General features: G+C 39.3%; 44 protein-coding genes, 2 tRNA genes and 2 rRNA genes (2 of these 48 only partly in view). 28 read left to right on the top strand and 20 right to left on the bottom strand.

Annotation, left to right across the window (positions count from 1 at the left end):
• The 4 genes from ACSQ6I_RS02425 to ACSQ6I_RS02410 all read left to right on the top strand — a co-directional run.
• A protein-coding gene (locus ACSQ6I_RS02425) for a sulfate ABC transporter substrate-binding protein (protein WP_438888685.1) crosses the window boundary here: on the top strand, window positions 1-315 show its end. Its footprint begins 804 nt before the window's first position; the window shows 315 of its 1,119 coding nt (coding positions 805-1,119); the start codon falls outside the window, past its left edge; it ends in the stop codon at window positions 313-315.
• Window positions 316-535: 220 nt separating this feature from the next.
• A complete protein-coding gene (cysT, locus tag ACSQ6I_RS02420) occupies window positions 536-1,405 on the top strand; it encodes a sulfate ABC transporter permease subunit CysT (protein ID WP_438888684.1) in 870 nt (289 codons plus the stop codon).
• Entirely contained in the window at window positions 1,392-2,231 is an 840-nt protein-coding gene (gene cysW / locus ACSQ6I_RS02415) for a sulfate ABC transporter permease subunit CysW (RefSeq protein WP_438888683.1), read from the top strand. The genes cysT and cysW overlap by 14 nt, the downstream gene beginning before the upstream one ends.
• A gap of 82 nt (window positions 2,232-2,313) precedes the next feature.
• Window positions 2,314-2,580, top strand: a complete 267-nt coding sequence (locus tag ACSQ6I_RS02410; protein ID WP_438888682.1) for an NIL domain-containing protein — start codon at window positions 2,314-2,316, stop codon at window positions 2,578-2,580.
• 45 nt (window positions 2,581-2,625) lie between these two features.
• Here the strand turns inward: ACSQ6I_RS02410 and ACSQ6I_RS02405 are convergent, their stop codons facing one another.
• The 3 genes from ACSQ6I_RS02405 to ACSQ6I_RS02395 all read right to left on the bottom strand — a co-directional run bounded on the left by ACSQ6I_RS02405 (window position 2,626) and on the right by ACSQ6I_RS02395 (window position 6,308).
• Window positions 2,626-2,964 carry a SulP family inorganic anion transporter gene (locus tag ACSQ6I_RS02405; protein WP_438888681.1) on the bottom strand — a complete coding sequence of 113 codons (339 nt, stop codon included), beginning with the start codon at window positions 2,962-2,964 and terminating at the stop codon, window positions 2,626-2,628.
• 459 nt (window positions 2,965-3,423) lie between these two features.
• On the bottom strand, window positions 3,424-5,067 hold the full coding sequence (locus ACSQ6I_RS02400) for a bifunctional pantoate--beta-alanine ligase/(d)CMP kinase (protein WP_438888680.1): 1,644 nt from the start codon (window positions 5,065-5,067) through the stop codon (window positions 3,424-3,426).
• A gap of 140 nt (window positions 5,068-5,207) precedes the next feature.
• Window positions 5,208-6,308: a septal ring lytic transglycosylase RlpA family protein gene (locus tag ACSQ6I_RS02395; protein WP_438888679.1), complete on the bottom strand. Its 1,101-nt coding sequence runs from the start codon at window positions 6,306-6,308 to the stop codon at window positions 5,208-5,210.
• 797 nt (window positions 6,309-7,105) lie between these two features.
• On the opposite strand from ACSQ6I_RS02395, the gene glsA reads away from it, so the two are divergent.
• The 8 genes from glsA (at window position 7,106) to ACSQ6I_RS02355 (ending at window position 20,566) form a co-directional block, all read left to right on the top strand.
• Complete coding sequence (gene glsA / locus ACSQ6I_RS02390; RefSeq protein ID WP_438888677.1) at window positions 7,106-8,065, top strand: glutaminase A; 960 nt, start codon at window positions 7,106-7,108, stop codon at window positions 8,063-8,065.
• Between the two features lie 359 nt (window positions 8,066-8,424).
• Window positions 8,425-10,374: an AAA family ATPase gene (locus ACSQ6I_RS02385; protein ID WP_438888676.1), complete on the top strand. Its 1,950-nt coding sequence runs from the start codon at window positions 8,425-8,427 to the stop codon at window positions 10,372-10,374.
• The gene (locus ACSQ6I_RS02380; RefSeq protein WP_438888675.1) at window positions 10,371-10,991 is read left to right on the top strand and encodes a hypothetical protein; all 621 of its coding nucleotides are present in this window, start codon (window positions 10,371-10,373) and stop codon (window positions 10,989-10,991) included. Before ACSQ6I_RS02385 ends, ACSQ6I_RS02380 begins: the two co-directional genes overlap by 4 nt.
• A gap of 153 nt (window positions 10,992-11,144) precedes the next feature.
• Window positions 11,145-12,368 carry a bifunctional sterol desaturase/short chain dehydrogenase gene (locus tag ACSQ6I_RS02375; RefSeq protein ID WP_438888674.1) on the top strand — a complete coding sequence of 408 codons (1,224 nt, stop codon included), beginning with the start codon at window positions 11,145-11,147 and terminating at the stop codon, window positions 12,366-12,368.
• A gap of 1,637 nt (window positions 12,369-14,005) precedes the next feature.
• Window positions 14,006-14,605, top strand: coding sequence for a helix-turn-helix domain-containing protein (locus ACSQ6I_RS02370; protein WP_438888673.1), 600 nt, complete (start codon window positions 14,006-14,008; stop codon window positions 14,603-14,605).
• 17 nt (window positions 14,606-14,622) lie between these two features.
• Window positions 14,623-17,670, top strand: coding sequence for an ABC transporter transmembrane domain-containing protein (locus tag ACSQ6I_RS02365; RefSeq protein ID WP_438888672.1), 3,048 nt, complete (start codon window positions 14,623-14,625; stop codon window positions 17,668-17,670).
• A gap of 280 nt (window positions 17,671-17,950) precedes the next feature.
• A complete protein-coding gene (locus ACSQ6I_RS02360; RefSeq protein ID WP_438888993.1) occupies window positions 17,951-19,477 on the top strand; it encodes an HlyD family efflux transporter periplasmic adaptor subunit in 1,527 nt (508 codons plus the stop codon).
• Between the two features lie 303 nt (window positions 19,478-19,780).
• Entirely contained in the window at window positions 19,781-20,566 is a 786-nt protein-coding gene (locus ACSQ6I_RS02355; RefSeq protein WP_438888671.1) for a peptidylprolyl isomerase, read from the top strand.
• A gap of 182 nt (window positions 20,567-20,748) precedes the next feature.
• Here ACSQ6I_RS02355 and ACSQ6I_RS02350 read toward each other — a convergent pair whose 3' ends face one another.
• The 9 genes from ACSQ6I_RS02350 to ACSQ6I_RS02310 form a co-directional block, all read right to left on the bottom strand.
• Window positions 20,749-21,051, bottom strand: coding sequence for a HetP family heterocyst commitment protein (locus ACSQ6I_RS02350; RefSeq protein WP_438888670.1), 303 nt, complete (start codon window positions 21,049-21,051; stop codon window positions 20,749-20,751).
• Between the two features lie 145 nt (window positions 21,052-21,196).
• Window positions 21,197-22,303 carry a T3SS effector HopA1 family protein gene (locus tag ACSQ6I_RS02345; protein ID WP_438888669.1) on the bottom strand — a complete coding sequence of 369 codons (1,107 nt, stop codon included), beginning with the start codon at window positions 22,301-22,303 and terminating at the stop codon, window positions 21,197-21,199.
• Between the two features lie 53 nt (window positions 22,304-22,356).
• A complete protein-coding gene (locus ACSQ6I_RS02340; RefSeq protein ID WP_438888668.1) occupies window positions 22,357-23,535 on the bottom strand; it encodes a phosphotransferase in 1,179 nt (392 codons plus the stop codon).
• 134 nt (window positions 23,536-23,669) lie between these two features.
• Window positions 23,670-23,891 carry a hypothetical protein gene (locus ACSQ6I_RS02335; RefSeq protein WP_438888667.1) on the bottom strand — a complete coding sequence of 74 codons (222 nt, stop codon included), beginning with the start codon at window positions 23,889-23,891 and terminating at the stop codon, window positions 23,670-23,672.
• 142 nt (window positions 23,892-24,033) lie between these two features.
• Window positions 24,034-24,267, bottom strand: coding sequence for a hypothetical protein (locus ACSQ6I_RS02330; RefSeq protein WP_438888666.1), 234 nt, complete (start codon window positions 24,265-24,267; stop codon window positions 24,034-24,036).
• 70 nt (window positions 24,268-24,337) lie between these two features.
• Window positions 24,338-24,574 (bottom strand): hypothetical protein, encoded by a 237-nt coding sequence (locus ACSQ6I_RS02325; protein WP_438888665.1) that lies wholly within the window; start codon window positions 24,572-24,574, stop codon window positions 24,338-24,340.
• A 555-nt stretch (window positions 24,575-25,129) separates the two neighbouring features.
• Complete coding sequence (locus ACSQ6I_RS02320) at window positions 25,130-25,402, bottom strand: hypothetical protein (RefSeq protein WP_438888663.1); 273 nt, start codon at window positions 25,400-25,402, stop codon at window positions 25,130-25,132.
• A 360-nt stretch (window positions 25,403-25,762) separates the two neighbouring features.
• Complete coding sequence (locus tag ACSQ6I_RS02315; RefSeq protein ID WP_438888662.1) at window positions 25,763-27,247, bottom strand: M16 family metallopeptidase; 1,485 nt, start codon at window positions 27,245-27,247, stop codon at window positions 25,763-25,765.
• 401 nt (window positions 27,248-27,648) lie between these two features.
• Window positions 27,649-29,280: a M16 family metallopeptidase gene (locus ACSQ6I_RS02310; RefSeq protein WP_438888661.1), complete on the bottom strand. Its 1,632-nt coding sequence runs from the start codon at window positions 29,278-29,280 to the stop codon at window positions 27,649-27,651.
• Between the two features lie 157 nt (window positions 29,281-29,437).
• On the opposite strand from ACSQ6I_RS02310, the gene ACSQ6I_RS02305 reads away from it, so the two are divergent.
• Window positions 29,438-30,052 (top strand): TetR/AcrR family transcriptional regulator, encoded by a 615-nt coding sequence (locus ACSQ6I_RS02305; protein ID WP_438888659.1) that lies wholly within the window; start codon window positions 29,438-29,440, stop codon window positions 30,050-30,052.
• Between the two features lie 45 nt (window positions 30,053-30,097).
• Here the strand turns inward: ACSQ6I_RS02305 and ACSQ6I_RS02300 are convergent, their stop codons facing one another.
• Window positions 30,098-30,541, bottom strand: a complete 444-nt coding sequence (locus ACSQ6I_RS02300) for a DUF4332 domain-containing protein (RefSeq protein ID WP_438888658.1) — start codon at window positions 30,539-30,541, stop codon at window positions 30,098-30,100.
• Between the two features lie 917 nt (window positions 30,542-31,458).
• Here ACSQ6I_RS02300 and ACSQ6I_RS02295 point away from each other — a divergent pair.
• The 6 genes from ACSQ6I_RS02295 (at window position 31,459) to ACSQ6I_RS02270 (ending at window position 39,844) form a co-directional block, all read left to right on the top strand.
• On the top strand, window positions 31,459-32,745 hold the full coding sequence (locus ACSQ6I_RS02295) for a glycosyltransferase family protein (RefSeq protein ID WP_438888657.1): 1,287 nt from the start codon (window positions 31,459-31,461) through the stop codon (window positions 32,743-32,745).
• 79 nt (window positions 32,746-32,824) lie between these two features.
• Window positions 32,825-34,075 carry a glycosyltransferase family 4 protein gene (locus tag ACSQ6I_RS02290; protein WP_438888656.1) on the top strand — a complete coding sequence of 417 codons (1,251 nt, stop codon included), beginning with the start codon at window positions 32,825-32,827 and terminating at the stop codon, window positions 34,073-34,075.
• A gap of 11 nt (window positions 34,076-34,086) precedes the next feature.
• Entirely contained in the window at window positions 34,087-35,244 is a 1,158-nt protein-coding gene (locus ACSQ6I_RS02285) for a glycosyltransferase family 4 protein (RefSeq protein ID WP_438888655.1), read from the top strand.
• Window positions 35,245-37,089: an ABC transporter ATP-binding protein gene (locus tag ACSQ6I_RS02280; RefSeq protein WP_438888654.1), complete on the top strand. Its 1,845-nt coding sequence runs from the start codon at window positions 35,245-35,247 to the stop codon at window positions 37,087-37,089.
• A gap of 22 nt (window positions 37,090-37,111) precedes the next feature.
• Window positions 37,112-38,110: an aminoglycoside phosphotransferase family protein gene (locus ACSQ6I_RS02275; RefSeq protein ID WP_438888653.1), complete on the top strand. Its 999-nt coding sequence runs from the start codon at window positions 37,112-37,114 to the stop codon at window positions 38,108-38,110.
• Between the two features lie 189 nt (window positions 38,111-38,299).
• Entirely contained in the window at window positions 38,300-39,844 is a 1,545-nt protein-coding gene (locus ACSQ6I_RS02270) for an iron uptake porin (RefSeq protein ID WP_438888652.1), read from the top strand.
• Window positions 39,845-39,869: 25 nt separating this feature from the next.
• Here ACSQ6I_RS02270 and ACSQ6I_RS02265 read toward each other — a convergent pair whose 3' ends face one another.
• Window positions 39,870-40,670 carry a PhzF family phenazine biosynthesis protein gene (locus ACSQ6I_RS02265; protein ID WP_438888651.1) on the bottom strand — a complete coding sequence of 267 codons (801 nt, stop codon included), beginning with the start codon at window positions 40,668-40,670 and terminating at the stop codon, window positions 39,870-39,872.
• A gap of 240 nt (window positions 40,671-40,910) precedes the next feature.
• Between ACSQ6I_RS02265 and ACSQ6I_RS02260 the strand changes: the two genes are divergently transcribed.
• On the top strand, window positions 40,911-42,293 hold the full coding sequence (locus ACSQ6I_RS02260) for an aminopeptidase P family protein (protein WP_438888650.1): 1,383 nt from the start codon (window positions 40,911-40,913) through the stop codon (window positions 42,291-42,293).
• A gap of 18 nt (window positions 42,294-42,311) precedes the next feature.
• Window positions 42,312-42,809: a hypothetical protein gene (locus ACSQ6I_RS02255; RefSeq protein ID WP_438888649.1), complete on the top strand. Its 498-nt coding sequence runs from the start codon at window positions 42,312-42,314 to the stop codon at window positions 42,807-42,809.
• A gap of 287 nt (window positions 42,810-43,096) precedes the next feature.
• Here the strand turns inward: ACSQ6I_RS02255 and ACSQ6I_RS02250 are convergent, their stop codons facing one another.
• Window positions 43,097-43,699, bottom strand: coding sequence for a Uma2 family endonuclease (locus ACSQ6I_RS02250; protein ID WP_438888648.1), 603 nt, complete (start codon window positions 43,697-43,699; stop codon window positions 43,097-43,099).
• Window positions 43,700-43,865: 166 nt separating this feature from the next.
• Between ACSQ6I_RS02250 and ACSQ6I_RS02245 the strand changes: the two genes are divergently transcribed.
• Window positions 43,866-44,618 carry a hypothetical protein gene (locus tag ACSQ6I_RS02245; RefSeq protein ID WP_438888647.1) on the top strand — a complete coding sequence of 251 codons (753 nt, stop codon included), beginning with the start codon at window positions 43,866-43,868 and terminating at the stop codon, window positions 44,616-44,618.
• Window positions 44,619-44,967: 349 nt separating this feature from the next.
• Here the strand turns inward: ACSQ6I_RS02245 and ACSQ6I_RS02240 are convergent, their stop codons facing one another.
• From ACSQ6I_RS02240 to ACSQ6I_RS02225, 4 genes are all read right to left on the bottom strand, one after another.
• Window positions 44,968-45,570: a hypothetical protein gene (locus ACSQ6I_RS02240; RefSeq protein ID WP_438888646.1), complete on the bottom strand. Its 603-nt coding sequence runs from the start codon at window positions 45,568-45,570 to the stop codon at window positions 44,968-44,970.
• A gap of 42 nt (window positions 45,571-45,612) precedes the next feature.
• Window positions 45,613-46,638: a glucokinase gene (locus tag ACSQ6I_RS02235; protein ID WP_438888645.1), complete on the bottom strand. Its 1,026-nt coding sequence runs from the start codon at window positions 46,636-46,638 to the stop codon at window positions 45,613-45,615.
• Between the two features lie 74 nt (window positions 46,639-46,712).
• A complete protein-coding gene (locus ACSQ6I_RS02230) occupies window positions 46,713-47,360 on the bottom strand; it encodes a histidine phosphatase family protein (protein WP_438888644.1) in 648 nt (215 codons plus the stop codon).
• A 354-nt stretch (window positions 47,361-47,714) separates the two neighbouring features.
• Window positions 47,715-48,383, bottom strand: coding sequence for a ribonuclease T2 family protein (locus ACSQ6I_RS02225; RefSeq protein ID WP_438888642.1), 669 nt, complete (start codon window positions 48,381-48,383; stop codon window positions 47,715-47,717).
• 314 nt (window positions 48,384-48,697) lie between these two features.
• Here ACSQ6I_RS02225 and ACSQ6I_RS02220 point away from each other — a divergent pair, with 314 nt between their 5' ends.
• Window positions 48,698-49,942, top strand: coding sequence for a ribulose bisphosphate carboxylase small subunit (locus ACSQ6I_RS02220; RefSeq protein ID WP_438888641.1), 1,245 nt, complete (start codon window positions 48,698-48,700; stop codon window positions 49,940-49,942).
• A gap of 530 nt (window positions 49,943-50,472) precedes the next feature.
• Window positions 50,473-53,196, top strand: a complete 2,724-nt coding sequence (locus ACSQ6I_RS02215) for a substrate-binding domain-containing protein (RefSeq protein ID WP_438888640.1) — start codon at window positions 50,473-50,475, stop codon at window positions 53,194-53,196.
• 90 nt (window positions 53,197-53,286) lie between these two features.
• Here the strand turns inward: ACSQ6I_RS02215 and nadC are convergent, their stop codons facing one another.
• Window positions 53,287-54,150 (bottom strand): carboxylating nicotinate-nucleotide diphosphorylase, encoded by an 864-nt coding sequence (gene nadC / locus ACSQ6I_RS02210; protein WP_438888992.1) that lies wholly within the window; start codon window positions 54,148-54,150, stop codon window positions 53,287-53,289.
• Between the two features lie 306 nt (window positions 54,151-54,456).
• Here nadC and ACSQ6I_RS02205 point away from each other — a divergent pair.
• From ACSQ6I_RS02205 to ACSQ6I_RS02190, 4 genes are all read left to right on the top strand, one after another.
• Window positions 54,457-55,944: ribosomal RNA gene (locus ACSQ6I_RS02205) — 16S ribosomal RNA — on the top strand.
• 121 nt (window positions 55,945-56,065) lie between these two features.
• Window positions 56,066-56,139: transfer RNA gene (locus ACSQ6I_RS02200), tRNA-Ile, on the top strand.
• 82 nt (window positions 56,140-56,221) lie between these two features.
• Window positions 56,222-56,294, top strand: a tRNA-Ala gene (locus tag ACSQ6I_RS02195).
• Between the two features lie 210 nt (window positions 56,295-56,504).
• Window positions 56,505-57,671, top strand: a 23S ribosomal RNA gene (locus tag ACSQ6I_RS02190); it runs 1,660 nt beyond the window's last position.
• The 16S and 23S rRNA genes sit together here with 2 tRNA genes alongside, the layout of an rRNA operon.

The raw sequence follows: 57,671 nt of genomic DNA, 5'->3' as shown, positions 1-57,671 counted from the left end.
GTTCCTGATGTCAATATCTCCATTGACAATCCTATTGCAGTAGTAGACAAAAACGTTGATAAGCATGGTACACGGGAAGTCGCAGAAGGGTTTATCAAATTCCTTTACACTCCTGAGGCACAAGAAGAGTTTGTCAAATTGGGATTCCGACCAGTGAATGAGACAGTAGCCCAAACTAAGGCAGTTTCAGACAAATTTCCGAAGGTAAAAACTCTGGGTGTAGTTGATGACTTCGGCGGTTGGACAGCAGTAGATAAGAAGTTTTTCGCTGATGGTGGCGTTTTTGACCAAATTCAGGTTACAAACAAACGGTAATTGGTCATTGGTCATTGGTCATTGGTCATTGGTCATTGGTCATTAATTCTTTCTTCTCCTGAACTCCTGATAGCGCAGCGTGGCGTTAGCCATACTCCTGAACTCCTGACTCCTGACTTCTGACTCCTTGCCCTGAGCGTTCACGTAGTGTGTCGAAGACAAGCCGAAGGGCTGACTCCTGACTCTCATCAGACAAAAAGCTAAGTTTAAATTTTGAATTATGACCGTATCTTCTTCGGTGAAAGTTGATCAGAAACCTCCTGTCTGGAAGGTGTTTCTAGATAATGTAATTCGACTTCCTTGGACTTGGCGAATTACTCTAGCATACTTAACTGTAATGTTGTTTTTGCCGATGGCAGCGATGTTTCTCAAAGCAAGTACGCAACCTCCGGCTAAGTTTTGGGAAATCGCTACCAGTGAGTTAGCCTTAGCAACATACAATGTTACCTTTCTGACTTCCATTTTTGCTGCTTTGCTCAATGGCGTGTTTGGAACTTTGATTGCTTGGGTGTTGGTACGTTACGATTTTCCTTTCAAACGCATAATTGACGCGACAGTAGATTTACCTTTTGCCTTGCCAACATCGGTTGCAGGTTTAACCCTGGCGACAGTTTACAGTGATAATGGTTGGATTGGTTCTTTACTTGCACCTTTAGGAATTAAGGTATCATTTACCCGTTTGGGGGTAGGGGTAGCAATGATCTTTATCTCCTTACCATTTGTGGTGCGGACTGTGCAACCAGTGCTTCAGGAAATGGAACAGGAAATTGAAGAGGCTGCTTGGAGTCTGGGTGCTTCTCAATGGCAGACTTTTTGGAAGGTGATTTTACCACCTTTATTTCCGACAATTTTGACTGGTGTGGCTTTGGGTTTCTCCCGCGCTGTGGGAGAGTATGGTTCAACAGTGATTATTGCTTCCAATACACCATTTAAAGATTTGATTGCACCTGTACTAATTTTCCAGAGATTGGAACAGTATGACTATTCTGGTGCAACAGTTATTGGTGTGGTTTTACTGTTAATTTCTTTGGTGCTGTTACTAGCAATTAATTTCTTACAAGCTTGGTCGAGAAGATATGACAACAGATAAGAGAAATAGTCCCAAAAAGCAGAGTTGGGTTCCGGGGGTTTTAATTGGAATTGCGATCGCTTATTTAGCTTTAGTTCAATATATCCCCACACTCAACGTATTCTACCAAGCTTTTAGAAAGGGAGTTGGCCCTTTTGTCTCTAACCTCACCCGACCTGAATTTCTCCATGCAGCTTGGCTAACTCTTTTGCTGGCATTAATTGCCGTACCTATCAATACTGTATTTGGTCTATGTGCAGCTTGGGCTATTTCTCGTCATAAATTCCCAGGGCGGGCTATAGTTCTCAGTATTATTGACCTACCTTTTTCTATCTCCCCAGTAGTTGCCGGCTTGATGCTAGTCTTACTTTATGGACGACAAGGGTGGTTTGGTCCCTGGCTTGAGTCTCATAATATCCAAATTATCTTTGCCTTTCCTGGCATGGTTTTAGCTACTGCATTTGTCAGTATGCCTTTTGTTGCTAGAGAAGTAATTCCGGTTTTAGAAGAGTTTGGTAAAGACCAAGAAGAAGCTGCTAAAACTTTGGGTGCAAACGACTGGCAGACTTTTTGGCGTGTGACACTGCCTAGCATCCGTTGGGGTTTACTCTATGGCTTAATTTTAACTAATGCCAGAGCAATGGGTGAATTTGGTGCGGTTTCTGTTGTTTCTGGCAATATTGGGAATACAACTCAGAGTCTACCGCTTTTTGTTGAAGACGCTTATAAACAGTATGAAACTGAAGCTGCCTTTTCTGCGGCTGTACTTTTGGCACTACTCGCAGTTGTGACTTTGGTGTTAAAGGAGATTTTGGAACGAAAAACCCGCATTAAGGATGTTGAATAATTCGTAATTCGTAATTCGTAATTAAAGACTTGCAATTACGAATCTTGTTAAACAAGATCAATTTGCTTTACAGGGGGTTTTTATGACCAATGAAAATATTCTGGCCATTAAGCGAATTCGGGTGAAAATCACTAAATATTATCATCAAGAACCTGTGATTTCTCGCTTGGTATCAGATTACAGCTTAACTGTAAATATCAAAGCAGCATTTTTAGGAAAAAATGCAATAGGTGATGGTTGGTTTGATTTAGATTTGCAAGGAACAGAAGCGCAAATTCAAAATGGATTAGCCTATCTCCAAGAACTAGAATTGGAAATCTGGGATGAACATAGGATAGGTAATTGGTGATTTGTATGCATCTATCTGTCAGATAATTTCACATTGCTGAACTTTTCAGGCGAAACTCTCTAGCTGAATTAGAGCAAATGCCGATTCTAATGCCTGTAAGCGGCTTTCTCCCTGACTAATTTGGGCTGACAAGGACTCATCTTGTGTTCTGTGAGGCCTACAGAATCGCTGTAATTCAAGTTGGTTAATTCGTTGCTGCACTTGTTCAGCGGTGACAACTATCCAGACCGCATCTTCTACTATAGATTCAATCGCCAGCACTGCATTAGGAATCTGCGCCGTTAACGGACCTGCACAAAACACGACTAACAGCAGCACCAGGGCATGAATTATACCGGATAGGGGCGTTTTCCCCCCAGCTTGGACATTCACAACAGTCCGCATGGTCTCCAAAAAATAAATTATCCGGATTAACTAACCGCAGAGGCGCAGAGAACGCAGAGGAATGAGGGTTTGAGTGGTTACTGAGCTTGTCGAAGGGTCGAAGTGAGATTTTTTGCGTTAAGTGGTTGAGTGTTTTTTTATTTGGAAGTCCCTTAGCAACAGCAAAACCCAACAGAATCTTTGATCATGTTGGGTTTCCTTACGTCAACCCAACTTTAAATTTTTCCTTTACGATCGCTTGACAATCAAGACAGTCGCTACGTAATTTTATTTTTTATCTCGTTCCTAGTCTCTGACTAGGAATGCTATCACAGAGGCGCTGCCTATAGCCATAGGTAGAGCCTTAGAATTCATTCCCATACAGAGTATGGGAACAAGAAAAATCTCGAATCTATTGATTCCTGATTTTATAATTCTCCTGACTCCGTTCGGCTGACGCTCACGGCGAAGCCTGAATTCTTACCTTTGAGACAAGCGATCTTGGTAATAATTAACAATTTGCGCTGCTACTTCAGAAGGGCTAAGTCCATCAGTTTGAACTTCCACTGCATCTACTGCTTTTTGTAAGGGGGAAATTTTGCGAGTGCTATCTTTGTGATCTCGTTCTGCAATATCTCGTTCCAACTGTTCTAAACTAACTTCAGGCTGACCTTGTTTTGTAAAGTCTTGCTGACGACGACGTGCGCGTTCACCAACAGAAGCAGTTAAAAAGATTTTCACTTCTGCATTTGGGAAAACATGAGTACCGATATCCCGGCCTTCAGCTACTAAACCACCTCGTTTACCCCAGTTTTGTTGTTGTTTAACCAGTGCTTTACGAACTGCGTTTTGGGCGGAGATGGCTGATACTTGTGATGTTACCTCAATGGTGCGAATTTCTTGAGTTACATCATTACCATTAATCCACACTTGTACAGGAGATTGCAGGGTTTGACTGGGAGTAAGTTCAATTTTACACTGGTTAGCTAATTCAGCGATCGCACATTCATCATCAATAGCAACACCTTTTTGTAGCACTAGCCAGGTAATAGCCCGGTACATAGCACCCGTATCTAAATACACTAAACCTAACTGGTTTGCTACTTGGCGAGCCACTGTCGATTTACCAGCACCCGCAGGGCCATCAATGGCAATGATAGGTTGGCGTAGCTCGTCATACACATCCCGCAAGATAGTGTTATCAATCAAACGTGTAGAACCAAGACGGGCTGCAATCGCCAGCATTCCTTCTTCCTCAACTTTTGTTAAAAACATCAATGTATTCGGTTCAACCAATTCAATATATTCGACATAGATAGTGCTGACCTTTGCGATTTCTTGCCACACCAATGCTATCAGCTGGCTGCTGTTGCGATCGCCAGCACGAAACGCCGCTTCAGCTTGCCGCAAGCCTTTAAATAACACCGTAGCTTGCTCTTTTTCCGTTGCAGTCAAATATTGATTACGAGAACTCAAAGCCAAGCCGGAAGTTTCCCGCACCGTTGGACAAGCAACAATTTCTATCGGCAAATTTAAATCAGCCACTAGCCGTTTAATAATTGCCAGTTGTTGACCATCTTTTTGACCAAAGTAGGCTCGGTCAGGCTGAACCAAATTGAAAAGCTTGGTGACAATCGTCGCCACACCTTGAAAATGACCAGGCCGATAACTACCACACAAGCTATTTATCATACCAGATGGAGGGATGACTTGTGTAACTGGAGTTTCTTGTATATTCTTCTGAGAAATTCCCATTTCTTCCGGAGTAGGGGCAAAAATTGCATCCACTCCAGCTTGTTCACAAAGTTTTTGGTCTTGCTCTAAAGTACGGGGATAGCGTTGATAATCCTCCTTGGGGCCAAATTGCAAGGGATTAACAAAAATACTGACAATCACCGTAGAATTTTCTTGCCTAGCTCGTTCAATAAGACTGAGATGACCTTGATGTAGACCTCCCATAGTTGGGACTAAACCAACTTCTGTCCAATACCAGGTAGTCTGATCATCAAGTAATAGCTCCTCTGGAAGCATCAGATTGCTTTCCGTAGGCGTAAGTCTGGCCGCCTGGCGGCGACGTTGGGTTAAATAACAGCGTAAAGCTGCAACTGTTGTCAGCAGGCGCACAAAATACCCCTAGTTCTTATCTATCCTCTCCCCCGTTAGTTTATATCTGATAGCGGAGCGTGGCGCAAGCCATAATTGAGGTAAGAGATAGTTGAACTAGAGGCACTTAAGTGAAAAGCGAAAAAGGACTAGAAAGGAGGCTACCTTCCTAGAACGTCAATACGCACTGGTGCAATTCCATTGCCAACCATCCCTAATAACCTGGCGGCACCAATAGAAACATCAATAATTCGACCACCGATGTATGGGCCTCTATCATTGATTCGCACAACCACAGAACGGTTATTCCGAGTGTTAGTCACACGAACTTTTGTCCCCATAGGTAAACTGCGGTGGGCTGCTGTCATTGCGTCAGGATTAAATCTCTCTCCATTGGCAGTTTTTCTGCCAGCCCAATCATAACCGTACCAAGAAGCTATACCCTGGAAGTTGATTTTAAATCCACGGGCAATCTGTTGTGGCAGCTTTGATGTCAATGCTGATGTACTGACTGGTAAATTAGCAATTTCGCTGATAGGAGATGCATTACCAATGAGTCTTCGTAGACGATTGGTTGCTTGCAACGCATCTCTTGCTAAATCTTTAGTGCTATCTGCTAGTTGCGTACCTTGATTGATTTCCACCAATTCTTGACCATCAAATTTAATGGTGTAGCGATCTAGCTGCTGTTTAACAGAGAGTCCTTTATCTTGGGCTTTATGATTAGCTGGAGATTTGTCTGCTGTTTTCCAACTTACGGTAATCTGGCTGGCATCCACATTCTCCTCAATCAGCTGATTGATTCTAGCGGCTACGACACTAGCTCTTTGAACTGGGTCATCGGCAATGGAGCTAGGAGATTTGCTCACATCTATCACGTTCCCAATACTGGCTACCTTTGCTGAATTATTAGAAACAAGGGCATATGACTTTACGCCATTACCATTTCCAACTGCACCAACTTTGGTTTCTGCACTAGTCACTGGTGCAGAACTCAGAAAGGTAAGAACAGGAATATTCCGGATGTAAAGGGTTGCCGCCTGACGGCCTCCAATACTGTGAGGATGAATGTCCGTTTTCACAGCATCCAAGGTAGGTTTCTGTGCTGGGGATTGATATTCTCCTACTTTCACTACATCAGTTAGAGCAGATGCTTGGGAAATTGGAGTCTTTTCCTCAGTTGTTTGAGTCAGACCGACTGAGGGTGTACCCAAAACGGTCAGAAACAAGGCGGCAGTAGTCCACAAATGTCTTTGATTCATGCTTCCGATTTTTAAAGCGACTATAGAACTGAAGTTTTATAATTGGTGGGTTTTTCACAAATGATGGTGATATTCCCTAAAACTCGAACCTGTTCCGCTTTCACTTTTTGTTTATAACTGCAACAGAGTAACATGAACCTTTTGGCTTGGGGATCAGGGTTTTAGCGTAGGGTTTTCTCCGGTCTTCCAATTCCCAGGTGGATTTTTCAGGTCAAACCTTTTTCAAATCAGGTTTTTGGCTTTGTAACATTTTTTTTCGGAACGTCAATAATTTCTTATGAAGAATTAATATCAGGCGATGATTTATTGAGGTGGCTACTATCTTGATGAGTCGCTAGATATTAACTGTACTGAAGTGCTATATTTAACAAGTGGTAAATATATTTTTTATTAAGAACCATATCTTTAAGTTTCGCCATTAAGTATTTATGCTTAATGAAGTTATGAGCATAAAAATTCAGCTAAACTTAATCAATGGATGATTATCTAGAAAAATCATCTGAGATTACTAGACTGAAGTTATGGTAATTTTTTAGTTATATTTAATACACAGTTTGCAAGATCAACTGAGATATTCAGGGTATTATTTAAAATAAAATTTTCCAGTATATTTACAGGAATAAAATCCGCTATCACTTCTTTAAGTATTTTTTCTTGTCAAAAAAAAAGTCATGATGGGACAATAAAAATTCTCGTCAGTGGATAAAAACAAATTTTTGGTGTATCAAAAATCACCTATATTGTCATCACTAACTAGAAAGTCAAGTATAATTATCTATTAGCAAGTTATCAGCCTTATGGCCAACTCTGAAAATTTAGAAATAGCTTCATTACCATTTTTAGAAGTTCTCAAGGATTTGCATTCTCATTACAAGTCACTGGAAGCAGGTACAGTAGCTAACTACATTCCCGAATTAGCGAAGGTAAACCCCGATTTGTTTAGCATTTGCATTGCGACTGTAGATGGTCAAATTTATGAAGTTGGGGATTATCAACAACTATTTACAATTCAGTCAATTTCCAAGGTGTTTGTCTATGGTCAGGCTTTGGAAGATCATGGACGGGATTATGTTTTGACTAGGGTTGGGGTAGAACCGACTGGGGAAGCTTTTAACGCGATTATTTTAGATGAGCAATCGAAGCGACCTTATAACCCAATGGTAAATGCGGGTGCGATCGCTATTAGTAGTTTAATTAAAGGTTCTGGTCCAACTGAACGTCTTAACCGATTGCTAGATATGTATCGTCGCTATATTGGGAGAGATGTATTTGTAGATATTTCTGTATTTACTTCCGAACGCAGTACAGGACATCGTAATCGTGCTACAGCCCATCTGATGCTTAATTTTGGCATGATTGACCAAAATATTGAAGAGTCGCTAGATTTATATTTTAAACAGTGTTCTGTAATGGTTAATTGTCGAGATTTGGCTGTGATGGCAGCTACTCTTGCTAACAAGGGTATAAATCCCATTACAAAAGAAAAAGCGGTAGATAACCGTTATATCAAAGATATTTTGAGTGTGATGTACACCTGCGGGATGTATAACTTTGCGGGTGAATGGGCTTACAATGTTGGTCTTCCAGCAAAAAGTGGTGTTTGTGGGGGAATTATTGCTGTTGTTCCTGGACAAATGGGGATAGGAGTGTTTTCACCGTTGCTAGATGTGCGGGGTAACAGTGTACGTGGGGTGAAGGTGTGTGAGGAACTGTCGCAACGGTTGGGGTTGCATCTGTTTGATTGTTCTAAGGGGTGAATGGGAGTTATGGTATCTGAGTCGCAAAGCGACAAGCTGCGTGAACGCTGGCGTATTTCTGTGTTTTTGCAGTTGAGTACGTAATATAGATATATGCTTTTTTCTCTTCGTTATGATTAAAACATGGAATGAACGAACCACGAAGACGCGAAGAGCGCGAAGGAAGAAAGTTTTAGAGAGTTTTTGCGTTAGTTCTGATAAATTGTGATCACTTCTACTCTGTTGGATATTTCCTTTCGGTTACAAACTAGGTAAGCTAGTCTTGATAATTACCTAGTATTTTGCATCTCGCCATCTCGTGAAATAATTTAACTTGTAATTTTTGCGGATTAATTTAAAGAAGTGAACCGGATAAACTCATGTTCCTTAGTCTTGAACAAATAAGAGATTCTCTTAAATATTTGGAAAAGGTAGATTCTTTTTGGGGAATTACTTTTTTAAAATTTAAGCAATTACGATTACCAGTAGCTAATACTATTGAAATATCCCTATATTCAGAAATTAAAGATTTTTTAGAAAAAAACTATAAACTCTATAAGGATTCAACATTTTCTTATAGATGTTTTCGTTTATCAAAAAATAAAAATAGATGGATAAAAATTAACCGATATGTAAATTATATAATAGAAGATGTTTATAGAAATATCCATACACTACATACACCAATATTTAGAGAAGCATTAATCAATCAAATAAATGAAGACAGATGGGGCTGGAAAGATAACTATATTGAAATTTTAAAATCCTGTTTATCTCAGCATGATAATCAACTGATTCCTACTTTTCATTTAGCCGTATGGCTATATCGTGAAAAACAATGGTCATCTGAAACAACACCAGAAGATATTATTGAAAAATTTAAAGATGATTTTTTGCTAAATGAGCAAGAAGTTAACAACTTATTTGATATTTCTATTCCTGAAAATACCAACACAAGCCAGATTTTCAAAAACAAAAAAGTGTCTTGGACAGAATTAAAAACTGTTATTGGAAAACCTCCATATATACTACCCGAAGAAGGTACTTTAACTTATTTAGAAATACAAGGAGTAGGAGCAGCAAGAAAACTTTGTTTTGAACCAGCAGAACGACTGAATTTAATTACAGGTGATAATGGACTGGGTAAAACTTTTTTACTAGAGTGTGCATGGTGGGCTTTAACTGGACAGTGGGCAAGTTTACCAGCATATCCAATGCAAACTGTAAATGAGGATGAACCTAAGATTATCTTTCAGATTTCTGGAAATTCTGAATCTGATACAGAGAGTATTTCTTATGATTGGCAGCTTCAAAGATGGAATGAAATTAAAAATCGCTCAACTATTCCCGGTCTTTTAATTTATGCGAGAGTAGATGGATCGTTTGCCGTATGGGACACAGCAAAACAATATTTGTCATCTTCATCGCGTATTAGAAACATTGAGAAAAAACCACTTCCTTTTGTGTTTACAAAAGATGAATTATGGAATGGTCAAAAAGATGAAAATGGCAATACTTTCATTAACGGATTATTACAAGATTGGATTCAATGGCAAAGTAGACCTGATAAATATCCATTTAACACTTTAGTAAAAGTATTAGAACGCTTATCTCCTCCCTCTGAAGGTGATTTAGGAATTTTAAAACCTGGAGAACCTATCAGACTGCCTTATGATGCCAGAGAAATTCCTACTATAGAACATCCTTATGGAACTGTTCCCATTATTCATGCTTCCGCAGGGGTACAGCGTATTATTACAATGGCTTATCTGATAGTTTGGGCTTATGAAGAACATAAAATACAATCAAAACTTATCCGCATAGAACCACAGAAGAGAATGGTTATTTTGGTGGATGAGTTAGAAGCACATCTTCACCCACAGTGGCAAAGAGCTATTTTACCTGCTTTGTTAGATGTCAGAGATGATTTAGCTGCTGATTTACAAGTGCAAATCATGGTTGCTACTCATTCTCCTTTAGTAATGGCATCTGTAGAACCTAGATTTGATGAAAAAATTGATAAGTTATTTAGTCTAGAACTAGTGAAAAGCGATTTATTAGGTAATGAAGTCCAAATTGAGGAACTTCCTTTTATACGTCAAGGTGTGGTAGATTCTTGGTTAATGTCTGATGTTTTTAAATTGCGTCAACCTCGTTCCTTGGAAGCCGAAAAGGCATTAAGTGCTGCGAAGGCTTTGCAGTTTTTAGATAATCCTGACTTGGAATCTGTAGCAAAAGTATCAAAAGATTTAGCAAGGTATTTATCAGAAGATGATGAATTTTGGCCAAGGTGGGTTTATTTTGCAGAAAGGCATGGAGTAGAGTTGTGATACCTGTGCAATTTCAGCCTGAACCTATAGTTTTTGACGCAAAAGTTAGACAAAAAGGTGTAGATTTTCTAAATCAAGTTTCTTCTTCTATCAATTGGACTAATAGAGAATATTGGCGTGAATCTCTAGATGATTTATGTAAATTTTATGGTCGTATTTGTGCTTATTCTGCTCAATGGATGCCTAGAACTGAAGGAACTCCGACTGTAGATCATTTTATTCCTAAGTCTGTAAAATCAGAATGGGCTTATGAGTGGGATAATTTTCGCCTGGCTTGCTTGAAATTAAATGCTAGAAAACGTGAATTTTTAGATGTTATAGACCCTTTTTTATTACCAAACGATAGTTTTATTCTCGATTTTCCTTCTTTGTTTATTAAACCTAATCCAAATATTTTAGATCCTCTTCAAAACAGATTAGTTACTACAATTAAACGCCTCAAACTTAATGAAGATGATAATTGTGTAAAAGGAAGACTAGATTGGCTACTACCTTATTGTCAAAAAGATTATCCTTTTGAATATTTAAAAAGCAAAGCTCCTTTTATTGCTTATGAATTAGAACGTCAAGGTTTAGTAGAAGTAGAAAAAATAGCATATATCATGGGAGTAAGATAAGTTAAGTTAGCATCGTTTAATCCCATTGTAAAATTTCTAGACAGTCTTAATAATGTGTGAACGAACCAAGTTTTAACAGAGTGGGATAGTTTTCTAGATTTTTAACGGTCGAATACTATACCATCTGTATTAAGTTGTGTGAATAAAAACGTGATGAGACTGGCTGAAAACTTAACAATGGACTGGGTTTTAGTAAATACCTGTATACAGTTTACTCTTTGGGGGTTTTGTTCCCTGTTACTGGCGGAAATATTAAGAGACAGTTACCATGCTTTGTGTCACCAATTTACCTGGCTGGCAAAATGGCATAATAAGCACCATGCAGCTTACCGTCGGGATTTAACCTTAGTTTCCCAAAAAGCTTACATAGATTCCCAGTTGTATCACGATATAGTTGAGTCACTTATACTGGTAGTTATGTTAACAGCAGTAGCCTTGGTTGCCCAGCAATGGGGATTATGGTTGGGAGTTGCGTATGCGGTAACTTTTTTATATGGTGCGTCTTTGCGATATTTCCAAGGGACTATTGACACAGACTATAACCATTTACCAGGACCCTTAGAAACAATTCCTTCCGTTTGGTTGGTGAATCGAAGTTACCATTGGCGACATCATTTTGATGATGTTAACGCTTATTACAGTGGTGTTGTTCCTCTCGTGGATAAAGTATTAGGGACAGGACTTTCTCTTAAAGGTAAAACAGTTGCTTTAACTGGTGCGTCAGGTGCTTTAGGACAAGCATTGGTAGGGGAATTACTCAAACACAATGCTAGAGTCGTAGCATTAAGTACTAATCCTGATAAAATACAGGCACAAACTGGGTTAAAAGTACTTGCTTGGGAATTGGGTAATGAAGCCCAACTCAAAGCCAGCTTAGAGAAAGTGGATATTTTAATTATCAATCATGGTGTGAATGTTTATAGCGATCGCACTTCGGCAGCAATTCAAAACTCCTATCAAGTCAATACCTTTTCAGCTTTGCGGTTGATAGATATATTTTCTACCACCGTCACAGGACCAGAAGCCAAAGCCACTAAGGAAATTTGGGTCAATACCTCGGAAGCGGAGGTTTCCCCAGCCTTAAGTCCCCTGTATGAACTCAGCAAAAGAGCATTAGGTGATCTGATTACTCTCAAGCGGTTAGATGGGGTTTGTGTAATTCGCAAGTTAATTTTAGGGCCGTTCAAAAGTCAACTCAATCCTTATGGTGTGATGTCACCACCCCAAGTCGCACGGGGTATTATGTTTTTAGCCAAGCGGGATTTTAGAAATATTATTGTCACAGTCAACCCGCTGACTTATTTATTGTTTCCGGTGAAGGAATTGAGTACATGGTTGTACTATCGCATTTTTAGTAAGTCAGTGAAGATTGAGTAATTTGTAGGGTGGGCATTTATTGTCCACCATTTTTAAGCCACAATGGTTTGAGCGATAGTGTATAGCCTTTTGCTAATGCGTGACGGTAATTTGAGCAGTTTAAATTGAATAAGAGGTGTAAAAATTCTGCCAGAATGGCAAATATACACTCATAACATCTTATAAATTAGAAATAACAACCTGAAGAGGTAAATGGCAAACAAATCATTTTTTACCAATAAAGTGAATGATTATATCTGACCATGAAATACATAAAACTGAAGTTTAAGCATTCAGGCGTTCATGGATGAGATGAATTTTACACTCAAGACTGATAAACCCTGACTAAAGGTGGTTCTTTTTTCCAAGAAATCTAAGCAACTAAGAATCGGGGTAGTGGCTTCCCTCGAAATTTCAGATTGTAATAGAAAGTATTTTACTATTTTATGTGTTGCTTTTTTATTAAAAATTCTAACACTAAAATTAGTCTTGGAAATAGAAAGTTAGGGTGAAATTTTCCTCATGGCTGGTAAAATTTATAGCTATTACACTTCTGTTGCAATTGTTGTCATCCTATTTTTTCCAAATAGGATGTAATTTTCACCGTATAAATTGGCAATTTATATAGCAGATACCGGAAGCTGAAAACTTTTACAGCTTCCTTTTTTATGGATATACATAACTAAATACTACAGTATCTCTTATCACGCAAATCTGAGTTATTAGGACTTACGCACTCAGCCAAGTTGAGAACAGTAGAATAGGCGTTTCAACTTCTGGAGAGATTCTTCGCTGCGCTCAGAATGACAGTTTTTCGTTTCAGCGCGTGAGTCCTGGTTATCTAAGATTTTTAACACATTAGTTACCACGTTTTAAACATCCCCTAAAAGAGAGGCACTGTTCTTTATTTCACTAATTTGCAAATTGTCACAGTAGATTTCTTATTTAGTAATCCATCCTAGGATAGATTTCGCAACTTAATTTACCTATGCCAAGACATTACAAAATCAAACATCAATTTTCATACTAGAGATAGAGATAAATTTAGTATATTTCAGACCTTAATAGAGTGTAGGTTTACTTCTGATGATAGAGGTATAATTGAGATTAGTGGTGGCATTTATTTTTATATTCTTATTTATTCATTGAATAAAAATTCAAATAATCTACAATCGGATCTATTAAATTAGAAATTTTTCATATTTATCATCCTTAAGTAATTCATCTAATGAATATAAACTTGATATAAAATTATTGTGAGGGTAAAAAAAGGTTTTTTCTATAAACTTCTTATGAAGATATAGAAAAATTTGGTAATGAATAAGAGCGGCTTAAAATAAAAATTGAAGAACTGTAGCTTTTTTAAATTTCTCTTGCGGAAAATTTCAGATTTATGAAGATCTGCTGATGAGAAAATACTAATGTTAGGATAGCATTAAGAATAGAGATATAAATGGGCTTTCTTACTTGAGCTTAATAACTTTTAGGCTTTCATTTGTGGAACAGGTTTTACCTCATTGTTGGGTAATGAAAACTCAACTAATCATAAATACTTAATTAGCTTGAAGTGGTTGATTAATTTTGCATCTGGATTTTAGTAACAGATGTAATGGATAAATTTGCCCAAATTTTGCAGTAGACGGCAACTGGTAATCATTATGTCATTCTCTTCCAATCCAAACAAGGTTTCTGATATTTACGATGCACATGAGAGCAAGTTTTTAACACCTTTTCAGCGTAAAGCACTGATCAAAAACTTGCAAGCAAATTTACAACCAGAATATCGACGTAGGATTGAAATTATGTTGTTAGCAGATATGGGGAAATCTCAATCTCATATTTGTGAAATTATCGGTTGTTCTCAGGAAATGGCGAGGTATTGGATAGGTATAGCTGAGGCTGGTATGGCACATAAGTGGAATGAACGCAGAATCGGTAGACCAAAGACTGTTAATAATCAATATATTGACAGATTGAAGGAATTAGTAAGTAATAGTCCGCGTGAATATGGCTATGCTTTTGGTTATTGGACTGCTCAATGGTTAAGTAAACATCTAGCAAATGAATTAGGGATTGAAATTAGCGATCGCCATATTAATCGCCTACTTAAAGAAATGGGACTTTCTACTAAACGTAAAAGTTCCCACCAAACAAAAAATGATCAAAATCAGGATACTGGTATTACAATTTGTGATTTGCAATCTAACTCCGAACCTAGTTTGCATTGGTCATTTAATTTAATTCAGACCAATAACTAATATTTGGAGGTAAGGAAATGCCATCAGCGTTTTCTCAGTCACAGTTAGCTGCACAAATTACCCACATTCTGGGTGATTCACTATCAAGTCAAGAACTTGAAAGTTGTATACAAGCATTAGAAATTATTGAACCACCAATAGCCAAGCAGTTTTGGCAAGCAACTACAGATGCACCGGGAATTTATATAGTTCTGTCTGGTAAAGTTCGGCTGTTAGATAGTTTGAATAATTTAATTTCCACCTTGACATCTGGTTCATCATTTGGAGAGTTGACTTTATTTCCCGAACAGAAACTGAGTTCTTATGTGGCTAGAGCTTCTGTTAATTTAACAGTGGGTTATCTTTCCCAAGAGGTAATTAGTCAATTTCCGAGAGTATGCGATCGCCTACTTCTAAAGGCAGAACTTTGGGATACACTGCTATTATTGTGCCAAAATCCTGCTACACCCCGCCATGAATCAGTAGAGGAAATGTTAACAGCATTATCCTTATTTGAGAGACAAAATCTAGAAATTGGTTCTCTAAATATCAAACTCACCAAAAATACTAAATTGTTGTTAGTGCATCAAGGAGAATTGCAACATTCCCAGGGGATAAAATTAACGCCAGGTAATATTTATGTCAATCCTCAACATGGAAATTGGCAAGCAACTCAACCTACAAAAGCCTACTTTTTACGTCATGCTGATTGGCTCACAGTAATACAAAACTGGCCACAATTAAGTAAATTGATGGATATTGAAGATGAGCCAATTCCAGAACCAATAAAGCGGGAAGTTAAAGCCAAAAACCTCAATGTGATTCAATTTCCCCAAACTACAACACAGACACAACCACAGCCACAGCCAAAAAAACATCAAAGCTATTTTCCTAGTCCTACAGTTACAGCGGGGAATTGGTGGCGCAAAATTCACAAACGCTACCCATTTTTAGAACAACAAAGTGCTTCTGACTGTGGTGCAGCTTGTTTGGTGATGATTAGCCGTTACTGGGGTAAAAATTTCAGTATTAACCGCTTGCGAGATTTATCCAATGTTAATCGCGCTGGTGCATCAATGCGAAGTTTAAGCACAGCGGCTGAAACTATTGGATTTGCTACTCGTCCGGTGAAAGCCAGTTTAGATAAATTAGCACAACAACCCCTACCAGCGATCGCACACTGGGAAGGTAAACATTACATCGTTGTCTATGAAATTACCAAAAAACGGGTCATTGTAGCTGATCCTGCGATCGGTCAACGCAGCCTATCTATTGGCGAATTCAAAGCAGGTTGGACTGGTTATGCGTTGTTATTGCAACCAACAAACTCACTCAAAGAAACCCCAGAAGCTAACACACCATTCTGGCAACTATTTGATTTAGTTAAACCTCACTCACAAGTCCTATTAGAAGTATTTGTTGCTTCGGTGTTAATTCAAATCTTTGGATTGGTGACACCTTTATTTACTCAACTATTATTAGACCGAGTAATTGTTCAAGGTAGCACCATTACTTTAAACACCGTTGGTTTTGGATTGTTAATTTTTGGCTTATTTCGTGTCGTCATCAATGGACTTAGACAATACTTACTAGACCATACAGCCAACCGAATTAGTGTAGCTTTGATGGTAGGTTTTATTAAACATACTTTTCGCCTACCTTTGTCATTTTTTGAATCTCGTTATGTTGGTGATATTGTCTCTCGTGTCCAAGAAAATCAGAAAATTCAACGTTTCTTAACTGGTGAAGCACTGTCTATTGTTTTAGATTTGCTGACGGTATTTATCTATGTAGGATTGATGTTTTGGTACAGTCCACCTATGGCTTTATTAGTCTTAGCAATTGTACCACCTTTTTTCTTACTAGCGCTTTTCGCCACACCTTTTTTAAGACGCATTAGCCGTGAGGTATTTACTGCGGTAACTAAAGAAAATAGTTACTTAATTCAAAGTCTCACCGGAATTTCTTCCATTCGCTCTATGGCTATTGAACAAACAGTCCGCTGGCGTTGGGAAGAATTGCTCAATAATTTGACCAAGAAAAATTTTAGTGGTCAAGTAATTGGTAATCAACTACAAATTATTAGCTCAACAATTCAAACTGTAGCCAATACTGGCTTATTGTGGTTCGGAGCTTGGTTAGTCATTCAGAACCAATTAACAATTGGACAATTAGTTGCTTTTAATATGTTATTAGGCAACGTTATTCAACCTTTTCAAAGGTTAATTATATTGTGGAATCAATTGCAGGAAGTGATTATTTCCACAGAAAGAATTAATGATGTATTAGAGGCGGAAGTAGAAGAAGACTTAGCAATCCAACCCCGTCAGAGTTTACCTAGATTGCGCGGTCATCTGCGCTTTGATAACGTCACTTTTCGTTATCATTCAGACAGTGAAATTAACATCCTAGAAAATCTTAGTTTTGAAATTCTGCCTGAACAAACTGTAGCAGTTGTAGGGCGGAGTGGTTCAGGAAAAACAACTCTTTCTAAGTTAATTTTGGGTTTATACCCACCAACAGATGGCAGGGTATTAATTGACAATCAAGATGTGACTAGTATTTCTTTGCAATCACTGCGATCGCAAATTGGAGTTGTTGACCAAGATACATTTTTATTTGGTGGCACAATTCGGGAAAATATTAGTATTGCTCATCCAGAAGCTGCGCTAGAAGAAATTATGGAAGCAGCACATTTGGCAGGGGCAGATGAGTTTATTAAACGCATGGCTATGGGTTATGAAACCCAAATTGGTGAAGGTGGAGGAATGTTATCAGGAGGACAACGCCAACGTCTAGCTATAGCTCGTGCTTTACTGGGAAATCCTCGTCTTTTAATATTAGATGAAGCTACCAGTCATCTTGATTCTGAATCTGAGCGAATCATTCAGAATAATCTCAGAATAATCCTCAAAGGACGCACAAGTTTAATTATTGCTCATCGCCTTTCTACTGTGCGTCATGCTGACCTAATTTTAGTTTTAGATCGCGGTGTTTTAGTTGAAAGCGGTACTCACGAAGAATTAATTGCCAAGAGAGGACATTATTACTATCTCAATCAACAACAACTTGCACAAACAGGTTAATTTACAGCAGGAGTCAGGAGTCCAGCTTTAAATTTAGATTCTGTACGTCTAATTAAGGACGCATCTCTAAAATTTTATTGTTTCAAATCTTCTCAATTCAAAATTGGTAATTTCCCAGCTAAATCTAGAGACGTTGCATACAACGTCTCTAATATATATGTCAGATTTGAAACTAAATTTCAGCGTTTTATAAATGAATATTATTCGCATAAATCAGCGTTTAAGCATTCATGATTTTTACCTTGAAAGTAAGTCTAATCTTATTAGTCCCAAATTGATTATGCCACAATCAACTTACAATTCATCATCCACCCTTGTGCTACCAGAACAGGCTCAATCATCTTTGAGTCAAAATGGCACACAGATAGTAAATAAGGAAAAAGATTGGTTTTATGGTACGGAAGAATTATTAGATGCTTTACCGAAAGCATGGACACGCTCAATGCTTTATTTGCTGGTTAGCTTTGCAACTATAGCTCTACCTTGGACAATGTTTTCCCAAGTTGATGAAACCGGAAATGCTATTGGCAGAATAGAACCTAAAGGTGCAACCCAAAAATTAGATAGTGTAGTTACTGGGAGTGTGATCGCAGTTAATGTTACCGAAGGTGCAACTGTTAAAGCAGGACAAGTCTTAGTCGAAATGGAATCTGATGTTTTGCGAACAGAATTACAACAAACAAATGCCAAATTAGAAGGATTATTAAGCCGCGAAGGACAAATAAAATTACTCAAAAATCAGGTACTGTTAGCTATTAATATTCAAGAACAACAAAATCAGTCCCAAAATTTAGCAAAACTTGCTCAACTTAATCAAGCACGGCAAAACTTAGATGCTAAACAAAGTGCATATCATTTGCAAAAATTGGAAAAACTTGCCCAAGTTGATCAAGCAAAACAGAACATAAATTCTAATCAAATTGCTCATCGTTTAGCCAAAAGTCGTTTGAGTCGAGATTTATTAGAAGTTTCACGTTATCGTACCCTTTTAAAGGCTGGTGCAATTCCCCAAACCAAAGTTGTAGAATTGGAAAAAACAGCAGAAGATAGCGAACGTTTGCAAGCAGAAGCAACGGCTAATATCCAACAATCCCAGTTGCGCTTACGAGAAGAATTCAGGCGCTATCAGTCAATTATGAATCAAGCCCAGTCAGATATTGAACAGGCTAAACTACGTTTAAAAGAAGAGGAAAGTAGCTATCAAGGTGTCATCCAATCAGGTCAACTAACATTGCTCAAAAATCAGGAACAGGTGAAAGATTTGCAAACACAAATTACTTCTTTACAATCAGAAATAACTCAAACTAAGAGTCAGATTACATCATTGCAATTGCAATTACAGCAGCGGGTAGTGCGATCGCCTATTGATGGCATAATCTTTGAATTACCCATTAAAAAGCCTGGTTCTGTTGTGCAACCAGGACAAATGATAGCTCAAGTTGCACCGAAAGATACCACCTTAATTTTGAAAGCACAAATGCCTAGCCAACAGAGTGGATTTGTGGAGGTTGGAATGCCAGTTAAAATTAAGTTTGATGCTTATCCTTTCCAAGAGTATGGTGTCACCCAGGGACGTGTTACCTGGATTTCACCTGATTCTAAAATTCAAGAAAATAGCTCCAATCGTCTCGAAAGTTATGATGTAGAAATCTCGTTGGAACAACCATATATACAAACGGGTAATAAACGTATACTCTTAACACCTGGTCAAACAGCAACAGCAGAAGTTATTGTGCGTCAGCGACGAGTAATTGACTTTATTTTAGACCCATTTAAAAAGCTAAAAAATAATGGTCTAGAGCTTTAGTTAAGTAGCCATTATTTAAGTCGTAAATTCAGTAAGTAGATAGGCATAATTAAAACTCATTTGTGGGATTATTGGCTGTTTATATTTTATAGTTAACAGCCAATATTTAATTTTGTCGGCGTTTTAATAAATGCCTATTGTCACCTATCATTAGATAGAACTTAAAATAAAAATATTTGTTGAATATGATATTTTTATCTAAAAATTCCTAGTGTAGGATATAAAATTAGAATACGGCAGATTGTAACTTAGTAGATTACAAAATTGAAAATCATAAATTGGTATCACTGGAGGAATTAGATTATGTTAAAGTCGGTAATTGTTTCTCCTGAAGATATTCTTTATCATCTCAAGATATCTTGTCAGATCCCTAATTTACTAGAAGCAATCGCTACTAGGAAAATCATTGCTGATATGGCTGTTAAGGAAGGAATTAACATCAAGATTGAAGAACTGCAACAGGCAGCAGATAGCTTAAGATTAGCAAATAAACTGATTAAAGCGGAAGATACCTGGACATGGTTAAAAAAACATTATCTTTCTTTGGATAACTTTGAAGAAATTGCTCATACAAACTTACTCTCTGCAAAGTTAGCTAATCATTTATTTGCAGATAAAGTTGAACCTTTTTTTTATGCTCATCAACTTGATTACACCGGAGCAGTAACCTATGAAGTGATATTGGATGATGAAGATTTAGCTTTAGAAATATTTTATGCTTTGCAAGAGGGAGAAATAAGTTTTCAAGAAATTGCTCGTCAATATATCCAAAATCCAGAACTGCGACGTGCGGGAGGATATCAAGGTATTCGTCAACGGAGTGATTTTAGACCAGAAATTGCATCTGCAATTTTTGCTGCTAATCCACCACAAATTCTCAAACCAATAATTACACCTCACGGAGTGCATATAATTATGGTTGAGGAAATTATTAAACCCCAGTTAAATGAACAGATGCACTTAAAAATTATGGGGGAATTATTTACAAATTGGTTGAGAGAACAAGTGAACAGATTAGAAATTGTTGCCAAGCTACCAGAGGATAAAAATTCTTCATCTGCTCCAGAAATATTGAGTGAAGCTAGTTAAACTTAATTTTTCCATAATCATGCCTAAATAAAACTAAAACACATTACTTTTACTGGAAGTAATCAAAATCAAAAAACCGAGAATCTCTGACTACTTGAAAGCAGATTCTCGGTAAATATTTTATATTTACAGTAGGGGTATATTGCAATATGCCTCTACTAGATTACCAATTATCCATAAATTTAGTTTGAGCTATGTTTAGTAGTACTCAACTTAATCCAGTTTAATTTGATGCCAGGAAATTTTAATTTTCTATCATGAGTTGGATGATGATTAGCTTCGGCCAATATATAGTTTTCTTGGAGTAATTTATAGTAGGTTTCGTGGGGTATGTAGTCTTGAGGATCATATCCAGAAAAATGGAGGAATAAAACACAAGCCCAAGAATAGTTACCCAGGATAATTGCTTTGATAATTTGTTGAAATTGAGAGTGTTTAAATATCTGCTCTAATTGTTGTTTTTGTTCAAAATTCTCTTGAATCATACTAAATGCCCTTTAAATGAGAAGTCAACCTAATTGATAAAGACTACTAGTGCAGCATGGTGAAAATACAGCAGGGAACAGGGTCAAAATTGAAACCTAGACACCAAGCTAGTTTTACTCCTGACTCCTGAATTCTGCTGTAAATTTATGGCAATGAAGATAAGGGAGTGTAAATATCCTTGGATCTGGCATTGAGGTAAGGACGTTGCAATTCAATTTTATGTAATGAAAAATGGTTGAAAATAGATGCCATTCGACCTTCTGGACTATGCTCACCTTGCTCCCAAGCTGAAATTAAACCATTAGCGATAATTTGACAGCGATTTGTACCAAAACTTTCTTGATCACTAAATTTATGATCTGGTTCTTCAGCGCAAGCTAATCCCGGTGCTAACAACTTGGTAAATAAAGGTACTTGTTCCTGAAAGTAGGATTTATTTTCTGCATAGAGCCTTTCTAATACTGGGTGAACGACATCATAGTTGCCTTTGTTAAAGTAAAGCACGGCTGAGTCATAACGTCCATAATCTGACGGATTATATAGTGCTTTAAAAGAAAAAGAAATCGGGATCTTATTTAGTTGCTCTGTTAAACTTTCCATAACTGCCGCTGCCCCTTCTGGTGTTAAGTTAAAGTAAATTCGCGTAATCTGATGATTATTTTGAGAGCCTGCGTTAGCTACAGCCATATAAAATCCGTTCTGCACCAGATTTTTAGGCATTTTGATAGATACAAACTTACCAGCAGTTATGGTTTGGTTTGTTGGCAACAAATGTACCTTGGGTTCAACGTGCAATGTTAACCCATTTTTATGCACTGCGAATGTGCGATCGCTTTCTTCCCTGACTACCTGCCAGTTATGACTCCAGTAGCCTTCACTTTTGTTCCTGGTATGTAAGCGATCATAAAATTCTAAATCTACGCCGAATAAGCTGTTATTTTCGAGATTTTGGGACAATTTTGCATTGGGTTCTTCTTGATCAGAATTATGAATAGGTTTCGAGGCGACGTTATAATAAGCACCGTATAAAAAATTACGCAATTGTAACTTCAAATGCTGTTGCTGCATTTCTAATGGTAACTGTTCAAAACGAGGGATGACTGACTCTGGCAATTCTAATGGTTTATAGTTTGGATGCTTGATACAGTGGTGAGATTCAATTTCAATCTGATTCACCATATCTTGTAGTGATGTCTGCAATTGTTCTGGCAACTCTGAAAGTTGACTGTGCAGTGAATCTAATAGTTGCATGGGTCTACTAGGGTGGAGGGTGTAGAGTTGAGAGTTGATTTCATCCCTGAAAATTAGGCAGGAGATAAGTTGGCTTTAATTAGGTCTGATATTTCCATACCAAAAACTGTAGAAATAGATGATTGGGGACGACATAATAAACTTTTGGCAACTTGAAGAATACAGATACCAGAATTACCAAAGGTTCTTTCGTGTTGCAGGGTGGCTTGAATAGACCTAATTAAGGCAAAACCGCAGAATTGCACCACTAATGACAAGAAATCAGGACGAAGCTCTAAAATTTCGGGAAAGTTAGCTAAATAAGCAGTAATTAAGGATGAGAGGGAAGGTTGCAGCAGTTGTAAGGGTATAGCGGCTAAACGTAAAGATTCTTCAATTGGTGTTGTTTTGCTAGTTACCATACTATGTAGCCATATTTGTAGGTAACTAGCAATTATTGCTCCTAAATCACTAGCAGGATCTCCCCAAGTGGCACGTTCCCAGTCGATTAAGCGAATGATCCTGTCACTAAAGGGTGATTCGTGGTTAATGTTGGCTTGCCAATGCAAGGAAAGAAGAATATTGTTGAGCTTGAGATCGTTGTGAGTTAAACAACAAGGATTAACAGCATTACCCAAATCTGCGATCGCTCTACCTAGATTATCGTAACGTTGATAGAGTGCAAAAAATTTTAACCCATCCGCAGGAACTAAACCAAACACTTCTGGTGTAATTCTATTTAATCCCCCCATTTGGTGAGAATTTGTATCATTGTTGGTATTTTCAGAGGTTTGGAAAAACTCCCGATAGTCTTGACGATCTAGGGTTAAGCGATGAATTGATGCTAAAGTCGCTCCAATTGACCGAGAAATATCAGTAGAAAATAAATTATCTTTAGCATAAAATTCTGCTAAATCACGATAGTCATTGAGATAATTGAAAACAATGATCGAATTTTCAGCATCAAAATGAATCGCTTCTGATAAAGATGAGCGCAGATGACTAGTTTCTGGAAATATTCTGAAAAAATTATGCACTTTCCATTCTTCAAAAAACTCACCACGAGTTTTACCTTCTCTGTCAAGACGCTCTTGCTTAACTAGCAGTTTACGACCATCAGGTAAGCTGACTAACAAGTTAAAGTTTTTGGCGGGTTTTAACTTAATTTCACTCAATGACTGTTCGGTTTGAGTACACAATCCTTGAGAAATGAGATAGTTAAAAACATTTTGATAGCTTAAAAGAAATGTCATAACTTCAAATAATGATGAAACAATTTTAAAATTTTTGTTGTGTCAATAAAATATAAAGACACTATAAAATATTCCAGTAGGAATCCTTGTATACCAGATTTTATGATTGCTCATGTCAATAGAGTAGTTTAAGTTTATTTTTTAGTTATGAATGAAGTTGTCAGAAACGAAATAGCATCTATAGCTGCAATTACAAGCACAAATTCAACAGCCTTAACACCAAAATCAGAATTTAGAATCTGAGGATGATAGTCATATTGACCACCAAAAACAGTTTGAGAATTCTGATTAGTGAGTTCATTGAAAGAGACTTCTGAATTAATGGGATGCAGATCAGCAATGATAATTCGTGCCATTTATTTAATTTTGCAAAAAGTAATTTTTTTAATTGGCTCTCCTGGTTTATTAGTAAACTAGTCAACTTATGTTAATTACATAAATTACTTTTACTTTTAATCCTAGGAGAGCCATTTAACTCAGTTGTTCACTACAAGACTATTAGTAGTTGTAGCTCTCGCTGTAGGACTTAGCTAAATAAGCGATATGACCAATGCCATATACATTTACAAAGGCTTCAGCTAATTTTGTGAGTGTGGAAACATCGCTCACCTCGCTATCATAACCACCACCATAGATGGAGTTGACATCACTCATTTCGTTGAGAAAGCTTTCGGAATCTTGGAATAGTTCAGATCCAGTTGCTTGCAATTCAGAGAGTTTGATACTTGCCATAATTTCCTCCTAAAAGACTTGTTCTCAGTGAGTAGAACTTGTGGGAATTCGTGAATCAAATACAAGAGTATTAGTAGTGGTAGCTTTCGCTGTAGGACTTAGCTAAGTAAGCAATATGACCAATGCCATATACATTCACAAAGGCTTCAGCCAATTTGGTGAGTGTGGAAATATCGCTCACATCACTACCACCATATGAGCCACCATAAATGGAATTGACATCGCTCATTTCGTTGAGAAAGCTTTCGGAATCTTGGAATAGTTCAGATCCGGGTGCTTGCAATTCAGAAAGTTTGATACTTGCCATAATTTCCTCCTAAAAGACTTGTTCTCAGTGAGTAGAACTTGTGGGAATCAGTTAAGTTATTGTGCGCTCAACCGATACTCCTATTTTTATTGGTAAAAGTTTGGAAAATCAAGGCTTAGAGCTAGGTTTGTCAGACATTAATCATGATTTTATGTCTTTTAAAAAGTCAGTTTAATCAATATTTTTTTAGTTTAATGAATTGTTTAGCTTAGTAATTGGTATGGTAGTTATCAATAAATCACGAATACATATTTTATTGCCCTTACAGTGTTGGCGGTAAAAAGCTATAGGGACTTCCAGAAAATAAATGATCTCATCTTGTGGGGTAGGCATCCTGCCTGCCCTTGATAATTAGCAGGCTTTTCGTCCCGCACCACCAGAAATATTTGTATATTTTTTTATTTTGAAGTCCCTTATGAAACGCTATATAATTATAGTGATATAAAAACTGCTCTTTTAACTCTATAAATTGCATAAAAAATCGTGCATTATCATATTCCTGAGAATAGCAACACACGAGTAATAAAAATGCAGTTGAATTACAAAGTAAATATGTTAAAAATCCAACCCTTGTCTCAAATTATCAAGTGAGTCATTGAGTTCTACTCTCCAGGCAGCGACACTAGTATTTATGTCTTCCATCAGTACTGAAAGCTCACTACTACCTGTTGTTGTACTTGGATCGCTTCTTCTTCTTCGTCTTCCATTGTTGTTGTTGAAAACATTGGTTAGACCACCTTTAATATTAGCCATTTCCAACGAAGTTTGTTCATCTAAAAACTGTGCATCATTACCAGGATATAGATCATAGATTTTTATGTCCATCATTGAATCACCTCCTTAAATATTGGTCTGGATAAAATTTGGTTAGAATTTTAGAATCCTCTTCTTATATTTTGAGCTTTGATATAATAAAGTCAAGGTTCTTAGAGCAATTTTCAAGACAGAATTTAAGGAATTTTGTCTGTAAAACTGAAAATAAATAGGGTTTGCTGAATAAGTATTTTCGTTAGGGCTAGGAGTAGGGGCGAAGCATTCGGAAAATAGTCTTTGACAAAAACCGATCATTGATCGCCCGAATGCTGATGCTTCCAGCACGCTACGCGAACGCCCGTACAGGATTCAGAAGGAAGAAAAAAAGATTCCCGACTTTTTTTCATAAATCGGGAATCGGGGTTGTAAATGGTTTTAGTTCTTTGCTTGGGTTGCAGTAGCAGGAATTGTGATATCTATTTGTGTCACCGTAGCGGCTAACTGGGTTAATGGGGGTTGAATGGCTGTTTGATTACCCACTACTAGGGTGACTAAATTTTCTGGTTTGAGGTATTTTTTGGCTACTCGTTGTATATCTGCTGTTGTGGTTGTGGTGATGGCTTTTTGATAGCGAAACAGAAAATCAGCAGGATAGCCGTAATATTCGTAGCGCATTAATCGGGATAATGTTTGACTGGGGTCTTGAAAATTGAATACAAAGGAATTGAGGGTAGATTCTTTGGCATAATTTAATTCCTTGGCTGTCACTTTTTGAATTTGCAGTCGCTTAATTTCTGCTTGTAAGGCTTTGATAAACTGGACTGTAGCATCAGAACGGGTTTGTCCGCCGGCGATGAACATTCCTGGATAATCGAAGCGGGGACTCCAGGAGCCGTATACAGTGTAGGCTAAACCTTGACGCGATCGCAATTCATTAAATAAACGTCCCCCAAATCCATTCAACACTCCATTCATGACATTTAAGGCTGCATAGTCCGGGCTGTCGAACTTTCCGCCCAAATGTCCTATGAGAATGTTACTCTGTGTGAGTTGGGGCTGATTGACCGCAAATACCCCGCCTAAATTAGCTTGTGATACTTGCGGTAACTGGTTTTTAGCGATTTGGGGATTGGGTTTCCATGCGCCTAATTTACTTTGAATAAGCGATCGCATTTTTTGTGGGTTAAAATCTCCCACAATCCCTAAAATCATATTGTTGGGATAAAAATATTCCTGGTAAAACTTCAGCAAATCCTCACGGGAAATTTTATCCAATGTCCTATACTCTACCGTGCGAGCATAAGGACTATCTTGTCCATAAATTAATTTCCTAAACTCCCGACTCGCAATCTCACTGGGATTATCATTGCGTCGAGCAATTCCACCTTTAGCTTGAGTCTTCACTAAATCCAACTTTTCTTGAGCAAATACTGGTTCGCGCAGCACTTCAGCAAACAGCCCAAAGACAGTTTCGACATCTTCACTCAAACTCTCAAAACTAGCACTACCAGCAGCTTCAGAAATATCGGTTTCTACCGCAGCCGCCTTTTGCTCTAATATTTCATTTAATTCATCAGCCGAATGATTGAGAGTTCCACCAGTCCGCATTACGGAACCAACTATCTCTGCTAACCCAACTTTATCACCTGCTTCCCAACGGCTTCCCGTTTTCACCAGTGCAGTTCCACTCACTAACGGTAACTCATGATCCTCCATTAAATACACAACTAAACCGTTATCTAGTACAAATCGTTCATACTTGGGTAATTTCACCTCGGACACAGGTGTAAACTGTAAATCGGTATAATGTTTTGCTGCTGCTGTCGCTACCCTAGAAAAATTAAAGGTTAACAGCAAAGCAATTACTAAAGCCGAAACAAAACGCCAATTTTTTGAAATTTTCAATTTTTTACCCTTCATTTTTCTACTCTTTTCCTATTAGAAGAATATGGATGAAATGAACCGCGAAGGCGCGTTCGCGGTAGCGTTGCGAAGCAAAGAACGCGAAGGTAAGAGCGTTGAAAAGGGATTTTGCATAAGTGCTGTTAGGGATCACCAAAAAATAAATTACCCAATTTTGTGGGATGGGCATCCTGCCCGTCCTTGATGATTTGCGGGCAAGATGCCCGCACCACAAGAAATTTTTGGGTATTTTTTTAATTGGAAGTCCTCTACCTCCCTTCCCAGTTTAAGATTACTGAATCTTCCTTCTTTTCTTCGGAGCGCCTATCCCTACGGGACGCTCCGCGTTAGCGGAGCCTTTGCTTTAGCAATACGCAGTTCATTTTCCGTATATCACTGCATAAGTTGTATCTACATCCTTATGCTTCCTTCGACAACAACTTCCCAATAGTCCGATTTTCTGGGGTAAAGGTTGCCTGGGCGACACGCTGAATATCGGCAGGAGTCACTGCTGCGATGTTCTCCAATTGCTTAAATAAATTGCGCCAAGAACCAGTTTTTACTTCATATTCCAACAACTGCTGCGCCATACCCATGTTGGAATCGAGACTCCGCAATAAACCTGCTCTGGCTTGGGTTTTCACTCGCTGTAATTCGGTTTCAGAGACAGGTTCAGTTTTCAATCGTTCAATTTCTGTTCCTAAGGCCACTGCTAATTCATCGACTGTGTGACCAGGAGCGGTGAGGGCATAAAATAACATCAAATTGGGGTATTTATCTCCAGGAAAGCCACTGGAACCCTGAGCAGCCAACGCTAAACGCTGTTTTTCAATTAAGGACTTATAAAGTCGTGAAGTGCGTCCATCACTCAATAAACTGCTGATGATGTCATACGCTGCATTATCAGGATGGGTGACAGCGGGACGGTGATAACCTTCTAAATACCAAGGTTGAGAAGATAGTTGTAATGTAACTTCTCTAGTTGCGGTTTGCTTTGGTTCTGGGGCAAGTTTTTGCTGTGGTTTGGGTTTAGCTGGATAACGGCCAAAGTAAATTTGTGCTAATTTTTTGACTTCTGTGGGGTTAACATCGCCGACAATTGCGATCGCTAAGTTGCTAGGAACATAGTAAGTGTCAAAAAATTTCTTCACATCTGACGGTGTTAAGTTGCGGATATCTTCGTCATAACCAATCACCGGTCGTCTGTAGGGATGAGTTTTGAAGGCAGTATCGTTAAATTTCTCCACCATCATACCTATAGGAGAATTTTCTACTCGCATTCGTCGCTCTTCTAAAATTACATCTTTTTCTTTATAAAACTCCCGAAATACAGGATCTAAAAATCGCTCTGATTCTAAAGACATCCATAATTCCAATTTATTAGCAGGAAAACTGTAAAAATAACGGGTAGCTTCGGTGGAAGTATTAGCATTTAAACCTACACCCCCCGCTTGCTCAACAATTTGCCCGATTTCGTTTTGCTTAACTAGTTTGACTGCTTGAGCTTCAACTGATTTAAACTCAGTTTGCAACTTTGCTAAGTCATCTTTTTTATCTTTAGCTTTCGCAGTTCTAATTTGGGTGTCTAGCTGTTCTAAGCGTTCTAGTAGCGGTTGTTCAGCTTTGTAATCTGTTGTACCAATGCGCTTTGTACCTTTAAAAGCTAAATGTTCTAAAAAGTGCGCTACACCTGTTTGTCCATTTGGTTCATCTATGCCACCAACGTCAGCATAGGTGAGAAATGAAACTACTGGCGCTTGATGTCGTTCTAAAATGATGAACTTCAAGCCATTATCGAGACGAAATTCTGTTAACTGCTTAATTACCCGATCTAAATAAGGTTGAATTGATGTTTGCTGAGATTGCAGCCCTATGGCGACTTCTGGCATTAAGCCCCAACAGGATATAATCAATGCCAAAGCAGTTGCAAACAGACGGCGTAAGACTGGGGGCTGGAAAAATTTGTTGGCTGGTTTAGAGTGGGAATTCTTAGTGTCACCGATTAACCAATCCAAAATCCGAAGTCCAAAATCCAAAATCGAATGATTCATAAGCAAAAATTAAAGTAAAGTTACACTTCTTGAGAAATATACTAATTAACAAACAGAGCGTTAATCTTGTATTAAGCTTTTTAGGCTTTTTGGGCTAAACGTTAGACAATATTGCTACAAGTTGTGTTCCTGAGATATAGCAATAACTACTATTATTATGCGAGTTTTTAATTCTCCCCCACCGTCAGAGGCGCAGACGCGCACCCGTATCCTACAAGCGGCGCAAAAGTTGTTTGCTGCTCAGGGATTTGATGGTACAACCACCCGCGATTTAGCACAAGCAGCAGGTGTAGCTGAGGGTACTCTGTTTCGTCATTTTTCTAATAAAAAGGCGATTTTGGTCGAAGTAGCAACTAGTGGCTGGGTGGAAATTCTCACAGATTTGTTGACAGAATTGAGTGAAATGGGTAGTTATAAAGCTGTAGCTCAGGTGATGCGCCGGCGAATGTGGAATATGCAAAAAAATGTGGAAATGATGCGAGTTTGTTTCATGGAGGTGCAGTTTCATCCAGATTTGCGCGATCGCATTCAAACCGAAGTTATTGATAAAATGACCGATGTGGCGGAAGCTTTCTTTCAAACAGCAATGGATAAAGGTGTCTATCGCCAAACAGATGCCAAACTAGTAGCTAAGGTATTTTTAGGAATGTTTGCCGTAGCTGGTTTCTCTGATAATACCCTCTTGGAACCTAACGCATCCCCCCAAGAAATGCAAAAAATGGCCGAAGGACTCGCTGATATTTTCCTCAATGGTGTCCTAGTTAAGGAGTAGGGGACTGGGAACTGGTGACTGGGTAATAGTTTTTCCAATTACGAATTACGAATTACGAATTACCTTTGCTTGTTGACTCCATTGTTGTACTAACTCAACTGGTGGACACAAATCACGACGCTGTAATGTTGCTACTTGTAAGCGCATAACTTGTTTGTGCAATCGGTGTGTGGGAATTTCTGCCAATTGTGCCACAGAAATCACACCAGCATGGAGTAATAAACCGCAATATTGAGTACCAATACTGGGAACACGTGCCAAATCAGCCAAAACTAACCATTTATTGACATCTTGAATATTTACCTGCAATTTACTCGCTAATACTAGTTTTGCTTCTGGGGTTTTCCCTTGTTTGAGTAGTTCTCCTGTGGTAGTAATGCCACAATTTTGGAGATGGGATTGTTCCTCTTGGTTTAATCCTGGTAATTGTTCAATAGGCCAATTACCAGCTTGTAGGAAATTTCTATTATTTGTCTGTTTGGTGGTCATTATTTTTTTATCTCACGCAAAGGCGCATTCGCGTAGCGTCCCGCAGGGAAGACGCAAAGAAAGAAGCAAGAGTCTGGTGATTTCCAGAAAAGACTATGTTTTTGTAAAATGATGAAAATATTCTTAACACTACGGCCTTTATCCTCCTCAATATAATTATCGTTTTTAACGATGCCAATCTTTACTTTAATCGTTTTTGGGGAGATTATTTTTGTGGAGTTCCCTTTTTCCTGTTCTCTATTTTGATTTGAGTTATTCCTATGACCAAATAATTACTAATTCGTAATTCGTAATTCGTAATTAAAGAGGGTACAAGCCCCCACTAAATCTTGGATTTAGTGGTCTACAATCAGTGGTAGGTTCAAGCCTCCACTGATTGCAATTACGAATTACGTTGGTGTAGCCTGCCGGAGGCATTATTATCAATTACGAATTATTTTGACAGTTGATTTTATGCAAATTGGGTTATTTAAAATTACATTTATTACACATAAATTAATTTTCTATAATGATAATTATTTAAAGATGAGAAAATTTTCATCTATATTTCATGTGTTTTTCATGAGTAATAGCTATGTTAACAATAATCTTTAATTTTTCTTAAAGAAAACAAAATCAAATCTTAATATTCTGTCTGAAAAACAAAGCTTGGAAAATCTATCTCCCCAATCAGTACAAAAATGATACTACTATTTAACTCTATTAAATTCAATATCTGGAGAGAGTTAAATAGGTAATAAATCAATTAAATGTAATAAAGGGAGTATAGTTCGCGCCAACCTCCGCTATCAGTAGTAGGAATTAGTTCTTAGTCCTGCCTGTTGCCTACTGCCTCTGAATCTAGGAGCAAATTTATCAATTGCCATTAATCATTGTTGTGGTTAATTACCCTCATGAAAACTTTGTCAGGATTGCCCATGAAAAACTTATTAACTCACTCTAGAGAAATAGGACTAACGGTGGCTAGAGAAGAATCTGGGGAGGTTAGTAGTTCATCTCACAATCCTCGTAAGTGGCGCATTGCTTTATATTCCCATGACACAATGGGACTGGGACATAAACGCCGCAATTTGTTAATTGCACAAACATTAGGATATTCACCTTTAGAAACCGATGTTTTGATGATTAGTGGCATACAGGATGGCAGCAATGTATTCATACCTCCAGGAGTTGATTGTTTAACCCTACCTGCTCTGCACAAAAACATTGATGGACAATATCAGGCACGAAGATTAGATTTGTCATTGCAGGAAATTATTACACTGCGATCGCAAGTTATTCTCACCACAATCAAAACTTTTAAACCCGATATTTTGATTGTCGATAATGTACCCAGAGGAGCAGTCAGAGAACTAGAACCAACATTGAATTACTTGCGTACCCAAGGAGAAACACGCTGCATTCTTGGTTTACGGGATGTTTTAGATGAACCTGCATCTGTACAGCGAGATTGGAAACGCCTAGCTAATGAAGAAGCCATCCAAACCTATTATGATGCCGTTTGGGTGTATGGAGATCCAGCCATTTATGATTTAGCACAGGAATATAATTTTCAACCCAATACCTTTGCTAAACTCCGCTACACAGGCTATTTAGACCAACGTAGCCGCCTCAAATTCATGGATTTGGATAGTGTTGAGACTTTTAAATCCCTCAATTTGCCATCAGGGAAATTAGTATTATGCTTGGTGGGTGGTGGACAAGATGGAGCGCGGTTAGCAGAAACATTTGCTAGTGCGGAACTACCACCAGACATGAACGGCATCATTTTGACGGGGCCTTTTATGCCGCGACAGGTGCAGCAACGACTTCAAACGTTGGCTGCTAAACGTACTAATCTGCGGGTATTGAAATATTTATCTGAGCCAACCCTGTTAATAAATCAGGCCGAACGCGTGATTGCAATGGGTGGATACAATACAACTTGTGAATTGCTGTCATTTCAAAAGCGATCGCTCATTGTACCCCGCATCAAACCCCGTCGTGAGCAGTTTATCCGTGCTGAACGCTTACAGTCACTTGGTTTAGTGGATATGCTGCACCCCCACAACCTCACATCTCAAGCATTGACAGATTGGTTAATACAAGAAAGCGAAAAACCACAGATTCGCAACTGTGTCAACCTCAACGGACTCAACCAGATTTCTCAATTTATAGACGAAATACTCATGCCTGTTCATCATTCAACCCAACAAGCTTCTTAAAGAAGGCATGAGGTAGAAGTCAGGGGGAATAAATACATTATTTTCCCAATTACGAATTACGAACTACGAATTACGAATTATGACCATTGTTGGTTACGTTCTCAAGCGCTATCCTCGTTATTCTGAAACCTTTGTTGTCAATGAAATTTTGGCTCATGAAGCGGCTGGTTTAAACATTGAAATTTTTGCTTTAAGACCACCGAGTGATACTCACTTTCAAAATATTATTTCCCAAGTGCGATCGCCTGTAAACTACATTAAAAAGCCAATTCAAGGTCGTGTGAGTGAATCTCTTAATAGTCTTGCTCCCACAGCAGCCAGCTATTTTTGGGCAGAATTACAAGAGGCTAATAAAGTCATTCCCGATTTTTGGTCAAAGTTGACAGTTGCTGAAGGTGAACAAGCCAGCACAGTCTACCAAGCTGCATGGTTAGCACGGGAAGCAAAACTGAAAGGCATCACTCATTTACACGCTCATTTCGGCAGTGTAGCGACCAGTGTAGCTAGATTAGCATCTCACTTTACGGGCATTCCCTACACCTTTACGGCTCATGCTAAAGACATTTTTCATGAGAGCGTTGAATTTGCAGATATGGAACGCAAACTCCAGGATGCAGCTACTGTAGTAACTGTTAGTGATTACAACCTCAATTATTTACAAAAAACATATCCTACAGCCGCACAGCAAATTAAACGCATTTACAATGGTTTGGATTTGCGACAATTACAATATTCTTCTCCCGCTAACCGTCCTCCTTTAATTATCTCAGTTGGTCGGTTAGTGGAAAAAAAAGGGCTATCTATTTTGATAGATGCTTGTGCCATTTTGAAGCAGAGAAATTGCGAGTTTCAATGTCAAATTGTCGGTACAGGATCATTAGAACCTGCATTAAAACAACAAATCCAAGATTTAGAATTGCAATCTTTTATAGAAATTATTGGTCCACGTCCCCAAAATGATGTGTTTCAACTGGTGCAACAAGCGGCTGTGTTTGCAGCGCCTTATGTAATTGGTAAAGATGGCAACCGGGATGGATTACCTACAGTTTTACTGGAAGCGATCGCATTGGGAACTCCCTGTGTGAGTACCGATGTGACTGGTATTCCTGAAGTGGTGCGTCATGGTGAGACTGGGTTGATTGTTCCACAACATCATCCTGAGAAATTGGCGTTTTCACTTCAGGAATTGCTTACTGATTCGGCTTTGCGGGTGAAGTTGTCAATTCAGGCTAGGCAATTAATTGAATCTGAGTTTGATATTTATCGTAATACTGCTGTGTTAAGGGGATTATTCACGCAGAGACGCAGAGGCTCAGAGAGTAAGAGTTAGGAGATTTTAAGGTGAGAATTGCATACATTTGCGCTGATTCGGGAATTCCTGTTTTTGGACAAAAGGGATGTTCTATTCATGTTCAGGAGGTGATAGGAGCGTTACAAGGGCAAGGTTGTGATGTTGAATTGTTTGCTACTCGGATTGGGGGAATAGCACCAGCAGATTTAGCTCATATTATTGTTCATCAGTTGCCAGCAATTCCCAAGGTAGAAAGGGCAATGAGGGAACAGGTTGCTTTAGGAATTAATCATGATTTACGTTTAGCTTTACAGAAGTTTGGAGATTTTGACTTCATGTATGAGCGTTATTCTCTATGGAGTTATAGCGCTATGGAATTTGCCCAAGAAAGGGGAATTCCGGGTTTATTAGAGGTGAATTCTCCTTTGATTACGGAACAGGCACAGCATCGCGGTTTGATTGATGTTGATAGTGCTGAACAGGTTGCTAATCGGGTTTTTCAAGCGGCTACATCTGTTATTGCTGTTTCTGAGGAGGTGAAAACCTATTTGATGAATTATGTGGATAGTAGTAAGGTTCATGTCATCCCTAATGCTGTAAATCCTGAACGGTTTTCTAATATTAATACTTCCACTGAATTGGAAACTTTTACGGTGGGATTTGTGGGAACTTTAAAACCGTGGCATGGTTTACCAATTCTCACAGAGGCTTTTTCCCAACTACATCAAAAAGTTCCCCAAGCTCGACTTTTAATAGTTGGTGATGGGCCAGAACGAGAACATCTCGAAGTTGAATTATCGGCAAGGGGATTAGATGCTTATACTCAATTTACTGGTGCGGTAAATCCTGATCAAGTTCCTGGATTATTAGCGGCAATGGATGTGGCTGTTGCACCTTACCCAGCGCAAGCAGATTTTTATTTTTCACCGTTGAAAGTTTATGAATATATGGCGGCTGGTTTGCCTGTGGTTGTGAGTGAAATTGGGCAATTAGTCGATTTAATTGAACCGGGGGTAAATGGGATTCTTTGTCCTCCTGGTGAAGCGATCGCACTAGCTGAGGCTTTAGAAACATTATGGCGATCGCCGAATCTCCGTCACAGTCTAGGACAAGCTGCACGCCAAAAGGTGATGAAACATCATACCTGGGATGCGATCGCTCAACAAATTCTGCATATAGCGGGATTCTATATGGAGGTAAGACAATAAATGGCAAAATCCCTCAAAAAAGCTGTTCCTGGTCTTTGGGGAATTCTGGTTTATTTCTGGCCTTATATTCGCCCACACTATGGATTAATTGTAATTTCTGCGATCGCTCTCATTGCAGATGTGGGACTCCGAATTCTAGAACCTTGGCCGCTCAAGTTTGTATTTGATTATGTTCTCATCCGCAATAATCAACCAACCAATATTCCAGCAATCGCAAATCTCGAACCGCTGACTTTACTGACACTTTCTGCCGTTGCAATCCTTGTATTTACTGGATTACGCGCTTTTGCAGCCTATTGGAGTACGGTGGGATTAGCCACAGTCGGCAGCCGAGTTATGGCTAATGTGCGTAATCATTTATATCGTCATCTCCAAGATTTGTCTTTGGCTTATCACACCCAAGCCCGTAGCGGTGATTTAATTATTCGTGTCAGTAGTGATGCCAGTCGTCTACAAGAAATCATGATTACGGCTGCATTGCCTTTAGTAGTCAGTATTCTGAGTTTGTTTGGCATGATTGGGGTGATGTTTTGGATGAATCCCAGCCTTACCCTATTATCACTGCTGACGTTACCGTTATTTTGGTTAGTTACCAATCGACTCAGCCAACAAATTAAAGATTCCTCATTAAAGCAACGGAAACAAGAAGGGGCTTTAGCTGCTACTGCGGCTGAATCAATTGCAGCCATTAAATTAGTCAAAGCTTTGTGGTTGCAAGATGCTTTTGCACAAGTTTTTTCTCAACAGAATCAGCGTAGTCTCAATGAGAGTGTCAAAACCCAACGTTTGGCCGCTCACTTAGAACGGACTGTAGATGCTGTCATTGCTTTAGGAACAGCTATTGTTCTCTGGTATGGCTCTTGGTTGGCGTTGCGAGATGCCTTGACACCAGGGGATGTATTGGTATTTATTACCTATCTCAAGAATGCTTTTAAGCCAGTACAGAACTTCGCTAAGTACACCGGCAGACTGGCTAAAGCTGCGGCTTCTGGGGAACGAATTTTAGATGTATTAAATCAGCAGCCTGATGTCAGAGATTTACCTGATGCAATTCCTGCACCAAGTTTTCGAGGTGCGGTGTGTTTTGATCATGTTAATTTTGCCTATGAACTAGGACAAGTTCTGTTAGAAGACATCAATTTAAATATTCAACCAGGACAACAAATAGCAATTGTCGGGACTTCTGGTAGTGGTAAATCTACATTAGTGAGTTTGTTACTGCGGCTTTATGACCCTACACAGGGTCAAATTATGATTGATGGTAGGGATATTCGAGGGTATACTTTAGCATCTTTACGTCCGCAAATTAGTGTGGTTTTACAAGAAAGTATTTTGTTTGCGGCGACTATTCGGGAAAATATTGCTTATGGTGTTGCTGGGGTGTCAGATGTTGAGATTGAGGATGCTGCACGTTTAGCAAATGCTCATGATTTTATCCAAGCTTTACCGCAAGGCTATGACACTTTTGTGGGGGAAAGAGGGGCAACACTTTCGGGGGGACAACGGCAACGAATTGCGATCGCACGGGCTGCTATTCGTCAAACTCCAATTCTCATTTTAGATGAACCTACGACTGGTTTAGATAAGGGCAATGAAAAGGCTGTGATTAATGCTCTACAAAGGCTTTCTCAAAACCGCACGACGTTTTTAATTACTCATGACCTTGATTTTGCAAATCGCGCAGATATGATTGTTTACATGGAAAATGGGCAGGTTTTAGAACAAGGTTCTCATTGGGAATTGATGCAGCAAAATGGGCGTTATGCGGCTTTGTATCAGGTGCAAGTTGCAATGCGAAATGAGGATGTGGAGAGGAAGGAGTTTTTTAACGCAGAGGAACGCTGAGGTAAGCGCGGAGGTACGCAAAGTGTTACTAAATTTAGTTGTTAATGATTCTAAAATGCCTTTTTTATCAGCAGCGATTGATCTGGTTCAGGTGGAAGAATGTTTTAGTAGGTGTTTGTTAATTGCTCAAAATACTCGGTTGCAAAAAGTTGAGGTGATTCGTCACAAACCGGGGCGACGTTGTTTGATTGAATATGAATTGATTAATGATTTTGGGCAAAAGATAACGCTAATTGGTAAGGTTCGCGCTAAGGGAACTGATTTTCGTAGTTATGAGTTACAGAGGTCTTTGTGGGAAACAGGATTCGGTGATGATAGTGTTGATGGCATTTCTGTCCCTGAACCTGTGGGTGTAATTCCTGAATGGCAAATGTGGTTACAGCGTAAAGTTGAAGGTGTGACATTTACTCAATTATTAACACCAAATAACTGTGTTTTCTGGGCTGAACGAATTGCTAAAGCTGCTCATAAACTTCACGCAACTAATATTCTTCCCCGTCGTTCTCATACTATGAATGATGAGTTAAGAATTTTACATGAACGCATTCCCTTAGTCATCCAAAAATATCCACAATGGCAAGAACGGTTAGAAAAAGTTTTAGCGGAATGTGATTATTTAGGAAATAACACTCCAGAACCAAAGCTCTGTGGTATTCATCGAGATTTTTATCCTGATCAATTGATTATTAATAATGAGCGTTTATATCTAATTGATTTGGATTTATATTGCCAAGGTAATCCAGCCCTAGATATTGGTAATTTTATTGGTCATATTCAAGAATACAGTCTGCGTGTATTTGGTAATTCTGGGGATTTGTGCGATTTGGAAACATCTTTAATTGAGAAATTTATTGAGCTTACAAGTAATGATTTACGAGTTGCAATTGCATCTTATAGCACTTTGACTTTAGTCAGACATATTCATGTTAGCACTCTATTTTTAGAACGTTCTTTTTTTACAGAAGCATTATTAAATCTATGTGAACAGCGTTTAAATATACAGCGGATTTCATTTAAATGAGCTACAAATTTGAATGATAAAACTCTTGTGGTGCGGGCATCTTGCCCGCTGGGTATGTACGAAATCCGCTGTAATTAGTAGTTCGTAATTATATATTTATATCCTTCGATGGTGCATAAATTTATTTTTTCTCACGCAGAGACGCAGAGGGCGCAGAGAAGAGAGATTTCTTATTTTCAGGAGATTGCTGTGAAGAATTTCGGCTGTTTACTAAAAGCTGGTTTAATTAGTTTAGTTGTTTCTTGCACTCTGAGCAGTAGAACTCAAGCTAATTCTATATCTTCAGATATTAATAATTTCAATAAAATTAACTCCGTTTCTCAATTATCTGATGTTAGTATTGATGGTTGGAAATTTAAAACACTACAAGCATTAGCTAAAAATTTTAATTGCGTAAATGATTCATATAAAAATCATGAGTTGACTAATCAAAAATTGACTCGATATCAATTCGCAGCTAGACTCAATACTTGTATTGCTAGTATAAATCAGCTAATTATCAATAATGATTATGCTGCAATTGACCAAGAAACTTTAACTGCCATTCAGCGATTACAAAGAGAATTTTCGGCGGAATTAAATGTTTTTGAGAATCGCATTAATTTATTAGAAACCAAGGTTGAACAATTAAAATCACAACAGTTTTCACCTCATGTTGAGCTAGAGGGAGAGGTAATTTTTGCTGTGACTGGGGTTGCTGGTAAACAAAAAGCTAAAACTACTAATAAGCCAATAAATGATAATTTAGTATTGAGTAATCGTGTTCGTCTCACTTTAGAAAGTAGTTTTACAGGTAAAGATAAATTACAGGTGCGTTTACAAGGTAGCAATACACCAGAGTTGGAAGATGTGACTGGAACTAAAATGGCAAATTTGGGATTTGATGGTGATGATGATAATGAGGTGGAATTAGATGAAATAGAATATAGGTTTCCGTTAGGTAAAGAAACCCGTATGACTTTGTATGCTTTGGGAGGAGGATTAGGTGATTTAGTTCCTAGTATCCATCCTCTGTATAGTGGTAGTGGAGATGGATCAATTTCTACATTTGGACGAGAAAATCCTATTCGACGACAAGGTGGTGGAGTGGGTGTTGGTATTTCTCATAATTTGAATAATGCTGCTAATTTTTCATTGGGATATATTGCTAGTAATGCAGATGATTCAGAGAAGGGAATTTTTTCTAGTCCTAATGGTGTTATTTCTCAACTCACTCTCGAACCCACTAAAACAACAGCACTTAGTTTTACCTACGTCTACTCTCACAACAATTTAAATACGGGAACTGGCAGCGAATTAACTAGAGATCCATTTAATGATCAGGCAAATTCGATTACTGCTAATTCTTTCGGTGCAGAAGCAGCTTGGCAAATTAACCCAACTATTTCTCTTGGTGGTAGAATTGGTTTTATTCATGCCGAAACAGAAGATTTACCAACAGATGCAAATGCTACTATTTCAACATGGGCAGTTTTGCTAACTCTCAAAGATATTGGTAAAGAAGGTAGCTTTGCTGGATTTGTGTTCGGTCAACCCCCGAAAGTAACTCATAATAGTTTCGGTGGTGTTTTTGAAGATAAAGATACATCTTTACATTTAGAAGCCTTTTACCACTTTCCCATCACAGATAATCTGGCAATAACTCCGGGATTGTTTATGATTACAAGCCCAGAACATGATCATAGCAATGACTCCATTTATGTCGGTACTGTTCGGACAACATTTACCTTCTAACTAGACTTGACTGCTTGCTGGGAAATTAACCTTTAATTAATTCACCTCGCATCACTGTTACCGCTTGTCCAGAAATAAAAACACGATTTTCACCTGGATAATTAATTTTTACCACTCCACCCCGACTAGAAGCTTGATAAGCCAAAAATTTGTTTTTACCCAACTGATTGCGCCAAAATGGTGCTAGACAACAATGTGCCGCACCAGTCACAGGGTCTTCGTTAATCCCTAAACCCGGTGCAAAAAAGCGAGAGACAAAATCATAATCAGAGCCGGATTTGGCTATGCTAGTAACAATACAATTAGCAATAGGTAAGGTTTTCATCTGCTGGAAATTTGGTTGCATTTCTCGCACTAATTCCTCAGATTCAACTTCTACTAAATAACCCAAAGAATTTTGATAAACCGATTTATAAGGTATTCCCAAAATTTGACTCAGTTCTGCTGGTGCTTCTATGGGTTGGGAGTGATTGACGGGAAAATCTAACTCAATCCAATGTATTTGTAACTTGGCAATTAGTACCCCACTTTTAGTATAAAAACGTGCAATTTCATCAGGTAACAAATGCCCATCAGACCATAGTACATGGGCGCTGGCTAAAGTTGCATGACCACAAAGGGGAACTTCTACTGTCGGTGTAAACCAACGTAAATTAAAACCATCATCTTGCTTCACTAAAAAAGCTGTTTCTGATAAATTCATTTCCTGAGCGACTTTTTGCATCCATTCATCAGGTTGGGGAGTTGCTAAAATACAGACAGCCGCAGGATTTCCTGTAAATGGTGTATTGGTGAAAGCATCGACTTGAGTAATAATTTGTTTCATATAGTTAGGGTGAAAAATTTATGTACCTATAGTTACATATTTACAGAAACCAGGCAGAAGATTTACAGCAGTTTTCATATATTTAGACCAAACTCTTTATTCCTCTCTGTGACTCTGCGAACCCCCGTTGAGGCAACTGGCTCCTCTGCGTGAGACAAAAAAGATGTGGTTCATTTACTCAAAAATGGCTGTAAAAGTATAGAAAAGGTATATTTTGTCATATTGAAAATTCAAAATTTTATGTACACCCAAAACACTACTTTACCCGAAACCCTCCGTCACCGTCGTCAAAAACTAGCTGAACTAATTGATTTTCCTGCTATTCTTTGGTCTGGTGGTAGCAGTCCCCGCAATTTCCCCGCTAATACTTTCCCCTACCGCGCCAATAGCCATTTCCTTTATTTCGCGGGAATTTCTCTCCAAAATGCCGCCATTCGTCTAGAAGCTGGCAATCTACAACTCTTTATAGATGACCCCCATCCCAGTAGCGCCCTTTGGCACGGTGAAACCCCTACCCGTGAAGAAATCGCCGAACAAATAGGCGCGGATGATGCCAGACCAATGGCAGAATTAGCAGATTACTTAGAAAATGCGGCTACTCTGTCGGTACAAGATGCTGCAACTTGGACACAACAAACACAATTACTAGATAGATGGGTTTTACCGAAAAATCAACCGGAGGGAATTGATTTAGATTTAGCTAAAGCTATTATTTCTCTACGTCTCACCCATGATGAAGCAGCGTTAGTAGAATTACGCAAAGCTGCTGCTGTGAGTGTCCAAGCACACAAGGCAGGAATGGCTGCAACACCGAAAGCGAAACTAGAAGCGGAAGTCCGTGCAGCAATGGAAGCGGTAATTATGGGTCATAATATGACGACTGCTTACACTAGTATTGTGACGGTACATGGCGAAGTTTTACACAATGGGCATTATTATCACTCGCTACAACCAGGGGATTTACTTTTAGCTGATGTGGGTGCAGAAACTGATACTGGTTGGGCTGCTGATATTACCCGTACTTGTCCTGTTTCTGGGAAGTTTTCATCTACCCAAAGGGATATTTATGATATTGTTTTAGCGGCTCATGATGCTTGCATTGAGCAGATAGCCCCTGGTGTGGAATATGGGGAAATTCATCTTTTAGCTGCAACTGTAATTGCAGAAGGTTTGGTAGATTTGGGGATTTTGCAAGGAAAACCGGAAGATTTGGTAAAAATGGATCTTCATGCGTTGTTTTTTCCCCACGGAATTGGACATTTGTTGGGTTTGGATGTTCATGATATGGAAGACTTGGGGGATGTAGCAGGGTATGATGAGGGGAGAAAAAGGAGCGATCGCTTTGGGTTAAGTTATCTACGGTTAAATCGTCCTCTACGTCCGGGAATGCTTGTGACCATTGAACCGGGATTTTACCAAGTTCCAGCAATTTTAAATGATCCGAAAATTCGTTCTCAATATCAATATTTAGTTAATTGGGAAAGACTAGAACAATTTGCAGATGTGCGTGGAATCCGCATCGAAGATGATGTCTTAGTCACAGAATCAGGTAGCGAAGTTTTAACAGTCGCATTACCGACTCAAGCTAGTGCTATAGAAGATTTGTTAGAATTTCCCAAATAATTAGAATCTGAGAAAATCATGATTAAGAAACCAATGCGATTTCTACTTGCCGGAGTTATGATCAGTTTAGGACTATCGCCATTATTGGCTCAAGCAAAACAGCCTGTTTCTGATAGCCAAGTTGTAGCAATGGTAGAAGCTTTGCGACTTGCTGCACCCCAGACAAAAAAGCCAAATAGTGGATATTACAGTGCATGGCAAGTTAAACCAGGAACTCTCAAAGGTTGGTCAAAAACTTGTTTGAAAAAAGAATTAACACCAACGCAGTTTGAAAATGATCCTAAAACAGCACGTCAAGTTATTTCTTGCATTACAAAACGTGAATTAACTAACCAGTTTCAAGCTACAAATAATAATGAAACTGCTGCTGTCCGTGGTGCTGCTTGTTGGTGGATGACTGGACTTTATACAGGTTGTGATAAAGGTTTTACAGGTGATTATGTGCAGAAAGTTGTCCGTTTTTATCAACAAGAACGTTCAAAACCAAAAGCGGTGACATCTCCATCACCTAGATAATTTCTGTAGGAGAACTCCACAAAAAGAAATACCCAATGTCATTCTGTTCACGAAGTGTGGCGTTAGCCATACGAAACGAAGTGTAGTGAAGAATCCTCCGAGATGCTTCGTTTCGCTTTGCTACACTCAGCATGACAAAACAGGATCATTTATTTTGTGGCTTACTCTAGTAAAAAAAGGTGAAAGTCTTCTCTCACCTTTACAGCTTTTTAAATACATTTTTTGAGTTTCCATAACTAAAGTTAGGGGCTTGTAATCTGAAATTATGAATTACGAATTACGAATTATTACGGCATAATATCATCAAGTTTGAGTTGTAAATTGGGAAACAGAGAAGAGAAAATAGTATCTTCCAAACGATATTGTTGCTGCTGATATACACCATTAACTAGTTTACAGACTGTGAAAGTAGGTTGTTTGGGATTACCAATAAATTGCAAACCACCCAAACCACGGAAATCTACAATCCAATATTCCGGTATTTCCAAAAAAGCATATTCTTCAACTTTTCTTGCATAATCATCCTGCCAATTAGTACTGACAATTTCAGCAACTAAATGAATAGTATTACCATTACAAATAATAGGTTCTTTCTGCCAAAGTGGTTCATGACTGAGTTTTGTTTTATCTAGAACAATAACATCTGGACGTAGTGCTGTTGCTTCCGCAGCAGGTGGCTTAATCAAACAAGTTTTTGGAATCAACCAGTTTAAATTACAACGCAGAATTTCAGCATAAATTCTACCAGCAACATTTCCTGAAACTTCTTCATGAGGTCCCGTCGGTTCCATATCACGCAGTTCTCCGTCAATGAGTTCGTAACGGGGGTTGTCTCCATACTCAACTAGAAATTGCTCGAAAGTGAGGAGTTTGGCAGGGCTGTAAGTCATAAATTTACATTGTGACAGCAGGTGATTTTATTTTAACGAAGCTTTAAGACAATCTTCCCTGTACTGGTTCTGATTTTTTCTTCGGCAATTACTCAAAGCGAATTACTGGTATATAATTCAGTTCATGGGCTAAAATAGTACAAGTATTCTTGTGGGAGTGTAGAAAATGGAAGAATTAAATCCAGTTAGACGGCTACACGACATCCTTAAAGATGCAGTTGAAAACGGTGAAAATGAATTTTCAACAGGTGATGTTCTCCAGAAATATATTAAGGCCAATAATCTAAGTAGTAGGTCGCAACTATTGATAGAATTCATGGTAATTTTGCGCGAAGCAGAGCAAGTTGTAGAAAACCTGAAAACTGGAAAAAATATTCATTCTTATCTAAAGCCAATTCAGTCTCTGCAAAATATATTTTTTGACTTAGGGTTTAATCTTACTTGGCCTCAGGTCAGAGAGCGGATAGTTACTCAAAACCTGGTTTATTTATTAGATATATGTGCAGATTCTATTACAATCGAAGCCAATAAATCTTATATTTCAGAATCTGAACTACAAGAATTTTTAGAAAAATTCCAATCTCTTTTACAAGAAGTTGATGCTTCTGATCTAGAAGATAATACCAAAATTTTCCTTAAATTAAGACTGGAAGAACTTTGTGAAGCTATACGTCAACTATCATTTGAAGATCCCGAAGCTTTGCGTGAAACTGTCAATGCTACTGTTGGAAAAATTGTTATAGGTAGTATTCAAATTACCCAGGAAGATAGAGAAAAAAGTACCTTCAAAGATGTTGTTGAGTGGGTTGGTAAATTCGGTGCAATTGTAACTTTAAGTCGCACAACACAGGAGTGGTTAGTACCTCAATTAATTAATCAAGTTCATAATATTCAGAAATTACTATCATCTGGTGGTTAGATACAGATACAATACTGCTCGGTTAAGAATTTTTGTAGGTTGGATTGAACGATAGTGAAACCCAACAAATACCTGTAAATGTTGGGTTTCGTTCCTCAACCCAACCTACGTAATTTCATTTTTTGAGCTTAACCGACAAGTATCGGATACAGATATGCAATTGCTAAAATCTTCAGCAATTACCCGTTCGTGACAATATCATTCTCAAGACTTACTCAAAATTTCTCTGAAACTTTCTTTCCTTCGCGTCCTTTGCGTCTTCGCGGTTTTATAAATTCTTAATACTTAGCCCGCCTGTGCGGACTTTACTTAAAAAGCCCCAGACTTCTAATCTGAGGGTAAATAGTTCTCACTTTCTCACAACTAATTGAAAAGAATTCAAATATCCTGTAATGGTTTTACCTAAAGTTGGACGCTGTTTTTTAGAGACTATCGCCATTACTTGATATAAACGCCCCTCAGCAACATACATCCTATTTGTAGTTACCTTACCAGCCGAATCTATATACTGAATTTCTTTACCTGGATGACCATTAGAACTGCGAATATTGCGCTGACTAATTAAATTGCTTTGAGTAGCTTTTAAGGTATTAGATTCGGCTTGATTCAATATTTTGTATGGGCTGGTCATCTTAGCATAGCTATAAGGAAATTCGTTGTAAGTTACTAAATATGCAACTTCCTGTTCCGGTGGTTGGGCTACAAATAATTCTAATTTTATTTCTCCCATGTAGGTTTTTTGAACTTGCGTTTTTGGTTTTGGTCTTCCTGGCATTAAAACCTGAAAACTCTTATCTGGGGGAGTGAATATCTTCCATTTTGGCTGCACTACTACAGGAACAGTTGGTTTACTCGGAGAAGCCACAGGTTTAGGTTGACGCGCCTCGGCTGAAACATAACCACTGTATACAAAAGTGGCAGCAATGAAAGGTAGTAAAAATTTGATAGTCATATTTGTAGCCTTCGCAGATGCGGTTTTCACTGTTGCTGCTATTTATAACCTAGAGGCACACAAAGCAGCACCAATTAATCCTACTTGTTGATCAAGAATTATGTGAACAGGGATTTCTTCGAGGATGGAGCGCATTCTCCCTTTTTGGGTAAAATTTAACATAAAACTACCATCTTGCATTAAAGGCAGGATTTTGGGGGCAATGCCACCTGCAATGTATAATCCACCGTGGGGTAAGAGTTTCAGTGCCAGATTTCCAGCTTCTGCACCGTAGGCTTCAACAAAAAGTTGGATGGTTTGTTCGGAAATGCGATCGCTTTTAGCTAAGGCTGCACTACCAATAGCCGCACCAGGATCAACGGTTTTTTCTTGTTGTCCCGCTTCTTGTTCCCAATTTCTCACAATTTGAGCGATTTCTGGGGATTCGGTGGCTATTTTTCTATCTCGCAAAAATTGATAAATCGAAGTAATCCCCAACCCTGAAACTACTCTTTCGGCAGAAACCCGTTGAATATCATGTTTATCCAACAGATATTTTAAAAGTTGAAATTCCAACTCATTCCGGGGTGCAAAATCTGCGTGTCCACCTTCGGAGGGAAAAACCTGATACTGATTTCCCTGTTTGATTAAAAATCCTTGTCCTAACCCAGTTCCCGCACCAATAACTGCCATTGGCGCTTCTGGTTGATGTTTACCAGCTTGTAAAGTCAGCAAATCTTGTTTAGTTAAACCGAAAATGCCATAACCGACAGCCGCAAAGTCATTAATGAGAATGATGGAAAGTATTCCTAGTTCTTGGGCTAAACGTTCCGTATCTAGAAACCAGACTAGATTGGTCAGTTTAGCAGTATTTTTCACCACGGGACCTGCGATCGCAAAACAAGCTTTTTCTGGTGTTGAGGATTTAGCTGCTGCCAAAAATTGCTGTACCATCGGCACTAAATCGGGAAAATCCCCACTGCGGTAACTCTGTTCATACAGGGTATTTAACGCTGATGAGTCTGAGGATTCCACCAAGCGCAAAATTGTTTTCGTCCCGCCGATGTCTCCTGCTAATAACAAGGTCATAAAAATTATCAGTCAGTTAGTTATTTTTGCTGAGTATCAAGTTGCCATTAATTTAAAATCCCTGATTTAGAGATTTAAACAAATCTTACGACTTCTTCTATTTTGCTCAAATGGGAAGTATCTCCCTTTAGTTCTAGCAACCATTCTGATTCTTGTCGCACCACTTTAACTAAAGAACATAAAGTAGCTTTAACCTCGGTTTTAGCGATTTCTCCTACTAATCCCATTGCTGCACCCAGTACCGAAGCACCATGCGCTACTAGTAGAATATCATCTGGATAGAACTCAGATGCTAAACATCGTGCTGTTTGTCCAGAACGTTCCCGCACTTTTGCATGGGTTTCGGGATATTGTGCCGCAATGCGCGACGTGTAACTGGTGTCAATTCTGGGGAATAATGCCGCTAAAGCTAGGGTTGATAGTCTTTCTGGTTCTTCTGTCATCCACTCTGGATTCAACCACTCACTTAAGCCTGTTTCTAGTTTAATCGGTAAATCTAGCTTTTCTGCGATCGCATTAGCTGTTTGCACTGTTCGCAGAAATGGAGAAGCAAAAATCTGGGATATTTTTTCACTTTTGAGTCGTTTTGCTAGTTGTTCTGCCTGCACCATGCCATCATCTGATAAAGGTGGATCATAGCGTTTTTCGGCTGTGAGGAACCAGTCAGGGTTGACAAAATCAAGTCGGTTGGCGTGTCGTGCTATCCAGATTATTTGATTCATAGGTGAAAATAATTTTACAGTTATACGCAGATAGACACCCAAAACACAGGTGCAAGTCTAAATATAAGACATAATTGTAATATTTCGTAATAATTAAGATTATTTTGCATTATTTTTGGGATATTTTTTATCTGTAAGTCCTTTATATAGGAATCTGGTTTGATGACTGAGATTAGTCGTAGAGGCAAGGAACTGGGAACTCTTAACAGGGAACAGGAAAGAAGGAATAAAGGTGTACTGACTTTTTAAGAACAAAGTGCTACGCCAACAAAAATCAAATAGGAGTCCTATATTAGTTAGATAAAACCAGTAAATTGTCAAACCTGTAGGAGTGGGGAAACCCCACCCTCAATTTCACCTAACATTTCTCACCAAAAAATTAGTCTGACCACAACTTTTTCGAGAACGTCTCAGAATTTCTTCGCTACAAATACCAGCTTCACCATCTTTAGAATAGCAAAAAAAGACATCTTGTAAAAACCTACCTGAATCAGAACAATAAGGTGCTATGCCATTAGCAGTAAATTTATTATTGGCACTTACAAAGGCACTTTTTAAATCATTAACTGTAGTACGAAAAGGTTTATCAGGCCGTTTATAAGTATTGGGAATATTGACAGAATACTTTAATTGTTTAGATAAAGTTAGATATTCTATAGGTTTTTTACCAGAACAAGTTCCATGCTTTTCCCATTCATGATTATAAAGTTTATCACTGGGGAATAAACCGCGAAATTTATCTTTAACTAATGGTGGTAATTTTTCAGTTGAACAGTTAGCGGGATAACCTTTTTGGTATTGTGGCCAAAGACCATGCAAGACAAAACCATACTTTTTCCCTGGTTTGCACTGTTGCGGATCACGATTACCATTTTTAGCGCAATAATCAGGAGACCAGGATAAGGTTAGTACATAAAAATCAAATTTACCTGGAGTACCAGGATTTTGTGCAACGGCACTATTAGGTAAAGTCAGACTAGTTATTAAGATAGAAGATGCAATCACCAGTTTCTTTATCTGCATATTAATAACCATTTCTCCCTGTTGTAAAAGTGTTATTAATTACATTACAGCATTTTGGTAACGAAAAAAAGCATATAATAGTTAAAATTGATTATTCTTGGATAATATCAGCATTTGTTGTCCAATTCTGGCAGCATCAGCCAATGTCAGTATTTTATTTCAGCACCCAATTAAAAGCATGAGAATTGGACTTATTATACAAATCGGGAAAACTTATATTTGTACCAGTTCCCGATCCTGCTAAAGATAAATAAACAATATGTGCCAAAAAAACTTACGATGATTCTCATAAGCCATCGCTAGTGATAATTTTTATGAGTTACTATATCGCTCCCAGCTTTCTTGATAAACTTGCTGTTCACATTACCAAAAATTTCTTGCATCTTCCTGGTGTGCGAGTTCCCTTAATTTTAGGCATTCACGGACGCAAAGGAGAGGGAAAGACTTTCCAGTGTGAGTTAGCCTTTGAAAAAATGGGTATTGAAGTGACTCTGATATCTGGAGGAGAATTGGAAAGTCCAGATGCGGGAGATCCTGCACGATTAATTCGTCTACGTTATCGAGAAACAGCAGAATTAATCAAAGTACGCGGCAAAATGTGTGTATTGATGATTAATGATTTAGATGCAGGTGCTGGACGTTTTGATGAAGGTACTCAATATACTGTTAATACCCAGTTAGTAAATGCCACACTGATGAATATTGCTGATAATCCCACAGATGTGCAGTTGCCTGGAAGTTATGATTCAACTCCTTTGCATCGTGTCCCGATTATTGTCACAGGTAATGACTTTAGCACCCTTTATGCGCCATTAATTCGTGATGGACGAATGGAGAAATTCTACTGGGAACCCAACCGTGATGACAAAGTGGGGATAGTTGGGGGCATTTTTGCACCTGATGGACTATCACAGCGGGAAATTGAAGAGTTAGTTGATACTTTTGCAAATCAATCCATTGATTTTTTTAGTTCTTTGCGATCGCGCATTTACGATCAACAAATCCGCCAATTTATCCATCAAATCGGTTTTGAACAGATATCCCAGCGGGTAGTTAACAGTTTGGAAGGTCCACCAGAGTTTAAAAAGCCTAATTTCGGATTATCGCATTTAATCGAGTCCGGTAAATTAATGGTAGGTGAACAAAAACGAGTCGAAACTTCTCATTTGGTTGATGAATATAATCGTTTAAATCGAGGTAAAGCTTCTCAACCAGGGTCAAATTTAACAGAAACACCTAGTATTCAACCACCAATTCCACAAGCAGCAACATCAATTACCCATTTAACCTTAGACACACAAGCACAAGTCCGTCAAATTTTAGCCCAGGGTTATAAAATTGGTATTGAACACGTAGATGAACGCCGCTTTCGCACTGGTTCTTGGCAAAGTTGCGGTAATGTTCAGATTGATGCTGAATCAGATGCTATTTCTACTTTAGAATCTTGTTTAACTGAATACAGTGGTGAATATGTGCGCTTAGTAGGAGTTGATCCCAAGGTGAAGCGACGAGTAGTGGAAACTATTATTCAGCGCCCTCATGGTAAAGTTGGAAATTAAACCTCATCCTTGTTGAGAACCTAAGTGTAAACTTTAAATGGTGATGAAAAATCATCAACTTGGAATATTGCTGTCATATTAAATCACATAGACAGCAGTATGGATTTATTTAAGTAAACTTGTAGCTGAAGTCACTAAATGCTAGAACAGTGTTGGTCAAAAGAGGCAAGGGGGCAGGGGGCAGGGGGAAAGACTGAGACTGAGCTTGTACTCCGCCCCATATAAGCGTCCTAAAAGGACGGGGCTTGTACCCATGTTCTGCTCCGCCCCACGCAGGGAGAAAAGGCTTGCTCCCCCTGCTCCCTGCTCCTTTTCCCCCTGCCTCTTCCGGTCACTCAAAGCCTTACAAAAAATAACTTTATACTCAGCACTGGCTAAACACACCGCTACTGCTCACAGAACTCAGCACTCTGCTATAGTTACTGGGGAAAGCGATAACAAGGATGTATAATTAGCCCGTCTTCTCTATAAAAAAGAACATCTTGAGTAATAGCCTGCTTGACTATTTCTTTTACCTTGATAAGGGGCATATGTGGCAAGAAGAAAAAAAAGATAGTGTAATCATTCGTCTGGCGTTATCGCTGGCTTTAGCTACCACCCCACTGACAGCAAATCTATTGGTGTCAGCACCTGTATTGGCAGAATCAGCACCTGATGTTACCACTTTCCCACAACCGCAAACAGTGGAGAATGGAACCAAAGTGCGGATTGATGGTTCCATAAACTTGGGGATGATCAACCAAAGCCTGAAAGATAACTTTGAAAAACAGTTTTCTGGTACACAGGTAGAATTGGGAGTCAATGGTACTGATGCTGCACTCAAAGCTTTGCTAGATGGCAAAATTGATATAGCTGCGATCGCACGCGGACTAACCCCAGAAGAAAAACTGCAAGGTTTAGAGCAAGTGCGTTTACGCCGAGAAAAAATTGCGATTATAGTTGGTGCAAATAATCCCTTTCAAGGAAGTTTGACTAGTGAACAATTCGCCAAAATTTTCCGGGGAGAAATTACTGACTGGTCAGAACTAGGAGGGAAATCTGGTAAAATTCGGTTTATTGATCATCCCTCAACTAGTGATACTCGTAATTCCTTTCGCGACTATCCAGTTTTTAAATCCGGTGAATTTTCCACAGGCGCTAATGCTACCCAAGTAGGGGAAGATAACACCGCCCAAATTATTAAACAATTGGGTACAGATGGCATCAGCTATGTGATAGCTAATCAGGTATCACAATTACAAGACGTGCGAACTTTAAAAGTACAGGAAATCTCACCAGATAGTTCTAAATATCCCTTTTCCCAGCCTTTAGTATATGTTTACAAGCAAAATCCCAGTCCAGGGGTAGCTAGTTTTCTGGGCTTTACTACTGCACCTGTAGGTCAAAAAACAATAGATGCAGCTAGAGATGCAGAAGCATCTGCGATCGCTGCTAGTGCATTACAAATGTTGACTACAGAAACTTCCACAAGTGTCACACCAGAAGTTACACCTATATCAACTACTCCACCTACGATAGCTAATACAGGTAACGAGCAGCAGTTTGTGAATCCTGTGGAAAATAATCCTATTGGTGACAGGAATGTAATATTTTTGATGCTGTTATCATTGCTGCCAGTTGTTGGTTTAGGAGGCTTTTTAACTTGGTGGCTACGAGGAAGAAAACGATCAAAAGATAGCATGGAAACATCAATTTCCAGCACAACTATTTCACCAAACACATCAGATGAATACAGCATTATTCCCCCTGTGAATAACGCCACTATAACTAATGGCAAATCTCACTTAGCTCAAAACACGACCACAATCATATCCAACACAGAAGAAAATTTCACTGAAGCAGAAACTTTTGCAGGTAGTCTAGCAACCGTAACGGCAAAAGAAACAAATACTACAGCAGGTAATACAAATAACCTTGATACCTTGGCTGAAACAATTGCTCTTGACTGTGGCGAAGTAGTATGGGACACAGAAGCACCTGTAGCAGTCGTTAATACTCCTTATCCCTCAGTTCCCAATTTTCCAGAAATAGTATTCGATTTAGAACTACCAACAGATGAATTCACTGGTTCCCTATTAGAATTACTAGATGAACCAGGCGTACTATCTCATCAAGAGTCCAGCACTTCACTCTCAGAATTACTCGATGAGCCAGCATCAACTTCTAATCAAAATGGAACAAATTTATTCTCAGAAGTCATCGATTCACTAGCAGATTCATCTGATGCTGAATCCAGCACTTCACTCTCAGAATTACTTGATGTTCTAGCAAATTCACCCAATGCTGAGGCTAACACTTCACTTTTAAATTCACTGACTGCCACCACTGCTAAATCAAATAAAGATTCTAGTACCTCACTCTCAGAATTGCTAGGTTTGCTACCAGCAGAATTAGATTTAGAACTAGCAACAGAGGAATCCTCAAATTCTGAATTTGAGTTATCAGATGAGTTAGGAGACATATTCAATACTTTAGCAGATGAGGCTGAACTCAAGGCTGATCTGACAGAAGACGTATCTTCAAGTTTATCTATTCCATCTCATCTCCCCCAACTAACAAATTATCAGTCTGCTCTAAATGCAAGCGCAGAGATAGAAGACCTAGCTAGTATTGATAGCATTCAAGACTATGCTGTATCAGATTTACAAGGGCAAACTAACATCTTAGAAGCTGCTGGTTTGTTGGATATCAATGCAAACAGTAGTATTGTTTTTACACCCCGTACTCCTAAGTGGGCTTATGTTTCTTGGTATGTTTCTGAGTCTCAAAAAGAAGTACTGCGGAAAAAAGGAGGTATCCTCTTGGCAGTCCGACTTTATGATACTACTGATATTGATCTGAGTTATCAAATTCCCCAGCTAGTGCAGCAGTATGAATGCGAAGAAGCAACCCATGATTGTTATGTAGCTATTCCTATCAGCAATCGTGACTACATAACTGAAATTGGTTATGTCACTAGTAGTAATACTTGGTTGCGTCTAGCTCGTTCTGGTACTGTTCGTATTTTTCAGCGCCCTAGTGCCGATTTCTGGTTTGTAGCAGATACTGAGCTAGTTATTCATGGAGCAACGGAGCCAGGTGCAACAGTGACTATTGATGGTCATATCATTAAACCCAAATCTGATGGTACTTTCCAGTTCCGTGTTCCCTTCTCAGATCGCTTACTTAACTATCTTTTGACGGCAACTGCCATTAATGGAGAACAGACTAAAACTATCCATAAGACATTTTCCCAGGAAAGTTTAGAAAGTTAAACTCTAGGAGTGATTATTGTTTGCCGTAATCACTCCTCATTTATTGTCGATTTGAATAAGTTGAATTTTTCTATCCCCACTGCCTATCTATCACTTTATTCTCATACTCAAATCCAACCACTTTGACTGAGTAATTGGCGCACTACTAGAAATATAATCAATACCAGTCTCAGCAACAGCGCGAATAGTTTCCAAGGTTACATTCCCAGACGCTTCGATTTTCACTCGTTGATCCTGCTGGCGAATCAACTGCACCGCCTCAAACATCATATCTAAAGCCATATTATCTAACATAATAATATCAGCTTTGTGCTTTAAAGCTTCCTGTACCTGCTCTAAACTTTCCGTTTCCACCTCAACTGTTAGGGGATAAGGAATCCGGGAACGAATCTGAGTAATTGCTTCCCCAATACCTCCAGCAGCAGCAATGTGATTATCCTTAATCATCACTGCATCATCTAACCCCATACGGTGATTAATTCCCCCTCCCACAGCAGTTGCGTACTTTTCCAAGATTCTCAATCCTGGAGTTGTTTTGCGCGTATCCACCAACTGAACAGGTAAATCTGCTATTTTCTCCACATATATATTAGTGAGAGTTGCAATTCCACTCAACCGCATTGCCAAATTCAACGCTACCCTCTCCCCCATAAGTAACGCATCCAATGAACCGTTAATTTGGGCTATCATCTGTCCTGGTTCACACTTTGCTCCTTCAGCAGTAAGGTTTACAAAGCTAACTTGATCATTCAAAAGTTGGAACACCCTAGCGGCGATCGGTAAACCAGCAATTATTCCCGGCGCTTTCGCTATCCACTGAGCTTGTCCTGGCGTTGCATTTTGGGATAAAAGAGACTCAGTTGTGCGATCGCCCCTACCAATATCTTCTAATAACCAACCATGTAACAGCGGATCTAACACTAGCCAAGGCGGCAAAACACCCACATTATTCACAACTTCATTATTTATTCTTGACTTCAAATTAAGACTATAGCTTACAACCCATACTCTATAGGGATTTTAGCTGAATAGAAAAAAAGGGCAAGATTTTTTTGTCAAAGTAGTTGACAAACTAAAGAAGGTTCGATATATTGAATAAGTGCCAAAGAGAGAGCCGCGAGAGAGCGGGACTCGGAGGGACACCGAACCTTGAAAATATTATAGTTTGAAAGCCAGTATACAACAAGAGATTGTGTCAGTAAAGAAAATAACCTGACCGTGGTTGTAAAAACGGTCAAAAGAGCTTAAGAAGAACGAACCAAAATGGAGAGTTTGATCCTGGCTCAGGATGAACGCTGGCGGTATGCTTAACACATGCAAGTCGAACGGAATCCTTAGGGATTTAGTGGCGGACGGGTGAGTAACGCGTGAGAATCTGGCTTCAGGTCGGGGACAACAGTTGGAAACGACTGCTAATACCGGATATGCCGAGAGGTGAAAGATTAATTGCCTGGAGATGAGCTCGCGTCTGATTAGCTAGTTGGTGGGGTAAGAGCCTACCAAGGCGACGATCAGTAGCTGGTCTGAGAGGATGATCAGCCACACTGGGACTGAGACACGGCCCAGACTCCTACGGGAGGCAGCAGTGGGGAATTTTCCGCAATGGGCGAAAGCCTGACGGAGCAATACCGCGTGAGGGAGGAAGGCTCTTGGGTCGTAAACCTCTTTTCTCAGGGAAGAAAAAAATGACGGTACCTGAGGAATAAGCATCGGCTAACTCCGTGCCAGCAGCCGCGGTAATACGGAGGATGCAAGCGTTATCCGGAATGATTGGGCGTAAAGCGTCCGCAGGTGGCCATGTAAGTCTGCTGTTAAAGAGTCATGCTCAACATGATAAAAGCAGTGGAAACTACACGGCTAGAGTACGTTCGGGGCAGAGGGAATTCCTGGTGTAGCGGTGAAATGCGTAGATATCAGGAAGAACACCGGTGGCGAAAGCGCTCTGCTAGGCCGTAACTGACACTGAGGGACGAAAGCTAGGGGAGCGAATGGGATTAGATACCCCAGTAGTCCTAGCCGTAAACGATGGATACTAGGCGTGGCTTGTATCGACCCGAGCCGTGCCGTAGCTAACGCGTTAAGTATCCCGCCTGGGGAGTACGCACGCAAGTGTGAAACTCAAAGGAATTGACGGGGGCCGCACAAGCGGTGGAGTATGTGGTTTAATTCGATGCAACGCGAAGAACCTTACCAAGACTTGACATGTCGCGAATCTTTCTGAAAGGAGAGAGTGCCTTCGGGAGCGCGAACACAGGTGGTGCATGGCTGTCGTCAGCTCGTGTCGTGAGATGTTGGGTTAAGTCCCGCAACGAGCGCAACCCTCGTTTTTAGTTGCCAGCATTAAGTTGGGCACTCTAGAGAGACTGCCGGTGACAAACCGGAGGAAGGTGAGGATGACGTCAAGTCAGCATGCCCCTTACGTCTTGGGCTACACACGTACTACAATGCTACGGACAAAGGGCAGCTACACAGCGATGTGATGCTAATCTCATAAACCGTAGCTCAGTTCAGATCGCAGGCTGCAACTCGCCTGCGTGAAGGAGGAATCGCTAGTAATTGCAGGTCAGCATACTGCAGTGAATTCGTTCCCGGGCCTTGTACACACCGCCCGTCACACCATGGAAGTTGGTCACGCCCGAAGTCATTACCCCAACCGTAAGGAGGGGGATGCCTAAGGTAGGACTGGTGACTGGGGTGAAGTCGTAACAAGGTAGCCGTACCGGAAGGTGTGGCTGGATCACCTCCTTTTTAGGGAGACCTAATCCATTGAGATATCGAACACAATCAGTAATTAGATTCTTAATTGGTCTATCCTAGGTCGGTCACAAATCTTGAAGTATGGCTTTCAGACTATGATTTGGTTCATTAAGGGCTATTAGCTCAGGTGGTTAGAGCGCACCCCTGATAAGGGTGAGGTCCCTGGTTCGAGTCCAGGATTGCCCACCTGAAGCAAATCAAAAGTTAGAAATCAAAGTTTGAAAGTAATTATTTTCAAATTTTGAATTTTGAATTTTGAATTGTTTTTGGGGGTTTAGCTCAGTTGGTAGAGCGCCTGCTTTGCAAGCAGGATGTCAGCGGTTCGAGTCCGCTAACCTCCACATTGGAAAAGAGTCAGCAACTGACGAAGAGTCAGACTGCTGGATTAAAACCAGCCAGAACCTTGAAAACTGCATAGTAACGCGAATTAGCAGGCAGACGAAACTGAGTACTGAGTAAAGAGTACCGAGTAATGAGTGAAAAACTCAAAACAGAGTAGGAAAGAATCAGGAAAGCAGAAAAGTTTGCGAGTCGAACAAATGTATTGAAGTGGTCAAGCTAATAAGGGCTAATGGTGGATACCTAGGCACACAGAGGCGAAGAAGGACGTGGTTACCGACGAAATGCTCCGGGGAGTTGGAAGCAAACTATGAGCCGGAGATATCCGAATGGGGCAACCCTATGTACTACCTGCTGAATATATAGGCAGGAAAGAGCCAACCCAGCGAATTGAAACATCTTAGTAGCTGGAGGAAGAGAAATCAAATAGAGATTCCCTAAGTAGTGGTGAGCGAAAGGGGAAGAGCCTAAACCAAAGGGTTTACCTTTTGGGGTAGTGGGACAGCGATATCGAATCTGGAGGCTAGACGAAGCAGCTAAATACTGCACCAGAGGGGGTGAAAGTCCTGTAGTCGAAAGTCAAAGGATAGTAGCTGAATCCCGAGTAGCATGGGGCACGAGGAATCCCATGTGAATCAGCGAGGACCACCTCGTAAGGCTAAATACTACTGTGTGACCGATAGTGAACCAGTACCGCGAGGGAAAGGTGAAAAGAACCCCGGAAGGGGAGTGAAATAGAACATGAAACCATTAGCTTACAAGCAGTGGGAGTCCGATTAAACGGATGACCGCGTGCCTGTTGAAGAATGAGCCGGCGACTTATAGGCACTGGTAGGTTAAAGCGAGAATGCTGGAGCCAAAGGGAAACCGAGTCTGAAGAGGGCGATAATCAGTGTTTATAGACCCGAACCCTGGTGATCTAACCATGGCCAGGATGAAGCTTGGGTAACACCAAGTGGAGGTCCGAACCGACTGATGTTGAAAAATCAGCGGATGAGCTGTGGTTAGGGGTGAAATGCCAATCGAACCAGGAGCTAGCTGGTTCTCCCCGAAATGTGTTTAGGCGCAGCGGTAATGATTATATCTGGGGGGTAAAGCACTGTTTCGGTGCGGGCTGGGAGACCGGTACCAAATCGAGACAAACTCTGAATACCCAGAGCACACATTGCCAGTGAGACAGTGGGGGATAAGCTTCATTGTCAAGAGGGAAACAGCCCAGACCACCAGCTAAGGTCCCCAAATCATCGCTAAGTGATAAAGGAGGTGGGAGTGCATAGACAACTAGGAGGTTTGCCTAGAAGCAGCCAACCTTGAAAGAGTGCGTAATAGCTCACTAGTCAAGCGCTCCTGCGCCGAAAATGAACGGGGCTAAGCGATGT

This window comes from Anabaena sp. WFMT, from assembly GCF_051781005.1.
Taxonomy (GTDB): Bacteria; Cyanobacteriota; Cyanobacteriia; order Cyanobacteriales; family Nostocaceae; genus Anabaena.
Note: the sequence above shows the minus strand (reverse complement) of the source record. Positions and strands in the feature narration are given on the sequence as shown.

What these genes read in the sequence shown, in the direction of transcription:
- ACSQ6I_RS02335 (WP_438888667.1), bottom strand. Translation starts at nt 23,891, where the DNA reads ATGGCACGAATTATCATTGCTGATCTGCATCCCATTAATTCAGAAGTC.
- ACSQ6I_RS02365 (WP_438888672.1), top strand. Translation starts at nt 14,623, where the DNA reads ATGCCATCAGCGTTTTCTCAGTCACAGTTAGCTGCACAAATTACCCAC.
- ACSQ6I_RS02370 (WP_438888673.1), top strand. Translation starts at nt 14,006, where the DNA reads ATGTCATTCTCTTCCAATCCAAACAAGGTTTCTGATATTTACGATGCA.
- ACSQ6I_RS02230 (WP_438888644.1), bottom strand. Translation starts at nt 47,360, where the DNA reads ATGAATCAAATAATCTGGATAGCACGACACGCCAACCGACTTGATTTT.
- ACSQ6I_RS02350 (WP_438888670.1), bottom strand. Translation starts at nt 21,051, where the DNA reads ATGATTCAAGAGAATTTTGAACAAAAACAACAATTAGAGCAGATATTT.
- ACSQ6I_RS02315 (WP_438888662.1), bottom strand. Translation starts at nt 27,247, where the DNA reads ATGAAGGGTAAAAAATTGAAAATTTCAAAAAATTGGCGTTTTGTTTCG.
- ACSQ6I_RS02245 (WP_438888647.1), top strand. Translation starts at nt 43,866, where the DNA reads ATGGAAGAATTAAATCCAGTTAGACGGCTACACGACATCCTTAAAGAT.
- ACSQ6I_RS02220 (WP_438888641.1), top strand. Translation starts at nt 48,698, where the DNA reads ATGAGTTACTATATCGCTCCCAGCTTTCTTGATAAACTTGCTGTTCAC.
- ACSQ6I_RS02385 (WP_438888676.1), top strand. Translation starts at nt 8,425, where the DNA reads ATGTTCCTTAGTCTTGAACAAATAAGAGATTCTCTTAAATATTTGGAA.
- glsA (WP_438888677.1), top strand. Translation starts at nt 7,106, where the DNA reads ATGGCCAACTCTGAAAATTTAGAAATAGCTTCATTACCATTTTTAGAA.
- ACSQ6I_RS02320 (WP_438888663.1), bottom strand. Translation starts at nt 25,402, where the DNA reads ATGATGGACATAAAAATCTATGATCTATATCCTGGTAATGATGCACAG.
- ACSQ6I_RS02295 (WP_438888657.1), top strand. Translation starts at nt 31,459, where the DNA reads ATGAAAAACTTATTAACTCACTCTAGAGAAATAGGACTAACGGTGGCT.
- ACSQ6I_RS02215 (WP_438888640.1), top strand. Translation starts at nt 50,473, where the DNA reads ATGTGGCAAGAAGAAAAAAAAGATAGTGTAATCATTCGTCTGGCGTTA.
- ACSQ6I_RS02250 (WP_438888648.1), bottom strand. Translation starts at nt 43,699, where the DNA reads ATGACTTACAGCCCTGCCAAACTCCTCACTTTCGAGCAATTTCTAGTT.
- ACSQ6I_RS02255 (WP_438888649.1), top strand. Translation starts at nt 42,312, where the DNA reads ATGATTAAGAAACCAATGCGATTTCTACTTGCCGGAGTTATGATCAGT.
- cysT (WP_438888684.1), top strand. Translation starts at nt 536, where the DNA reads ATGACCGTATCTTCTTCGGTGAAAGTTGATCAGAAACCTCCTGTCTGG.
- ACSQ6I_RS02375 (WP_438888674.1), top strand. Translation starts at nt 11,145, where the DNA reads ATGAGACTGGCTGAAAACTTAACAATGGACTGGGTTTTAGTAAATACC.
- ACSQ6I_RS02345 (WP_438888669.1), bottom strand. Translation starts at nt 22,303, where the DNA reads ATGCAACTATTAGATTCACTGCACAGTCAACTTTCAGAGTTGCCAGAA.
- ACSQ6I_RS02405 (WP_438888681.1), bottom strand. Translation starts at nt 2,964, where the DNA reads ATGCGGACTGTTGTGAATGTCCAAGCTGGGGGGAAAACGCCCCTATCC.
- ACSQ6I_RS02410 (WP_438888682.1), top strand. Translation starts at nt 2,314, where the DNA reads ATGACCAATGAAAATATTCTGGCCATTAAGCGAATTCGGGTGAAAATC.
- ACSQ6I_RS02280 (WP_438888654.1), top strand. Translation starts at nt 35,245, where the DNA reads ATGGCAAAATCCCTCAAAAAAGCTGTTCCTGGTCTTTGGGGAATTCTG.
- ACSQ6I_RS02355 (WP_438888671.1), top strand. Translation starts at nt 19,781, where the DNA reads ATGTTAAAGTCGGTAATTGTTTCTCCTGAAGATATTCTTTATCATCTC.
- ACSQ6I_RS02265 (WP_438888651.1), bottom strand. Translation starts at nt 40,670, where the DNA reads ATGAAACAAATTATTACTCAAGTCGATGCTTTCACCAATACACCATTT.
- ACSQ6I_RS02330 (WP_438888666.1), bottom strand. Translation starts at nt 24,267, where the DNA reads ATGGCAAGTATCAAACTCTCTGAATTGCAAGCAACTGGATCTGAACTA.
- ACSQ6I_RS02325 (WP_438888665.1), bottom strand. Translation starts at nt 24,574, where the DNA reads ATGGCAAGTATCAAACTTTCTGAATTGCAAGCACCCGGATCTGAACTA.
- ACSQ6I_RS02395 (WP_438888679.1), bottom strand. Translation starts at nt 6,308, where the DNA reads ATGAATCAAAGACATTTGTGGACTACTGCCGCCTTGTTTCTGACCGTT.
- ACSQ6I_RS02225 (WP_438888642.1), bottom strand. Translation starts at nt 48,383, where the DNA reads ATGCAGATAAAGAAACTGGTGATTGCATCTTCTATCTTAATAACTAGT.
- ACSQ6I_RS02310 (WP_438888661.1), bottom strand. Translation starts at nt 29,280, where the DNA reads ATGAATCATTCGATTTTGGATTTTGGACTTCGGATTTTGGATTGGTTA.
- ACSQ6I_RS02305 (WP_438888659.1), top strand. Translation starts at nt 29,438, where the DNA reads ATGCGAGTTTTTAATTCTCCCCCACCGTCAGAGGCGCAGACGCGCACC.
- ACSQ6I_RS02235 (WP_438888645.1), bottom strand. Translation starts at nt 46,638, where the DNA reads ATGACCTTGTTATTAGCAGGAGACATCGGCGGGACGAAAACAATTTTG.
- ACSQ6I_RS02290 (WP_438888656.1), top strand. Translation starts at nt 32,825, where the DNA reads ATGACCATTGTTGGTTACGTTCTCAAGCGCTATCCTCGTTATTCTGAA.
- ACSQ6I_RS02260 (WP_438888650.1), top strand. Translation starts at nt 40,911, where the DNA reads ATGTACACCCAAAACACTACTTTACCCGAAACCCTCCGTCACCGTCGT.
- ACSQ6I_RS02240 (WP_438888646.1), bottom strand. Translation starts at nt 45,570, where the DNA reads ATGACTATCAAATTTTTACTACCTTTCATTGCTGCCACTTTTGTATAC.
- ACSQ6I_RS02360 (WP_438888993.1), top strand. Translation starts at nt 17,951, where the DNA reads ATGCCACAATCAACTTACAATTCATCATCCACCCTTGTGCTACCAGAA.
- cysW (WP_438888683.1), top strand. Translation starts at nt 1,392, where the DNA reads ATGACAACAGATAAGAGAAATAGTCCCAAAAAGCAGAGTTGGGTTCCG.
- ACSQ6I_RS02340 (WP_438888668.1), bottom strand. Translation starts at nt 23,535, where the DNA reads ATGACATTTCTTTTAAGCTATCAAAATGTTTTTAACTATCTCATTTCT.
- ACSQ6I_RS02300 (WP_438888658.1), bottom strand. Translation starts at nt 30,541, where the DNA reads ATGACCACCAAACAGACAAATAATAGAAATTTCCTACAAGCTGGTAAT.